Below are 41,773 nucleotides of genomic sequence, written 5' to 3'. Positions count from 1 at the left end.
GGTTGCAGGTTGCAGGTTAAAAGTTTAAAAAAAATCCCAAATCACAAGTCCCGATTTAATTTCTCCGCAATTGCATCCACACAATTAATCCCATCAATAGCTGCGGAAATGATACCGCCTGCATAACCTGCACCTTCTCCACAAGGGTATAATCCTTTTATTTCAATATGTTCTAGCGTTTCCGGATTCCGTGGAATGGAAACTGGCGAAGAAGTTCTACTTTCCGGAGCATGTAAAACGGCTTGGTTTGTATAGTATCCCTTCATTTTTTTTCCAAAAGAAACAAATGCCTTCTTCAATCTTTTTGAAATGAGCACTGGTAAAACTTCATTTAAGTCTGCAGAAACAATTCCTGGCTGATAGGAAGTTTTTGGGAAATCTTCTGAAATTTTTCCTTCCACAAAATCAATCATCCGTTGGGCGGGAACTTTTTGCGTCTTCCCTCCTGCTTCCCAACAACGTTTTTCTACTTCTTTTTGAAAATCGAGGCAAACAAAAGGGTCTCCTTCTTTATAATTCGGTAAATCTTTGGGTTCTACACTTACCACAATTCCGCTATTTGCATACGGATTATTACGTTTACTTGGGCTCCAACCATTTGTAACTACTTCCTCCTGCTCAGTTGCACAGGGCGCAATAATTCCTCCTGGACACATACAAAATGAATATACCCCCAATCCATCAACTTGCTCTACCAAAGCGTAACTCGCTGGTGGTAAATATGGTTTGTCATCCTCGCCGTGATATTGAATATAGTCAATCAATTCCTGTTGATGTTCCACCCGAACCCCAATGGCAAATGGCTTGGCTTCAATTTTTATATTTTTATCTTGAAGTAAATAAAAAATATCCCGTGCAGAATGACCAGTTGCAAGAATTATGTTTTCAAACTCAAACCATTTTTCGTTATTTATTTGAATCGCCTCAATAGTATTCTCTTTCAGCATTAAATCGGTTAGCTTCGAATTGAAATGCACTTCGCCCCCATTTTCAATAATGGCTTCCCGCATTGAAGTGATGATTTTCGGTAGTTTATTTGTTCCAATATGTGGATGCGCATCTACAAGAATATCTTCATCCGCACCAAAGTGAACAAACCATTCCAAAGCCTTCAAAACCTTTCCGCGCTTTTTGCTTCGGGTGTAAAGTTTTCCGTCAGAATAGGTTCCGGCGCCGCCTTCGCCAAAACAATAGTTACTTTCTGGATTTACAATTTGGTCTTTATTGATTACCGCCAAATCTCTTCTGCGTTCCCGAACGTCTTTTCCACGTTCAAAAACGATTGGTTTCAAACCGGCTTCAATAGCTCTTAGTGCAGCGTAAAGACCAGCCGGGCCCGCTCCAATGATTGCAATTTCTTTGGATGAAGAAACATTCTGCGGAATAAATGGCGGAATAATTTCACGTTTTTCTCCTTTCAGCCAAATTTCAATTTGCAGATTTAGTTTGATAGGTTTTCGGCGTGCATCAATGGAACGTTTTCTAATTCGCCAATCGCTTATTTGCTCCTTCCGAAGTTTTTCCTTTTCCAAAGCAAGTTCGAGGATATAATCCAAGTCTTCCTGCTGCCGTGGCAATATCGCTATTTGAACCAGTTTGCTCATAGACCGCAAATATAAATTTTTAATGGCGAAGTTTTTACAATAATCAAAGCTGAGGTATTCACTGACCACAAGTTAAAAATTGATTAAACTTTCGGTGACCTACCAGCTTTCGTTGAGTTATTGGCTATTTTTAATACAAATAATTTTATGGGAAAGAAATTTTATATAACACTGGCGGCTATTTTAATAACCGCATTTTTTAATATTGTTTCGGCACAAAATAGAGGGATTATTTTTTCTGAAAAGGGACTTCCTATTCCGAATGTTTCCGTCTTTTACAATTCTGAAAAGGTTGCTGAAACCAATAATAATGGAATATTTTTGCTGCCCACAGAGTTAACGCTACCAATAGAATTGCGCTTTGAGCACCCTAATTTTTATATTGCAACTTTTGAAATGACGGAATCTAATTTTAATTTAATCCTTTCACCTCTCTCAAATAGCGAAAACCTCGATGAAATAATTATTTCTTCAACCTATCAAAAAGAAAGCAAAGTAATTATTCCCACTGAAAAAATTTCCGCTGAAAAATTGGATGCTTACAGTCCGATAGATTTGGTCTCAGCAATAAATGAAACTCCCGGTGTTTTTATCCAAAGCGGGGCTATCAATACCAATAGAATTGTTATTCGCGGGGTTGGTTCGCGGACGCTTTATGGCACCAGCAAAATACGAGCTTATTTCAACGGAATTCCTATAACAAACGGCATTGGCGAAACAGCAATCGATGCTTTTGATCCAGAAGATCTGCAATTGCTGGAAATAGTAAAGGGCCCAAAAGCCACACAATACGGCACCAATTTGGGTGGGACTTTGCTGCTAAATTCCAAACAAGCTGCGGTTGGGGAAGCATTTGTGAAAAATAATTTAACGGTTGGCTCCTTTGGATTGATAAAAAATTCCGTTTCCACCGCAATTTCAAATGAAAGATTTTTGGTGAATTTAAACTACGATCATTTAGAAACAGATGGTTTTAGGGAAAACAGCAATTATGATAGGAAAACTTTGCTACTCACTTCCAACTATAAATTCAATCCTAAAAATGAGTTGGGGATTTTATTGAATTATGTGGATTATTTCGCGGAAATCCCCAGTTCCATAGGGAAAACTGCTTTTGAGGAAGATCCCGCACAAGCGGCTTTTACCTGGAAGGAGGCACAGGGTTTTGAAGATAACAAACAAGTTTTGGTCGGCCTCAGTTTTACGCATCGCTTTTCCGAAAATTTCAGCAATACCAGCAGTGTTTTTTATACTTATTTGGATCATTACGAACCGCGACCGTTCAATATTTTGGATGAATTCACTAATGGTTATGGAGCGCGGACGGTCTTTGCAAAAGACTTTTCATTTTTAAAAAACAAAGCCAATCTCAGTTTTGGCGGGGAATTTTACAAAGACGAATACAATTGGAAAACTATTGAAAATTTATACGAGGAGAATAATGGCAACGGAAGCTTGGAAGGCGAATTGTTGAGCGAGAATATTGAAAAGAGAGACAATTTGAACATTTTTATAACCGTAACGCTTCCTTTTACCCAAAAGCTTAAAGGTCAGTTCGGCGTCAATTTTAATCGAACCACTTATGATTTTATGGACTACTTTAATGAAGGAGAAGCAAACAAAAGTGCTGATCGAAACTTTGAACCCATTTTGGCACCGAATGTAAATTTGTTATACCAATTCACTGAAAACAGTAGCGCCTATTTCAACTTCAGTCGCGGTTTTAATTATCCTTCCATTGAGGAAACACTTACGCCGGAAGGAGTAATAAATCCGAATCTCGGACCCGAAAAAGGTTTTAATTATGAATTGGGAAGCGAGCTTTTCCTTTTTAAAAGAAAACTTCACTTTCAATTGAATGCATATCTTTTGGATATTGACAACTTGATTGTTGCGGAACGCATCGGGGACGATCAATATATTGGCAGAAATGCTGGAAAAACGGAACACAAAGGTGTTGAATTGAATATTTCCTATAACCAATCTATAGGAAGATTTTTATACATTTCCCCCTATATAAATGCCGAAATCACTGCCCATAAATTTATTGATTTTGTGGATAACGAAAATGACTTTTCGGGAAACCAACTTACGGGAGTTCCCGATAAAAAAGTAAATGGCGGAATAAACTTTGGTTTTAAAAACTTCACATTGAACACGAATTTTCTTCATATTGGGGAAATTCCCATAAATGACGCCAACGAACTTTATTCAGAAAAATATACTGTTTTTAACACAAAAGCTTCTTATAAAAAACAACTTTCAAAAACGCTTACTTTTGAAATAAATGCAGGGATAAATAATTTTACGAATGAAAAATATGCTTCATCGGTTTTAATAAATGCAACCGGGTTTGGAAATTCAGAACCTCGTTTTTATTATCCGGGAATACCTCGAAATTGGTATAGTGGTTTTAAGCTTGATTATTTATTTTAAGTTTCTAGTTAAAAGTTTCAGGTTTCAAATTCACTAATTCACACATTCACAAACTCACCTATTCACTTTTAGCTTTTAGCCCCAATAAAAACTATCTTTACGTTCCAAATAAAAAACAATGATTTTTATAGAAAACGAAGGCAACACAAACCCGCAATTGAACCTTGCCTTGGAGGAATTTGCGCTTCGAAATTTTAGTGCTGAGAACGACTATTTATTGTTCTACATAAATGAACCTTCCATCATTATTGGCCGTAACCAAAACACTTTGGAAGAAATAAACCACGAGTATGTTGAAAAAAACAACATTCACGTAGTACGAAGGGTTTCGGGCGGCGGAGCTGTGTATCATGATTTTGGAAATCTCAATTTCAGTTTTATCACCAATCACGATGTGAAAAGTTTGAACAATTTTAAAAAGTTTACTGCTCCCGTAATTAAAGTTTTAAATACTTTGGGCCTAGATGCGGAACTTAAAGGCAGAAACGATATACAGGTTGATGAAAAAAAGATTTCGGGTACAGCTCAATTTTCCACTGGAAAACGAATGGTGAGCCACGGCACGCTTCTATTTGATACAGATTTGGGTGAAGTTGTAAATGCACTAAACGTGAAAATGAGCAAGATTGAATCCAAAGGCCACAAATCTGTGCGCAGTCGGGTGGCAAATATTTCTGAATTCCTAAAAAAACCCTTAAAAATCGAAGAGTTTAGACAGTTACTTCTGGAAGGACTTTATGAGGAAAGTGAACCGTTTGAAAGCTACCATTTAACGCCCGAAGAATGGAAAGCCGTTCACCAGCTAAAGGAAGAGAAATATGACACTTGGGACTGGAATTACGGCCGTTCGCCCAAGTTCAATATACAGCGGAGCAAACGTTTTACAGTTGGCGAAATAGACCTCAGGATTTTTGTTGAAAAAGGACACATAAAAGATTTTAAAATTTATGGGGATTTCTTCGGAAAAGAACCCGTAGAAAATCTTGAAAAGCTATTGGAAGGTGCCCGTTATGAAAAAGAAGATATTTCGGAATTATTGAAGGATATTGAGATTCAGGAATATTTCGGAGACATTCCAAAAATTGATTTTATTGAATTGGTTTATGGGGCTGATGAATTCTAACAATACAATTTTACAAAATCATTAATTTTTTAAAGTGAAAAGTAATTACAAAATACTTTTAATAATTCTTGCAGCTTTGATAACCATTATTGGGTTCGTTACAGGTAAGTTTTTGTTCCTTTTTATATGGTTGCCTTTAGGATTTCTTTTTAATAAAGAGAAAAAGGAAGATTGATTTAAAATTTATAGGAATATTCAATTCCGCCTCCAATAAGAGCTTTGGCTATGTTTGAAAAATCTGCTCCAGCCATTACCGTAAAAGTTCCTAGTTTCTCATGTTTATAAGATAGCGAACCATAGTTGTACCAATAGTTCCATTCAGGAGAAAAGGGTTTTCGATAAGTTCCCAGATATTTAGTTACGGTGGTTTTCAGTTTCCATTGAAAATTGCCGAATTCTCCCATAACCCCAAAATGATGGGTTTTTGAGCGATTGCTAATAAAAGCAGTAGTAGTATCTGTAATCTCAATATTTTTATCAAATAAAATAAACGGTGCGCCAATTATATTTTCTTCATAAGTCCAACCGCTTCTGTAAATATTATTGCCGAAATAGCCGTCAAACCCGCTACCCACAGATATTCCGCTTTGATCGGATGTATCGATATATTCATAAAGAATGGAGGAAATTATTTTTTGATTTTGGGGTTTAAAATAAATGCCCCAAACACCATCGGGAAAATTTGCCAAACGTGTGCCAGAGCCATCTTCAAAAGGATGTTCGTGATAGAAAGAGAAATTTCCCCAACTGTTTTTAAATTCATAATTCAGCAAATAAGAACCCAAGTGGTTTCCTACTTTATTTATGGTTTCGTCTTCAATGCCGAGTTCCTCTGAATTATGCGCAAAAAAAACATTGATAAAATCTTTAAAACCGTCCTTTAAATCTCCATAAACAGGAGACGTTCCGCCCCATTGAGCATAATGTTGAAGCTGCGCAGTAAGTTTATGGTTTTCATTGAAATTGGTTATTAAAGCCAATCTTTTGTAATGCACATGAACAGCATCCACAAAACGGTTGTCATTTAAATCATAATGGGCGATGCCCCAATCTATTCCAAAAGTATTGGAAATTTTTATTGGGTTATTTGCTTCCAAAAGAATTCCCGGTAAAGGTCTTGCATTCCCAGACCACAAAAAGTTTTGATTGGTGGCAGAAAGTCCGTCGAGCACTTCTTTTTGTTTTTTTGCGCCCACGGTAGCAAATAGCCAAGAATTTTCAAACTGAATAAATAAGTCCCTTCGCTGAACCGCATCTTCCACACCATCCCTACCATATATTGCTGCGCCACCTTTAACCTTAAAGGAAGAAAATGTTAAACTTGCCGTCAACTCTCCAGTGGCGGAAAGATTGGTAAGCACACCAACGGCATAGTTGGTATTTGTGTGAAACCAAAAGGGATTTTCGTCCTCATTAGATAAGATTGCTTTTGCAGCTACAGTTCCTGAAATATTGAATTCCTGTGAAAAGCTTATCATAGGAAGAAGGAAAAATATAAATTTTAAAAGCTTCATAAATCTTAGTCTATTTATTCAGAAGCTTTTGTAGCAAAGAACGCTCTTCCCGAGAATATGCATAACCATATTTATTTCCATAGCCAAAATTGTTCAAATTAACATTGTTCAACACCATTGCCACATTGGACAAGCGGCCATCATTAATGGCATCTTGTGGGAAGTCAAGCAAACGTTTATCTGTATAACCAGCACGGACTACATATAATGTAATATCTGCAAGTTTGTTTATCAAAATGGTATCTGTAACCAGCATCGATGGTGCCGTATCCATTATGATAAAATCAAATTCTTTTTTAAGTTCGTCTATAAAAGTGGTTGTCCGTTTTTGCATTAATAATTCCGCGGGATTTGGAGGTATAGCTCCAGAAAGAACAATGCTTAAGTTTGAGTTGTATTCGCTTTGGGCAACAACGTCTTCCACTTGCATATCGCCATAAACAATATATTCTGTAAGACCTTTTTTAGTTTTTAAATGATCTGGCAAATAACGCTGTAATTGTGGGTTACGAATATCCGCACCCACCAAAACAACTTTTTTTCCAGTAAGGGCAAGTGTCAGCGCCAGGTTGAACGCGACGAATGTTTTTCCTTCTCCTTTTATAGTTGAGGTAACTATCAATGTTTTACCTGTATTATTTTCCTCCAATTTGTTGATGAACAAATACTGAAGATTGGTACGTAAAATTCTATATGCCTCCGCCATAATACTACGATCATTATGCTGAATCAATTCAGAATCACCGCGTTTTATTTTTGGTATTTCCCCAACAATAGGCGTTGTGGGCAAATGGCGTTCCACATCTCTTCGTGAAGTTACCTTTGTATTCAAAAGATTTACACCATAAATTCCCATGAATGGAACCAAAAGTCCCGCCATAAAAGCCCCTAAGTAAATAAGTGGGATTTGTGGTGAAACTGGAGTTTTATTGCTATAGGCATAATCAACAATTTTAGCTTTTGGTGAAGTTGCTGCTAAAGAAATGGATGCTTCTTCCCGTTGTTGCAATAGGAAAAGATAAAGTTGTTCTTTTATAGTCTGTTGGCGTTCAATTCCTCTAAAAATTTTCTCTTTTGCTGGAACTTGTGATATTTTTGAGTTCAATGTAGATTCTTGAATATTAAGATCTTTCATCGCTACTTTTAATGCATTACTTGAATTTTTTAAACTTCCAAGAATACTGGAGCGTATTTGCTCAAGTTGACTGTTTACATTCTCAACAACAGGGTTTTTACTGGTAGAGTTTTGTAACAACTTATTTCTGTATAGAATAAGTTGATTGTAATTGTTTACTGATTCGGCAACCTCTTGTGATTCAATACCAATGTTTGATGGCAACAGATCTTGTTTAGAACTATTCTCCATATAATCAATCATTGTTTTGGAAAGCTCCAGTTGAGTACCAACATCCAATTGTTTTTTATTGTACTCGCTGGCATTTTCAAGGATTATCTGGGCTTCGGCCTGAATGTCTGTAAGTCGATTACTGCTTTTAAAGATTTCCTTATTGCTTTCAACGGAATCCAATTCCTTTGTAATTATTTCAATACGTGAAGCTATAAATTGGGATGTTTTTTTGGCAATTTCATTTCGGTCTGTAATTGCATCTTCGTTGTATTGATCTATAAGTTCATTTAAAAATTCCTCTGCCTTTTCTGTCACGGCTGAAGCAATGCTTAATTCCACAACATTACTATTTTTAATTTCGTTAATCACAGAAACCTTTGCCTGATAATTAAGTGCAACGTTTTCTACGGGAAGATAAGTAACTAATACTTTTTTCTCCAAAAAGCCTTTAAATTTTTCCGGTTCATTTGTATTTGGAAGAACAGTTATTTCGCCAAAAGGAAGGGATACACTTTCACCAAATTTATAATTGCCAGAAAAGGTGTGGGCTTCGTCTTCAATTTTATATTCAGATTCGGAAATTATATCAAAATATAGCTTTGGTGCAATGTTGTTTGAACTTTCTTTTTTAAAAGATTGATATTGCACCGTAAATGGCAAATATGAATACATTTCGGTAGTTTTTATTGCACCAACTGATTCATATTTAATATTAAGCCCAAGTTCTTTAACGGTAGCTTCAATAATCCTTTTAGAATTAAAGATAGAAAGTTCGTTTTCTATTTTACTACTATTAAACCGAGAAAGGAAGTTACCAAATTGTGAAAATGCCGCCAAATCAATTGGACTATTGGAACTTTTTTCATCTTTAATGATTATAGTAGCCCTACTCTCATAAAGTTTGGGAGTATATCTTATATAGATAAATGCCACTACTAATGCTATAAAAGCGCCAAGCAAAAATAAATACCAATAACGAGTATATTGTTCAACAGCCTCTTTTATAGAAACTTCTTTGTTTTCTTTAGGAAAAATTTTTTGATCCAAATTTTAACGTGTTAAAATTATTACTGTACTAAGAACTACTGTTACAAAGGAGAGCAAAGCTGGAACATCTGGTATAAAACCAGATTTTCTGACACCTTTAAGGGAAGGTTCTACATACACAATATCATTCTGTTTTAAAAAATAATATGGAGAAGTGAAAATCTGTGAACTTGTATAATCAATTTTAGAAACTTTACGAACGCCATTCTCTTCTCTAATTACAGTAACTTCCTTTCTTTTTCCGTCTTCAGTAAAATCTCCTGCAAGAGCTATGGCTTCCGGCAAAGTAACACGCTCATCTTGGATTCTAAAAACTCCAGGAGTATTCACTTCCCCAATTACAGTTACTTTAAAATTAATAATTCGTACATCTACAACCACATCCCTTATATATTCTGAAAGTTTAGCTTTTAATTCCTTTTCAACAGTTCCGCGTGTTTTGCCCATTACAGGAAGTGTTCCTAATACCGGGAAGCGTATATCTCCTTCGGAATCTACTAGATAACCTTGCAACTGTATGTTATTTCCAGAGGTACTACCCTCAGTGGCTATATTTCGGGTAAATGGTTTTGTTACATCTGAATCTATGGAAGAAACGGTTATGTATAAAATGTCATTAGGCTCAATAATTGGCTCAAAAGATGTTTCAATTTCTTTTAAATTTAAGTTTTCCGCATCCTGAAAATAGAGAATTTGCTTTTTAGTTGCACAGGAAAAAAGAGTTATTGAAAGTAAAAGCAGTATTGCAATTTTGTTCATTACAAATTAATTTTTAAGGCACAAATATAAGTCCTTCGTAAAAAATAGTAGGTGTTTTTTATAAGTATCTCTGGAGAGAAAAAAATCTATTATTCCTGTTTTTGCACATCCAAAACCTCGTATTCTGAATTATTGCTCAAAAATTCAGGAATCAAATCTTTTAGTTTTTTAACGATTTCTTTTCGTTTTCCAAATTCTGAAAGCGAAACAATTTCTTTAATTCTTGCCGTTATCAAAGTGTATTCAACGGTTGGAACTTTTGAAACCATAATTTTTGGGTGATAGGTTGGCAACGATGTAGAAGTGTCGTTCAACAATTCTTCATATAATTTTTCACCCGGTCTGAGGCCCGTAATTTCAATGTCTATATCTTCATACGGCTTCAGTCCCGAAAGACGGATCATTCGCTCTGCCATATCCAGAATTTTTATGGGTTTTCCCATATCAAAAATAAAAATTTCACCTCCATTGCCCATAGTGCCTGCTTGCAACACAAGTTGGCAAGCTTCGCTAATGGTCATAAAATATCTTATTATTTCCTTATGAGTAACGGTAACGGGGCCACCCTCAGCAATTTGTTTTCTGAAATAAGGTATAACGGAACCATTGGAACCCAAAACATTTCCAAAACGAGTTGTTATAAAACGTGTTCTGGATGTAATATGGTTTTGAAGAGATTGAACATACATTTCAGCAGCACGTTTTGATGCCCCCATAACATTTGTTGGATTTACAGCTTTGTCTGTAGAAATCATTACAAACTTCTCAATATTGTATTTTACGGAAAGGTCTGCCAAATTAATGGTTCCCATAATATTTACATACACTGCTTCATGCGGATTTTTTTCAATCAACGGAACGTGTTTATATGCAGCGGCATGATAAACCATATCGAAACGATACTTTGCAAAAAGCATTTCAATGCGCTCTTGGTTCCGGATGTCGGCAAGTATAATCGTAAAATTAATCTCGCTGTAATTTTGCTTCATAAACAGCTCCATATCGTGCAGTGCAGATTCGGCATTATCCAAAATTACAATCTTCTTTGGACTGAAAGCTGCCAATTGTTTAACAATTTCACTACCAATAGAACCTGCTCCACCCGTCACCAATATAGTTTTGCCAAATAAATCATTTTTGATGAGCTCTACGTCCATTTCAATTGGGGTGCGCTCCAATAGATCTTCAATCTGTATCGGTTTTATCTGTGTTTGAATATCTTCCTTTCGGTTCCAATGTTCAACAAGAGGTACGTTGAAAATTTCTACTTTATTGGCCAAACAGGCTTCCACAATCTGGTTTTTTTCTTTAATGGTAAGTGATTCGCTTACAATCAAAACGCCATCAAGGTTGTATTTTGCCAATAGCTCCGTAAATTCATTCGAGCCAGTATTAATAGGCACTGAAAAAACTGGTTTGTTTAAGATTTTTAAATTCTTGTTTATTTGGCTTTCTGTTATAAAACCTACAAGTTTATAAGGAAGATTAGATTCTGTAGTAAGTGCTTTCCCTAAAGAGATGGTTTGGTCATCCATACCAAGAATAACAACTCGTTTTTTAAGTTTACCTGTAGTCACTGCCTTTAAATACTGGTATGCTTCCTTCACGGTTATTCTGAAAAAAAGCATCAAGGTAAAAGAGAAGAACATATACAGCAAAATGCCGGTGGTCAGAAATATTTTTTGTCCCGTAAAAATGAAAAAAACATAATTGAAGATTACTGCTGTAAGTGCGGTTAAAAAAGAAGAAGATGCAACCTTAAAAACATCAGTAAAAGTAGAATGGCGAACAATCCCAGCATATGTTCGAAGTACGTAAAAGAAAAACACATTTATTGAAATCAAAAACAATGCTCTGCCCGGTGTTGGCCATACTTTGTGAAACTTGAGCGGAGTTCCGTCAAGTATCAAAAACATCATCATAAATGAAAAAATACAGATAATAATATCTAGCATAAATACTGCCCAACGAGGCAAATATCGCTGATTAAGAAATGTCAATTTTTTATTACGCATTGCAAATTTTGCTAAAAAGGAATTTTCTTCAAACATTTTTCAATCGATTTGGGGCCGTAAATATACCTCAATTATCGATGAAATGTATCAAAACATCGTTAATCTTAACTTTTTCTTTACTTTTTAAATTTGAACCAGATGGCAAACACAACCCAATTTTGAAAAGATTTTCTGAAATTGTAGCTCCATAATATGGTGCATCCTTAAAAACCGGCTGTAAGTGCATTGGTTTCCACAAAGGTCTACATTCAATATTGTTTTCAGACATTTGTAAACGAATATCTTCAGAAGAAAACCCACAAATATTGGCATCCACCAAAATACAAGACAACCAGTGATTGGAAAAATAATTGGAGGTTGGCTCTGAAAATAAATTTATACCTTCTTTTCTTTTAAAAATATTTTTATAAAATTGGTTCATTTTTCTTCTTAAAGTTACGTGTTTATCAAGCACTTCCATCTGTCCGCGGCCAATTCCCGCAGAAATATTACTAAGTCTGTAATTGTAACCTATTTGTGAGTGTTGATAGTGGGGCGCATTGTCCCGGGCTTGTGTAGCAAGAAATATTGCTTTCTCTTTATGTTTTAAGTTCCGTGAAACCAAAGCTCCACCTCCAGAAGTTGTAATAATTTTGTTTCCATTGAAAGAAAGAATCGAAATATCCCCAAAAGTGCCACACTTTTTATCTTTATAACTACTGCCCAATGCCTCTGCACTATCCTCTATAACTGGAATTTCATATTTTTCTGAAATCTTCTTTATTTCTTCAACTTTATAGGGCATTCCGTAAAGATGCACGGCGATAATTGCTTTTGGTTTTTTTCCTTTAGAGATTCGATCTTTTATGGCTTCCTCCAAATGGTTTGGGCAGATGTTCCAAGTATCTAGTTCGCTATCAACAAAAATGGGAGTTGCCCCTTGATAAATAATAGGATTTGCCGAAGCGGAAAAGGTCATACTTTGGCAGATTACCTCATCTCCCTTTTCAACGCCCAATAAAATAAGTGCCAAATGTATTGCCGCAGTGCCAGAGCTAAGGGCTGCAACGTGATTGCCCTTCCCCAGATAACTTTCTAAAGATTTCTCAAAACCATCCACATTTGGACCCAATGGCGCTACCCAATTTGTATCAAACGCCTCATTGACGTAGTCTTGTTCAGTTCCGCCCATATGCGGGGAGGATAGGTATATTTTAGTATCCATTATTTTTTAACTATAATTTTGGGGATGATTTCATAAAAAACTTAGAAACAGTTTTAAAAATTATTTTTAAGTCTTCAGTGAATGATTTTTTATAATAATATTCTAAATTCATTTTTAATTTATCGGGAAAAATAACAGAGTCATTATATTCCAAAGGATTTGCTTTTGTGCTTAAAATATGTTCTTCATTAAAATATTTTAAAGAAGCCTCACTTGTCAATCCTGGTTTCAATTCTAATATTTTTCTATTATCTCCTTCTAATTTATCATAATATCCTGGAATATCAGGCCGCGGGCCCACAAAACTCATTTGCCCAAAAAATACATTCACCAATTGTGGTAGTTCGTCAATTTTCGATTTTCTTAGAAACATTCCAAATCTTGAAATATGGCCTGTTTTATCATTTATCGTTCTGATTTTAAATATATTAAATAATTTTCCGTACTGCCCTACCCTTTTTTGAACGAATAATCCAAATGATAAAGTATCCACACTTGCTAAAATGAGGCATAGCAATATGAGCCAACCCAGAAAAATCAAAAGGAATAGCGATAAAAAGGTGTCAAAAAAATATTTTATGGACAAAGTCAATTTTATTGTTTAGAAATATTTACCTGAATATAATAAGTATCACCGCCTTCAATAAAATAAGCAGCTTCTTCAATTTTATTTGTTGTTAGACCTCTCAATAAATTAACCAATTCCTTTCCGGAATAGGATTTATTCAGATTAATTTCCTGTACGTTTTTTAAATCTTTTTTCGAATGATTGGTACCTACATGCGTTTGTTGAGTAGATTTTGGGTTCAAATTTTTTAAACTTTCAAAAGCTTCACAAAAAACTTCTTCCTCTACCTTCATCACTCGCTTATATAACGTGTGTGCGGTATCTGACGGTTTAACCTCAATTTTTTTTTGATGGATAATGTTTCCCTCGTCCAGTTTTTCGGTCATAAAATGCAAGGTAGCTCCATAAGGCGTTTCGTCAATTATTGCCCAACTTGGCGTATGCCAACCCTTATTATAGGGTAAATAGGCAGGATGAAGATTTAAAAAACCTATTTTGGGCATTTTCAAAAATTCAGTTGGAATAATATACGGAAAATGAATCCCGAAAATATAATCCAAATTCAACGCTTGAATTTTTTCAAAGTTATCTTTAAAGGAGTTTCCACGGAAAATTAAATCATCCGTTAAACCAGATAATCCAATCAGCTCTTTGCAATGTGAACTTTTGGCGCTGTCTGATATAAATAAGGCCGATGGCTTATACCCCTTTGAAATAATAAATTTTAAAATGGCAACGCTTATTTTTCTATCGCCCGCAAATGCATATTTCATAGTTTTTTCAATAAAATTTTATTTACAAATGTTTTTGGGAATTCAGGCGAATTTTTCAATCGCTCAAATACGAACTCTGATTCTAGCTCTGGCCCTGTTCTTTCCAATTCCTCAAATTGATTGAACCAATCTTCCAAATGAAATATATACTGCTGAATTGCTTTTTTTTCATTCTCTTCACATTCGTATAAATACACTTCTAAAATTTCGTAAACATTCAAGTTTGCAGACTTTATGCGAAGTGCCTGAAAATATTTCTTTTCGGGGACATATAAATTATATGCAGCTTGGGAGCGTCCAATGGCTATTTGAAGTTTAGTTATTGTCGAGATCATTTCCTTTAAAATATAGTGTGGTAGCTTGGCCTTTCTGTGAGATGCCTTCTTTTACAAATACTTTTTTTATAGTCAAAAACAATATTTTGAAATCCAAAACCAGACTAATATTGTTAACATACCAAACGTCATATTCAAATTTCTGTTGCCAGCTAATTGCGTTGCGACCATTTACTTGCGCCCATCCAGTAATTCCGGGTTTCACATTGTGTCTTTGCTTTTGAAAATCATTATACAACGGCAAATATTGGGGCAATAGTGGTCTTGGACCAACAAAACTCATATCGGCTTTTAAAACATTTAGTAATTGGGGCAGTTCATCAAGAGAGGTGGAACGAACGAAACGGCCAACGGAAGTAATTCTTTCGGCATCTGGCAACAGATTTCCAAGTTTGTCCTTCTTGTCCGTCATTGTTCTGAACTTAACAATTGTAAATATTTCTCCTTTTTTGCCTGGTCTTTTCTGTAAGAAAAAGGGGGAGCCACCATTTGTTAACGTAAGCACTATCATTACCAAAATGATTATGGGACTGGCTATTAAAAGCAATACCAATGCAAAAGTGATATCAAAAAAAGGCTTTATTAAATTTACGTACATTTTTGGGGATATGCTTGAGCGTGCAAAATTAAGTAAAAGGAAAGAGATGCAATAGTTTTAAAGTGTTTGATATTCTTTCAAAAGGGCTTGCCATATTTCCAATCTGCTAAAACGCGAAACTATTTTTTGCCTCGCAACCGCTTTTAAATTCTTGTACAAATAAGTATCGGTTGAAATTAAATTCATTGCAGTTTCCAATTCTTTCACATTTTTGGGAGAAATAATCAAGCCATTAATCTCGTTTTCAATAATCTCGTTACAGCCATTAATATTGGTAACTATTGCTGGCAAACCCATTGCGCCCGCTTGCATAACTACGTTTGGAAAACCCTCGCGGTAACTAGGAAATACCAAGGCATCAGAAATAGAAAAATAGGAACGCACATCATTTTGATAACCTACGGAATAGATTCCTTGGTGATTTTCAATTTGGGAGAGGGTTTCAGGTAAAAGTGGGTCAAGATTACTCTCAAAAGGCCCTACTAATAAAAGGGAGATGTTCGGGTTGGAATTTGCAAGATTCAAAAAAGCGGCAACCAATTCATTTATCCCCTTATCTTTTACCAATCGACCCACAAATATAAATACGAATTGATTTTGAGGAATACCAAGTTTTTTTCTAAATGATGTTCTAATTTCTTCAGTGAAAAGCGAAGGATCAAAATCTGCAGTGTCAATACCGTTACTACTTCCCTGCCCTATTATAGATAACTTTTTTTGGGATGTAAATTTCTCTGAAATTATAAAATCATACAATCCTTTTGAATTTGGATAAACCTTTGTTGCAAAACGATATGTAAGCTTTTCCACAAAATTGAGAATTTTCCTTTTTAAACCTGACGCTTCCATAAGCGGAAGTCCCGCAACGGTATGCAATCTATTGGGCACATTAGCTAGCCTAGCTGCCATCATCCCAACAATCCCAGCTTTTGGTGTATGGGTATGCACAATGGAAGGCTTTTCCTTCCTAAGAAATTGGTATAATTTAAAAACGGCAGCAAAGTCTTTTAAAGGAGTGATTTTTCGGGTAAGCTCTAAATGAAAAATCCGAATACCTTCTTCTTTTCCAAACTTTTCCAACCTTTCCTTATCGGCAGAAATTGCAACAACTTCATAATTTGAAGCCATAAAGCCCAACTGTCCTTCAAGTAATTTTTCAAGGGACATCGGTACTGTAGTGATACGGATAAGTTTAGGTTTTTGCATTTTTTAGAGTATGGATTTGTATAAATCAATATGCTTATTGACCATAATTTCTATATTAAATTCTTTGGAGCGCTCTACACAAGCCTCAGAAATACTGCTATAAAGTGATGGGTTATTGAGCAATTCTAAAATCTTTTCGGCTAACATTCTTTCATTGCCTTGGGAGAAAAGAATACCCGCTCCTTTAACTACATCTGTAAGCCCGGGAACGTCTGAAGCTATAAAAGGCTTACCAGATGCCATGCCTTCAATGCTAGCTAATGATAACCCCTCGTGTTTTGAGGAAAGAACAACAACATCAGCAGTTTTTAACAAGGCAGGAACATCCATCCGAATGCCGAGGAATTTAACTCGGTTTTTTAATAATAATGAATCCACTTCTTTTTCACAATCTTTTTTTAAAGGGCCGTCACCCACTAACCATAGTTCTGTATTTTCGGGTAAATAAACTAATGAACGTATCAGGGTTTTTTGATCCTTTTGTGCCGTAAAACTTGATACTTGAAGCAATATTTTCTTGTCTTCATTTTGTTCAAATGAACTTTTGGTCAATGCTTTTGCGTTAAATATTTTCAATAGATCTACACCGTTTTTTATAAGTTTAAATGAAAAATTTTTAGTGGGTAAATAATTTTTTAGATTCGAATCTACGATTTCAGAAATTGTAATTAAAGTATCGTATTGCCGATAGACGATTTTATCGGAAAATTTTAAAAATGTATTGCTGCGCCTATTATTGGTGGTGTTATGTTCCGTAAAAACAATTTTTGTTTTCGAATTTGAAAGTAGCTTTGCAAATGCAACCCAATATAATGCTGGAAAAAGATGCACATGGACTACATCATATTTTTTTAAAAAGGGAATTATTTTAAAAATTAAAAAAGGATTGTATGGGCTACCTTCCCCCAATGAAAATATCTTACAATCGCTTTTAATTTCAAGTTCTTCGAGAAGTGGATATTTGGTTCCGTTCAAAAGTAGAAGATCCATTTCTATTCCTTTTTTTCGGTAGAGAGGTATTGTGTCGCAAAGAATTTTTTCAGCGCCTCCAGTATTCAACGAGTTTATTATTTGGAGTACTTTCATAAAATAACATTTCTCTTCTTCATTTCATTCCGAAGAATTACCCAATATCCAAATATTATCAAAGCCATTATAAAGGGCGTTTTTTGACGTAGCATAATTCCCAGGTTTCCCAATATTAATGAAAAGGCCAATGAGCCTATAAAAAAGAATATGGGCAATCCCATAAGTTGAAATCTTGAATTCCGAAAAGCGGCGAAAGGTTTACTTATTAATACTTTAAATGAAAAAAGCAATAATGCTAAATTTTCAAAGGAAGATAAAATACCCAAAATTCCCGGGGCATCAAAAAATAAGGGTCTATATAAAAATGTAAATACTTTTAATGGCAAGGGATAACTACTAACATCTATTGAAGATTCTGTTCGCGCTTTACCCAATACACTTATCTTTTTTGTGGAATAACTCTGTATGCTATCTGCATCAAAACTTTCCAATTTTAAAAACTGTAACACATAACCTACAACGGATATAAACCCAATTGAAAAAATTAAAAAGAGTATGATTTTCTGATATGATTTTATCTTACTACTAAACGTTAATGCTATTCCAAAAGAAACCAATAAAAACAAGGTGATATGTGGGCGAATTATAAGAGAAAAAACCAATGCTATTAATATCCCAAAAAATCTTTTTTTTATGTTTGAAATAGAATAGATAAACAAGGCAATACAGAAAAAGAGAATGGTGTCCTTCCCGATTCCCGAAGACCAAAAATGTAAATTGGGGAGAAATAAAAGAATTGGAAATATTGGTATTGCAAATATTTTGCATTTACGTAAATCAAGATAGGAAGGTATATTTTCTTTAATGATTAAATAAAAATAAATAAACCCAATATACCCAAGAACAGCGTATAAAAGCGTACCGGTAAAAAATGAAAGACCTAAAACTTTTGCAGGAAAATAATTTAACAACATTATAAAACCAGAAGCTTGCCGAAAGCTCATGATTTCAAGAATGTAATCCAACGTATAATTTTTGCTGTAGTTTACAAACCAAAATCCTAAAGCATCACCACCTTCTTCTGATAAATAATAGAAAAATGTAATTGTAATAACCAAATGATAAGCAAAAAGTTGATTCAGCACTTTTTTATCATATTGATTAAAGATGCCGTAAAAGTCTTTAAACTTATAGCCAACCATTAGGGCAATAACACAAAAAACAATATCCAGAATAATCATTTAATTAGATTTTTATAGTTTTTGGAATCTTCCAAAAAAATAGCTTCCAAAGATTTTTTCGTTTCTAGTTCCAAATCCATGGATTGCGATTTTTTCTTTTTAAGAATATTGAAAATTTTATGTCTCAATTTTTTAGGAACTAAATAAGAAAAATAATCCTTTACCCCAATCTGTTTAAAAACATACAAAACTTTTTGGAATCTGATATCTGATGATGGATTAGTATGTGCTCTTTCAACTTCTATTTTTCCCAATTCAAGAAATCCAAAAAGGTTTTCCAAATTATTTTCTAGATTTTCAAAATTCAAAATCAAAACATTTTTGCAAAATGCATCAACATACTCTTTAATGTCATTGGCATACAAACTCATCGCCAAATAGCTCCAATTATCTAAATTACCATTTTTATACTCATTTAAATTATTGCTAATTTCTGTTTGAAAACTTTTGGAAGTTCTCCCCAGTCCAAAATCCATTTTATAGTGTGAAAAAGCCCTTTTCAAGGGGTCTCTCAACAATATAATTATTTTGGCTTCGGGATTATAATCGAATATTTTTTTTGCAGTTCCACTGTTGTTAAGATAACCTGTGCTTGCTTCCGCTAAATATTTATGATTATCGTTCGATAAGGAAAATAACTTTTCATAGTGGGTTTCTTTTGAAACGTTAGTGATATGTAATGGTTGTGGAAAATCTTTTTCGAAATAGGCTTCCAAATCGAAAAAGCGGGATGGTTCATATATTTTTTGGGGAAGTTTTTCAACAAAATAATGTGGCTCCTTAATGGGGCTCACATAAATTTCGGGATGCTGGGCAAGCATTTCGATAAACGATGTGGTTCCAGCCTTCATAGCTCCTACAACAAAAAGATTTGCCTTTCTATTCTCCATTACTCAACTGATGGGTTTCAATTAATTCAACATACAATTCCACTGCTTTAGAAATATCAAAATGGCTAGCCCTTTCAATTCCATTTTTTGAGAATTCACTTCGTAACGCTTCGTTGGAGACTATCTCAGAAATTTCAGCTATTAATGAATTTTCAGACCATTTTTCCGGAGTTTCTATTAATGTGCCGTAAGATGTTTTAAGTGGTAAGCTTGCTTCATTCATCTTATTTTCCATTAAAATTTCCCTTGGCCCACCACAATCAGTTGCTATAACAGGAACACCCAATGCCATTGCTTCCACCAAAACTAAACTAAAGGATTCTGAGGAAGAAACAAGTAAGGATAGTAATGCCCTTTTAACAACGGGGTGCGGGTTTGTTATGTTTCCCAATAAGTGAACTTTATTCTTTAAATATAAGCTTTCTATTGTTGTTTCAATCTCGGGACGTAATTCCCCATCCCCCACTAATACTAAATGAACATCATTATTTTTAAGGTAGTTTTCCAATTGCTTTAACAGCAGCAAATGATTTTTCACTGGCCGAAAACCAGCTACGTAAACAATATATTTTTCTGGCAAATTAAATGGCGCTTTTTCCTGCGCGGCCAATTTTACAGCAGCTACGTCAATTGCGTTATGGATTACAAAATGTGGAAGATTAAATCCATATTTTTTATCAAACATTTTTTTTATGTGGTGTGATACCGAAACAATTAGATCTGCTTTTTTATAAATTTTGCCAACAAAAAAATCTAAAGTTTTATTTCCACTCGTTACACTCCATTCACCATGAAGTACGCAAATGGTATAATCATTCCCCTTGGAAAGAATATTGTGCAGGTTAGCCATGAGCATATGGCTAACACTTGCTTGTGGATTTAATTTCCTTTTAAATGAACGTATAGCTTTTTGTATTTGAAATTGCCTAATTATTTTTTTTAAAATATTTTCTGATTCGGGTGTGTATAAATGTGTTAATTGGCCCTTATAAGAGTAGTTTTCCTTTTTATTATATGTAATTAGATGATGATCAAATTTTTGGGACAGGCCATGACTTATATCTGCCGTAAATTTTTCAGCGCCACCTCCGTGAAGGCTTGGGATTATCGTTAATAGTAATTTTTTATTTTCCGTCATAATTACTTTCGCCAATTGGATAAATCTCTTTTTATTAGATTTTCCAACTTTTTTATATCATCATCAAAAAAATTAACAAGTTCGCTCCTAAACTCTGGGTTCAGTGGTTTTCTTTTAAAATCTTTAATATTAGTCTGATTTGTTTTGTTTAAAATTCCAAATCCTTTTGTTATTTTTAATTTTTGCTTCAATAAACCCAAAGCTTTCACCATAAATGCCAATGATTTTGATTTTCTGACCTTTCCAGCATTTACAGCTACAAAATTTGTTCTACCATCATATTCAACATCAAGAAAGTCAAGTGTCTCTTTATATATTTTCAGCGCATCTTCTTTTAAATCGTCCAATAATATGAATTTAATTTTTTTACTCTCAACTATATTCAAAAGTCGTTCAACTTGATTTCCCAACTTACAAGTTTCCCCATATAGTAAAAGTTTTGCATCCCGAGTTGTAGTTGCCAATTTTTTATTTCTCCTTCTCTCCTCTTGTAAATTCCAAGCTTTTTTAAAATCAGTTTCTGGCTCGTTTAAATTAAACACCTGTTGTTCATGCAGTGAATATGCCATTTGAACAGGATTACGTAGCATGACTATAAACTTTAAGTTATTGCCCAAATTTTTAATAATATTCTTAACTGCCACTTCAGAATATAAATACCAAACCGATGCTTCACCCACAATAGTTTGTATATCTGTAGCGCTATTAAAAAGAGAAAGGTAGTGGTCATAATTCACCACGGAGTTATGTTTGTGGTCTTTGTTAAAATAATGTGGCTCCTTAAGTTTTGACATAAAAACTTTGGGATGGTCTGCCAACCATTCTGCCATAGATGTAGTGCCACATTTGGGGGCTCCCAATATGAATAGATTTGGGGTTTTCATATTTTTATCTATCTAAAGATTGTTGTGTTTATTTTTAATTTATTTCTGAGATATATAAACAATGTTATGTTTTGAATAATTAATAAGATAGCTGTTATCAACGCGGCGCCAATTACATCAAAATAGATTATAAAAGGTATACTAAGAATAATGTTCGTTAATGTGATATATAAATTATTGCGTGTAAAGAATTTTTGATTTCCACTCATTGATAATACCAATCCAACAGAGCCCATAATGGAGCTAACAAGTTGCCCAACACACATTATAATTAATGGTATATATGCATCTTTAAATGAACTTCCAAACATCAAGGCAATCAATGATTTTCCGCCCAAAATAAATATTAGAGTTACGGGTATGGCACTTACAAAAATTATTCTACTAGTCTTGGTTATTATATTTTGCAGGTTTTTCAAATCCTGTTTTTCAAAAGCACTTGAAATATATGGAGCAATGGCCGTATTAATAGCCGTTAATGTGAACGAAACCAATCCTGCGCCGCGAAGAGCAATATCATATATTGCGACTCCTTCCACACTGCCAAAAATGGCCAAAACATAATTAACAGATTTTGATCTTATGACTTGTACTCCACTATTAAGTGAAAAAGGGATAGCTTCCCTAAACCATTTTTTGTTATGGTAAATAGGCTTTATGCCTTTAATTTTACCGAGTAATTTTAAATGTAGAAAATAATGCCCAATTACAAAGGAAATTCCTGCTGCAATTGCATGTATAATCATTGCTTTTGCTGGGCTTAGCTCATTATTACTTATATAATACAGAAAAACACCTAAGCATAGAAGCGTATTTTTTAAAATTGTATCTGGTATTTGTCCCAAAACAACATATTTTAAACCCGTTAGCATAGCTGCCCTGATGGCACTAAGACCCATAAAAAGTAAAAGAATAAATCCAAACCATAAAGCATTTACAAATTCAATATTATAAGATTTCCACCATACTAAATATGTTATATATCCAAGTATTAAAATTATTAAAAAAATAAAAAAAATTATTTGGTTTGCTCTTATGACCATTCCTTTCATCTCCTGTTTTTGATCATTAGAGTCATAAATAGAAAAATATCTAATTATTAAATTTGGCAACCCCATAGTTAATGGGATTGACAATAAAGTTACTGTGGTGAATGCCAAAACATAATAACCATAACCTTCAATATTCATAGCACTTGCCATAAGTATTCCCGTAAGCAGGGTAAAGAATGCGGATAGAAATTTGATCATCAAATTGCCTACAGCAGAAACTTTTATGTTTTGGCTATTTATAATATTTTTAAATCTCAATCTTATCTGTTTTAATTGCAATTATTCAAAAAAAGATCGATTTTCTTGCATTTTATCAAGTGACCAATCCCACCATTTTGATGTTTCTATCTCATCAATTTTTTCATTATCAAATCGAGTTTTTATAAATTTTGCAGGTACGCCACCAAACACTGAATATTCGGGAATATTTTTTGTGACAACAGATCCAGCGGCTATAATAGCCCCATTTCCTATACTGACTCCAGCTAGAATAATCACGTTATCTCCAATCCAAACGTTATGGCCGATAGTAACATCTCTTTTTGATGAAATCGCGGTATTTTTAAGTATTTTTTTTTGCAGAGCATATTGCAAGTTTACTACTCCAGAATCGTGATTAGATGAAATTATTTTAATACCATCGCCAATAGCACAATATTTTCCAATTTTGGTATACCCCTTTCCCTTAATAACTATTTTTCCGTTTATCCGGGTACCGTCATTGATAAAAGTATTATTTGCAATTTTTGAACCTTTGCCAATATAGATACCTGTATGGTCACTAATACTTTTAAAATTCAAAAGCATCCGCGATAATTTGTATTTTCCTTTTTCGAATAAAATCATTATTAAATAAAATTATAAATTACCTATTTGCCTTTAATCTAACCTTTAAAAAAAACATATTCAGATTTCCTTTTAGTAAGTATCTTCTTATTCTATAGATATTTAGGTTAATCATTCCCATTAAATGATTTTTTTTTGCTAAAAACATAGAAACCAATAAATTTGATTTTTTATGAAGTATAGAAGGATTTGGTATCAAAGATTTTAGCCTTGATTCAATATATATAATTTCCCATTTCTTAAGTTCCTTTTGCCAGGCATCTGTTCTTTCTATTTGGGAAGATCTATATATATTTCTATGTATTCTAAATTCCTGTTTGCGCAAATAATTATCTGTTCTAGTTTTATCTTCTGTAGAAGGCTGTAATTTTAAATATGTTATTACATTTTGAACAACTTGATTTTTGTCCTTAACCAAATCTTCATAGGCTATTGTCAAAATACTTCCGATTGACAAACTTATCCGCTCCATTTTACCCATATACTTTTGATATTGATTGACACAAAACTCAATATCATCCCATCCCATGCTGGATCTGCCTTTATAAAATGCCTTTGGTGTATGTAGTATGGAATTAATACAAGCCCTTGGATCCCTTTTTATATGAATAATTTTAAATTCTTCAAATTGCGATGCTATTTCGGGCATAAAATCCACAAGACCGCCATCTTTTATAAGTACATTATTTATATTTTCAATTTGCAATTTTTCCAAAATCATTTTTGTTACAGAAAAAATAGCCTGTTTATGATTATCACACCTTTGAAGTTGTTTCAATACTTCTGCGTATGAAAATTTAAAGGCTTTAAATTTTGGGTCTTCAAGTATGAGATTTGCCAGTTTATTAGGCTGATATTCCTTGTAAATTTTTTGATGGGCAATTAATATCCTGAAATAATTGGTTTCAGAAATAACAGCCAGATTACCACAATTTTCTGCTAATAGGCGAGATAAATAAGTGCTTCCAGATCTAGAGACATGTAATAAAAAAATAAAATTATATTTCGGTATTGACATTATTACAGTCCTTTATGAAGCACTCTAAAAGTATGGCAATTTTTTCTAAAGAAAAATGCTCAAATATTTTTATCTCAAGTAGATAGAGCTTTTAAACAATCATTCCCGCTGCAACAGTTTCATGGGTAGCATCATCTATCAATACAAAACTACCTGTAATTCTATTGTCACGATATTCATCTACCATCAACGGTCTTGTTGTACGGATGGTGATTCGAGCAATATCGTTCATTTTTAACTCTTTGTTATTTTCTTCACGAGCATAGGTATTGATGTCTATTTTATAAACCACTTCCTTAATCATTGCCTTTTGCTCATTTGATGTGTGCATAATAGTATATTTTGCACGTTCACGGGCTGGACTATTATTGAACCAACATAACATTGCATCAAACTCCTGTACAGATGTGGGCATATTGTTTTCCTTTACAATCATATCGCCGCGGCTAATGTCTATATCATCTTCTAACGTAATTGAAACAGACATTGGTGCAAAAGCTTCTTCCAAACTCCCATCCATACTGTCAATGTCTTTTATTTTTGAAGTAAAACCAGAAGGCATAACAACTACGTCATCACCAGGTCTAAAAATCCCACTAGCCACACGGCCAGCATAGCCTCTATAATCTATAAAACCTTCGCGCTGTGGGCGCAACACTGTTTGCACTGGAAAACGGGCATCTATTTTATTGATGTCGCTACTGATGTGCATCGTTTCCAAAGTGTGCAATAATGGTGCACCTTGATACCAATCCATATTCGTGGAACGGTTCACCACATTATCGCCATCCAATGCGCTTATTGGAAGAAACTGAATGTCTTTTACATATAGTTTTGAAGAAAACTCCTCAAATTGATGGATGATGTTTTCATAAATCTCTTCGGAATAATCCACCAAATCCATCTTATTGATACAAACAATAATATGCGGAATTTGCAATAATGAAGCAATAAAAGCATGCCTCTTCGTTTGTTCAATTACACCGTGACGCGCATCTATCAAAATCAAAGCTGCATTTGCAGTAGAAGCACCTGTAACCATATTTCGAGTGTACTGAATATGGCCCGGAGTATCGGCTATAATAAATTTCCGTTTTGGGGTTGTAAAATATCTATATGCAACATCGATAGTTATCCCCTGTTCTCTTTCGTCCTTCAAACCATCTGTGAAAAGTGCGAGATCCACACCTTCGTGGCCTTTCTTCTTACTTGTATTTTCTACAGCTTCAAGTTGGTCTTCAAATATTGCTTTGCTATCATACAGTAACCTTCCAATTAGTGTGCTTTTTCCATCGTCCACACTTCCTGCGGTTGTAAATCTTAATAACTGATTCTTGTCAATTTCCATAACTCTTTTCTATTAAAAATATCCTTGTCTTTTTCTATCTTCCATAGCGGTTTCACTACGCTTATCGTCGCTTCTGTTACCACGCTCCGTTTGTTTCATTGCAGCAACCTCTGCTACAATTTTTTCCAAAGTGTCCGCATCAGATTCTATTCCGCCCGTAATAGTGATATCTCCCAAAGTCCTGAAACGTATTTTCTTTGTTTGAATTTCTTCGCCTTCTTCCAATTTCAAATATTCGGAAATCGGTATCCACGAATTGCTTCGCCAAACTACTTCGCGTTGGTGTGCCAAATACAAGGAAGGAATTTTTATATCTTCTCTTTTTATATAATTCCAAACATCCATTTCGGTCCAATTACTAATTGGAAAAGCACGGAAATGCTCGCCTTCAAAATGTTTTCCGTTAAGTAAATTCCAAAGTTCAGGGCGTTGGTTCTTTGGATCCCATTGGCCAAAATCGTCACGGTGTGAAAAGAAACGTTCCTTAGCTCGTGCCTTTTCCTCGTCACGTCTTCCACCGCCAATGGCGCAGTCCACTTTATTGGTTTCTATTGCATCAAGCAAAGTTGTAATTTGAAGTGCATTTCTTGTAGCATTCTTCCCTTTTTCTTCCGCAACTCTTCCAGCATCAATAGATTCCTGTACTGAACCTACAATTAATTGGGCTCCCAATTCCTTTATTAAATCATCACGAAATTGAATGGTTTCCGGGAAATTATGCCCTGTATCCACATGCATTAGTGGAAAAGGAATTTTAGAAGGATAAAATGCTTTCTTCGCCAAATGCGTTACAAGAATTGAATCTTTTCCTCCTGAAAATAAAATCACAGGGTTTTGAAACTGCGCCCATACTTCCCGAAGGATATAGATGGCTTCGCTTTCCAATTCGTCCAAATAATTAAGATAATACTTACTCATTTCCTTTCAATTTTTTCTTTATCGTTTTTAAAATAATAGCAACTGCTGCATCCACAGAAACCATAGTGGTGTCAATTTCAATATCTGGCGCCATGGGTGCTTCGTATGGAGCATTAACACCTGTAAAATTTTTTATTTCGCCAGCTCTCGCCTTTTCATATAATCCCTTTACGTCTCTGCGCTCACACTCTTCAATGGGTGTATTCACGAAAATTTCAACAAAATTATCATATCCAACTATGCGTTTCACATTTTCGCGATCCTCTCTGTAAGGCGAAACGAACGAAGCGAGCACTACCAAGCCTGCATCCACCATTAAATTGGACACTTCAGCAATTCTTCGAATGTTTTCAGATCTATCTTCTGGTGAAAAGGACAGATTGTTGTTCAAGCCTTTCCTTACGTTGTCTCCATCCAAAAGATAGGTATGTATGTTTTGTGAGATAAGTTCCTTTTCCAACACGTTCGCAATGGTAGATTTTCCAGAGCCCGAAAGCCCCGTAAACCAAATAAGAAACGCGCCATGGTTTTTTAAAGCACTTCTCTCTGCTTGGGTGATGCTGAAATTATGTGGAACTACATTTTCTTCCATATTATTTTACTCTATTTTTTAATCCGTAATTAGTTCTGTACCAAACTCTTTCGTGAAGATAATATAAAATCATTTTCGTTAAAAGTTCTGAAAGACCAATCTTGAGTCCAGTTAATGGATTTCCGGTAACCAACCAAGAAAGCAACATGGTGTCCAACGTTCCAACCCCACGCCAGGTAAAGGTTTTGGCAATATGACGCTTTCTGCTTTCGCGAACAATTCCTTTTTTGGAAAGATTGATCTTGAACCAAACACGTTCGTGTATATAATATAAAACCATTTTGGAAACCACTTCAGCCAAACCAATCTTTAACCCTGTTAAAGGGTTGCCGGTGATAATCCACGAAAGCACAATGGTATCAATAGTACCAACGATGCGCCACGTAATGGCTTTGGCAATATGCCTTTTTCGGGATTGGTCTTGCATTAGGCTTTTACTACAAAATAGTTATTCAATAAGTTTGGCTTGTTGTATTGCATCGGTTTTCCTGTATATTGGTCAATCACATTAACACCAGCCGCTTTACAAATGGCGTGTCCAGCCGCAGTATCCCATTCCATAGTTGGGGCATAGCGTGGATATATGTGCGCCAAACCTTCGGCAACCAAACAGAATTTTAGAGAACTTCCTTTTGAAACAATTTCCACTTTATTCTCCTTTTCTATTTCAGCTATAAATTTTTCCGTATCCTCATTTAAATGGGAACGACTGCCCACAATCTTTATTGGGGGAACAACATTTGAAGGCTTAATTATTGAAGCTTTTTCTAAAATTTCCTCTATTGAAAGTGTTCCTGATGTAAGCGTGATTTTTTTAGAGGTCTTTCCGTCTTCCGAAGTAAAAAATAGTTCTTTCGAAACAGGCACGTAAATTACGCCAAGCACTGGGTTGCCATTTTCAACCAGTGCAATGTTTACGGTAAATTCACCATTTCTTTTTATGAATTCCTTAGTGCCATCCAGCGGATCTACGATCCAGCATTGGTTCCAATCCTTTCTTTCCGAAAAATCAAGTTGACGGTTTTCTTCACTAATAATGGGGATATTAGTTGGTTTTAAAAAAACGTTTATTACATCATTTGCATTTTTATCAGCTTGAGTTAAAGGAGAATCATCGCCTTTTGTCTCTACGCTGAAATCTGTATCGTAAATTTTAAGGATTTCCTTTCCTGCATCCAAAGCAGCTTGAATAGCTACAGACAAATTAGTTTTCATAAGTAGGTCTTATTTCGGGCGCGAAGGTACGACAAATAGAATAAAGGGGCGGGCAGATTTAGGGTAGTTTTATGAAAAATGTATTATTTCCACAAGTTAAAAAAAGGCTAAACCCCTTATAAAAATTGATTGCCCCACGGGGGTTGATTATCTTTGAGGAAACTCTTAAAAACAAAAAATATGGGCTATTTAAACCTTGATAAAAAGAAAACAACTACCACAGCAAAAGAATTGAATGTATTGTTGGCAGATTATCATTTGTATTACCAAAAACTTCGAAATTTCCACTGGAACGTTGTAGGCCATAACTTTTTTGATCTTCATATAAAATTTGAGGAAATGTATGAAGACGCAAAATTGAAAGTTGACGAAATTGCCGAACGTATTTTAACCCTCCGCTTTCAGCCAACCAGTAATTTTACAGATTATTTAAAGATGAGCAATATCAAAGAATCTTCTGAAGATACTAAAGACATTGAAATGGTAAAAATACTCCTTGACGACCACGGAAAGCTTTTGAAACAAATGCGCAATGTTGTTGAAAAAGCTGATGCTGCAGGCGATGAAGGAACCATTGATATGATTGGCGGTTTCATTGGGCATATCGAAAAAATAAGCTGGATGTTGGATGCTTGGATGATGAAGGCTGGAGATAACCATCCGGAAGCTTAATTTTCATTATTAGAATTTATAAAAAACGGGAAGGAATTTAGAATTTCTTCCCGTTTTTTAGCCTTGTATTTTGGCTCTTAATTCTTTTATTAAAAATCAAATCCCAGTCCAAAAGTAAGCCTTGTTCCTTCAATAGAATTAAAGAGGCTTAAGTTAGCATTTAATCCTCCTGAGCCCGTAATCCAAAATCCACCGCCATAGGAATTATGCCATTTTTTGGAATCTTCCTCAGGTAACCAAACCCTTCCCAAATCTGTTCCTGCAAAAATTCCGGTTTGCAACGGAATCAAACCAATCTTAAATTTTGGAAGGCTGTACCGTACATCTGCGCTGCCCACCAAAAATGACTTTCCGGTAAAGCGTTGTTCCCTATACCCTCTCAAGCCATTATCCCCACCCAAATTAGCAGCTTGGTAAAACTGGTATCTGTCCCCAATATTAAGTTGGTAATTCACGGTTGTCTTCAACACCAAAGTTCTATTTTTCACCAAGGTATTGTAAAACCCAATTCGCGATTTTATAAACCCAAAAATATCATCAGTATCTTTCAGGTTATCTGTTATTCCCACGTTCAAATCAAAGAGCATCCCTAATGTTGGATTTAAAATATCGTCATAGCTCCTATAGTTATAAATTCCTTCCAAAGTCCCAAAAAAATTGGTTTCCCCTTTGTTCTCCAAATTTATATTCGAAATAAAATTTGTTGGCGAATTGTTCACTTCATACCCATCAAAAGTGGTTTGCAGTTTGAAGAAACTACCAAAGTTACTATTGCGAAGCAGTCCAATATTTGCAGAAATATGCTGCACTTCAACCCTATTATATTCAAAACCTTCGCTGTCTTGAAAGTTCTGTGTCTCGTTTCCGAAGCCAAAAAAGTTCATTTTAAAATTTGGACTCGTAAGTCTGGCGCCAAAGCTGAGGTTCAGGTCGTCTTGGATATTTGCAAATTCCCCGGAATAGGAAAGTTCAAAACTGTTGATGTCAGTGAAATAAGCCGCATTCACCACATGTTTCTGTGAAAAGGGATTTCGCTGAAAATTATCTACCCGATATACGTATTGCAGCGCGGCCCTAAACCCATCATCGGGATTGTAACCAATTGCGGAAACCAAGCCCTGCGAACGGTCAATCTGTTTCCGATAGTCATACGTGTTCAAATTATACACATCCGTAAAACGAAGGGTTCCGCCCTCCTTTTCTTCTACAATACTTGGTTTGCTTTCATAATCATACACCTTTACCCTTCGTCCCTCTTTCAAGCTATAAATATCTTCATCCTGCCCTCCAATAATACGGATGTAAATCAAGTTGTTCTCTTTTCCAGTTACGGTAAATTTATCTTTTCCGCCAAGACCGTATATCCAGATTTCTTTGGTGTCTTTATTTGAATAGGTCCGGTCCGTTAAAGTGTCAGATTTAACACCGTTTATGGTAGTAAAACTTCTAATATTCGTTTTTCCGTCCGGCATACGGGTAATTTCAAAAAGATCGTCATAATCTGTTCCAATAATGGTCTGCAACGTGGAAAGGTAGGTGTAATAACTATCCGCAATTTCAACCAGATTTTTTTTGCGGGCTTTCAGTTTCTGCTTAATTTCTTCCAAAGATTCATCCTGTACTTCCTGAGGAATTTTGCCAAAAGCCTTTTCAATTACAGAGTCCGTAATACTATCCTGTAACACTTTGGCGAGATATTTCCACTGGCCCCGACCTGAATTTTCAAGCAATGCCCTGTCCAGAATTACACCTTCTTTATTAAACCATCTTAGATCTGTCAGATTCTTTCCATAAACGTGTGTTTGCTTAGACCCATTAAATAACGAACGCGTAAAGTCGAAAATATTTCCATCAAAGCTTGAAAAAGCATTATCCCGGTTTTTGGGGATGGGCACATATACATTTTTTTTGTAGCTGTTGTAATATTCTGCCCATTGCCAATGGTCAGGCTCACGGTCCCAATCGCCAATTAACATATCAAAAAGTCTGGACTTTATATAGTTTTCCTCGTCCACGAAAACATTTCCTGTTTTGCGTAGTTTTATCAAAATATCATCCGTGGTTTCCACATCGTCGGGATATTTAAAAAGTCCTTCCCCTTCACTCCTTTCGGAAGGTTCTATGGATATAAGGTACAGATCGTCCCCAAAATTTTCATTGTAATTACCCAAACGTTTCTGCTTCGGCACATAAAATAATTGAGGGGTTGTATAAAAAACATTTATTGCCTGAGCCATATCTGGTATTGCCATTACCGCATACGGATGCGAAGCGGTATAAAAACTAGCATTCTGTCCTTTTAGAGAAGGCACGTCAGGTTTTTCCACTTCGGAAGGTTTGGTGTTGTTATCTTCAAAAACCAGTTTTTTTGAAATCTGTAAAGCGTTCTTTTGCATGGCCCGCATCCTATACTGATTGCCATTTTTATCAGCCAGCAATAATGAATTATAATCTCCTTCATTTCCTTCCTGCACAACTCGCAATCCTCCAAAAAGGGTGTCCAAAGAAGCTACTTTAGCATTTACCGGTTGGGAATAGGCCTGCTTGTATTTGGCGCCCCAAACAGTTTTGAAAAATAAGGGTTCGCTGATGCTGTCCTGTTTATAAATAGGCACTGTATATTCCTGAGGAAATATTTCAGGATATTTTGATACATCAAAATTTTTAGAAGCGGGGATAACTTCCTTCTGAAAAAGAAGTTCTGGCTTATAATTTTCCCCTTTCACATAATAGCGCACCCAGGATGAGCCATCATCAAAAACATCCAAAACAGCAAATCCTTGTTTTCCTGTACTAAAAAAACCGTCTTCACCAGTAGCTGCATAAGATTCTTTAGACCCAGCACCCGAAACAATCTGATGAAAACCCTCTTTTTCAATATACTGTAGATTGTGGTCATGCCCTGAAACAAAAACAAGACGTTTGTTGTTTTTTACAAGTTGCTGTAAACGGGTCATTAAATTATTATAAAGCTCATTGTATCTATCCTGAACAGAAACGCCACCTTGGGAACGAACCTGAACAATCAGTGAAGACAAAATAGGCAAGGGAATTTTTTTCTGGGTTGGATATAGGTGTTTTTCCAAAGCAAAGTAGCCCCCATGGTTTCCATTCGTAAACATGGGGTGGTGCATGGCAAAAACTACGGTCTTGTTTTGGTTTTTTTCAAGTTCCAGTTGAAGTTCAATAAAAAACTTTTCACGGGTTTTTATATCGCACATTTCATTGATGGTTGGGTTTTTGTCCCAGTCTTCCAAAAACCATTGCGTGTCGATGATAATCAATTGAATATTATCGGAAACCTCAATACTTTCCAAAGGGCAACCATTGCTTGGTCTAAAAGCATCCTGTTCGGGAAATTTGGATTCCACATAATTCTCTTCACGGGCAACGCCCAAAACGCCACCATTGTACCATTCATGGTTTCCGGGAATGAAGATAGTCTGCCCATTATAATTGACCACAGCTTTGTGTTGGGCATCTATCATATTTTCAGATTCCTTTCGGCGCGGATGGCCTTCGGGATCCATTCCTGCAGGATAAATATTATCTCCTAAGAAAATTGTATAGTTTCCGGACGTTTTTTCGTTTTTGAGATAGTTCTGAAATGTAATAAGCGCATCGCTCATCCCGCCCATAGGGGAAAGCCCGGCATCACCTACCAAATAAAAGGTTTTTTCTATTTTTTTTTCCGAAGGATATACTGGATTTGCTTCTTTATCCTTAAACTGCGGCGCATAAGTAGCACAGGAAGAAATAAAAACAATAAAAAATAGAAAGTAAACCTTTTTAAAAATCATACATCATTTACATTGAAAACGCCAAGCCGAAAGTGAAACGCAATCCTTCTTCCCCACTAAATAAATTGAAGGTTCCACTCAACAAATCTGCTGTGTTTACCCAAAGTCCTCCTCCATAAGAGCTGTGAAAAACATCTGAAGTATCATTCGGAACCCAAACCCTTCCTACATCATACCCACCAAAAATACCTATTTGCACAGGGGTCAAAGCGGTACGGAATTTATTGAAGCTATAACGAAGGTCAGCGCCGGCAACAGCTGCACTTCTACCGGTAAAACGCTCATTTCTGTAAGCTCTTAATCCTGTATCGCTACCTAACTGTGCGCCCTGATAAAACTCGTAATTGTTTCCAATATTAAACTGTCCGCGTACGTCTGTTTTCAAAACCAATTTTCTATCCCTTGTAATAGCGTTATAGAATATAATTGAAGGTTTCACATAACCGAAAATCCGTTCACTATCTTCTATATTTTGCGTTCCCCCGGCAACCAATGAAAAGTCCATTCCTCGGGTTGGGTTTATTTTATTATCATAACTTTCGTACTGATAAATTCCTTCAGCGGTTACAAAATTTTTGGTCTCGTCCAATTCCGTCGGGGCAGGAATTACTTCTGATATAAATCTATCATCCGTTCCCTCTACTTCAATTGCATCAAAAATTGCCTTGAATTGAAATTTGCTTCCATAAGGTGTATCTTTTTTAAATCCAAAGGAAGCACCATAACCACCTATTCTTACACGATTATAATCCAGTCCAATATCAAATTCATAATCTGGGTTTATGGTTTCATTTCCAGTACCAAAATAATTCTCTGAAAAATTCGCATTTTGGAAATAGCCGCCAATCAAGAAATTCCAATTTCCGAAAATATTGGCAAACTCTCCTTCGTAATTCACATCAAATCCTTGCGTAGCAAAATAATACCCAAAGGCAACACGATGCTGTTGTGAAAACGGATTTCGTTGAAAACCATTTACAGTGAAAAGATCCGAAAAGCCTAATTTAAGACCATCATCTGGATTAAAAGCTATGACCGGCAGAAATAAATTTACAGACTGAATTTGTTTTTTGTAATCAAAAGTATTGTAGTCATAGTTGTCAGTAAATCGGAAAGTAGCCCCACCTTTTTCCTCCACGGTATTTTTTTTACTTTTTTGATCGTAAACCTTCACTTTTCTGCCGTTGGTAATTTTATAGGTATCGTTGTTTTGACCTCCAATAATTCTTAAGAAAATTGGATTGTTTCCGTCTCCCTTCACTTCAAACACATCGTCGTCGTCCAAACCATACACCCAAATTTCCTTGGTTTCCTTCGCATCAAAAGTTCTGTCGACCATTAAATCTCCCTTTTCGCCATTTTTTATTCTGTAAGTTTTTATACTTGTTTTTCCTTCCGGCAGGCGTGTAATTTCAATATAATCATCCTTATCGGTTCCTGTGATTACTTGCAGTTTGGCGAGATAATCATAATATTCTCCCGCAATTTTCACTATATTATCGCGTCTTCCTTTTAGTTTTTGCTTTATTTCTGCTGCGGTTTCATCCTGGGCTTCTTTCGGAAGGTCCTTAAAAGCACTTTCAATTACTTGATCGGTAACGTTATTTTGGATGATTGCGGCCTGTTCCAGCCAAGCTTCCTTTCCAAAGTTTTGGATCAAAGCGTGATCCAGTTTTATACCAGCCGCATTGAACCATTTAGTGTGCTTAAGCTCTTCGCCATAAACCTGAAATTGTCGCGATGTGTTGAACAAGGTTCTAACCACGTCTAGCAAACCGCCATCAAAATTTGAATAAACTTGGTCCCGATCTCTCGGAATGGGCACAAACAAAGAATTTCCATCGTCATCTTTGTGTTGGGCAAAACGCCATTGGTCATTGTGACGGTCCCAATCGCCAATCAACATATCGAAAACCCTGGCACGGATATAGGCTTTTTCATCCAGTTTGTATTTTTCATCCTCGCGAAGTTTTGCAAGCAAATCGTCCGTGCTTTCCACATCATCGGGATAACCGAAAATTTTGCCGTCAAATTCCTTGTCGGGCCTTTCCACAATCATATAAAGTTCATTGCCATATTCCTCATTATATTTTCCGAGGGCTTTTTGCTTTGGCACATAATACAGTTTTGGGTTTGTGTGAAGAATTCCAGCAGCGTCCGATAACTGGGGAATTGTAAAAGCACCATAGGGATGTGCGGCGGTATAAAAATCAAGGATTAAATCTTCCGGAATTGTATTTCGAAAATCATCTTCTACCATTTTGTCCTTAATTATAACAGTCTGTAGAAATTGCACAGCGCTTTTTTTAAGAGCGCGCATATTGTAAGTTTTTCCTTCTTTATCCTCCAACCTGAGTGAGCGGGTTTGGTGGCCGCCTCCGGCCCTTACTACTTTTAGTCCGCCATAAAGCGTATCCAAAAGTACATTCTTAGCGGTTACATCTGTGCCATAAATATTACGGTAATGTTTTCCCCAAACGGTTTTGTAGAAGCCCGTTTTTTCAACCATTTCATCTGTGTAAATCTTTGCTTTTGTAGTTGGCGGAAAATTTTCGTGAAGTGTGGAAAAATCATATTGCTTTTCAGCATCAAATATTTTCTTTTGAAAAACTAAAGCTGAAGTTCCATCGTCATTCGCTTTAAAAAAGCGCACTTCCGATGCGCCGTTTTTTTCAACATCAAGTCTTGCAAAACCTTGTCCTCCATAAGAAAATTCCCCAAACTGTCCCAAAGCAGCCGCAGTTGCGCCAGAACCGGCACCGGAAACAATTTGTTTTACCGAACCGTTCTCAATATATTGTAGCGACTCATCCGATCCAGAAACAAACACAAGACGGTCAACATCCTTAGTAAGTACTTTTAACCTATCGGCCAATTCATTATAGCGTTCATTATAACGATCCTGTTTGGAAATCGCGCCTTGAATTTTAACTTGTTTGATAAATGTGCTGAAAAAGTCTTTGTGTATCAGCGGGTATTTTCCGCCGTGCTCTCCGTAGGTAATAAGCGGATGGTACAGTGCGACAATAATGGTTTTATTGGCATTTTTCTTTAGTTCGCCCTCAATTTCTATAAAAAATTTATCGCGGGTTTTTATGTCGCACTTATCGTTCATTTTTGGATAATCGTCCCAATCTTCCAAAAACCACTGGGTATCCAGCGCGAGCAAATGCACATTGTCATTTATATCTATACTTTCCAAACCACAGCCATTGTTTGGTTGTAGCACATCGGCATCGTCAAATTTCGCTTTAAGGAAATCTTCTTCCAATTCCAGTCCGTCCACCCCACTTTTCCAATCGCGGTTGCCGGGAAGTACCACTATTTTTCCTTTAAATCCCTTTAAAGCTTCAAGTTGCTGGTCCATAGATTTTTCAGCTTCATTTTTCAAAGCATCGTCCTTTGGCTGCATTCCCGAGGGATAAAAACTATTTCCCAAGAACAGAACATAACTATCTTCGGTATTGTTTTCAGCTAAATATTTTTTGAGGGATTGGATGGATTTTGAAGCTTCATTCCCAGAATTTCCGGCATTTCCTATTAAATAGAACGTTTTGTCTATTTCCTTTTCGGAAGTTTCACTGGGGAGGCTATTTTCACCTGTTTTGTACTGCGGGCCGTAAGTTGCACAGCCAGAAAAAATTGCCGCAACGGCAAAAGTTATAAAGATGTTAATTTTATTCATGTATCTGTTTCGGTGTTGATTTTTTAGTACTTTGGATAACTAAATTTTTTACATGGACACTACTGTTGAAGCTACTGATAAATTTATATTCCAACTATTTAAAAATAAGCTTCCAAACACGTTTATATATCATAATTATACTCATACAAAACGTGTTTATAAAAGTATAAACGAAATTATTGAAAACTCCCAAATTGATGTTAAAGATGCTAAAACACTACGTTTTGCGGCTTTGCTACACGATTCTGGCTATACCGTTTCCCGTGAAAACCACGAAGAGGAAAGTGTAAAAATTGCGGTTGATTTTTTGAAAAAACAAGGCGTTGAGGAAGATATAATTGAAGGTGTGAAAAATTGCATTTTAGCTACAAAATTCAAAAATACAACTCCACAAAACGAACTTGAAAAAATTATTCGGGATGCGGATTCCTCGCACTTTGGGAAAGATTATTTTGAAGAAGCCAGCGAGTTTTTAAGGCAGGAATATATATCACAAAATATTCATAACTATACTGCAGAGGAATGGCTTGAAGAAAACATAAAAGTTCTAGTGGAGAATCATCAGTTTTATACGGATTATGCCCTGAAAAACTGGCAACCCACTAAGGAAGAAAACCTTTCAAAGCTCCTTAATAAGCGAAAAAAGAACAAAGAGAAATTTCAGAAAGAAAAAACGAAGGCCAAGTTAAAGGCTAAATATAAAAACGACAGCCCGGAACGCGGAATCCAAACTTTTTACCGCACTGCTTTAAGAAATCATATGAAATTGAGTGACATTGCAGATACAAAGGCAAACATTATGCTTTCCGTAAATGCCATTATCATTTCGTTAGTGCTTTCAAACCTTATTTCAAAATTGGACAATAATAATTATTTAATTATACCCACTGCCCTATTCGTTCTTTTTAGCGCCATCACAATGGTTTTGGCAGTAATAGCCACGAGGCCAAATGTTACCCGCGGAGAGTTTACCAAGGAAGATGTGGAAAAGCAAAACGTAAACCTTACTTTTTTTGGGAATTTCCACAAAATGGAACTCGACCAATTTGAATGGGCCATTGATGAATTGTTGAAAGATAGAAACTACGTTTACAAATCGCTTACAAAGGATTTATACTTTTTGGGAAAAGTATTGGACAGAAAATACCGGATTTTAAGACTTACCTACACTATTTTCGTGGCGGGAACTATTATTTCCTTGATTGCCTTTGCCCTATTTTTCTATCTGGAACAATAAAATTTATTCCTCGATTTGTGAGATTAAATCCTCGTAGGTATAATATTCTTTCACTTTATCACTGTTTTTGGAATAAAGGACCGTTACACGCAGCGCTTTTAAACCTGTAACACCCTGCAAATCTTCAAGCTCCAAAATTTCGATTTCTTCCCCAAGCAATTTTTGATGCTGAAGAAAATGGATATACTTTAAATATTCCTCTTCATCTTCTTTTTGGGAATATATAATTGCTATTTTTCCTGGTTGAGTTATGCGCTCTTCGGTGTTTTTTATATTTGCTTTGTCCACACGTTTTTTTACAACTTCGTAACGTGCATTATAGGTGCCATCAACATCAAAACGCTTTTCATCCATTCTAAATCTCAGCGAGAGCGAGCCGTTGAATGCCAAAATCATAGAGGCAACATCCAGCTCTACGGGCAGTTTATCCTTCAAACGGTAATAATTGTTTTCCATTTCGCAAATAATCTGCAACTGCCAAAGCTTAAGATTTTTCAGAAATATTTTATTGAAAGATTTTTCCTTAGTAATAGCTTCTCCAATATAGAGGTTGTGCTCTACGCCATCTGTTTTGAATCGCTCAAAATAATGAGGGTACATTTTTTGGGCTTCCTGCTGTTTTTTGTCCAATACCGAAGCGAGCCTCTTGTTTATAAGCATAACCGATTCATCATAATCTTTCCTGTTTTTATAGACGAGCCCTGTGTCTGAATCTATAAGTTCATAATATTCATCAACCAACTGTTTAAACGTTTCATTTCTCTCCCTTATATATTTAAAAAACGGTACAATTTCGGAAATCAGAAAATTCATGATATTCCTTTCGGTATCTACCTGTAGATTCTCATCTATTTCTTTCAAATAGCCAGTGATGGTAAAATTCATTTGCTCAAGAATGGGCAAGAAAGTATGATTGGATAATTTTTTCAATACAGTTTCTATATAGGTCAACTGTAACTTTAAATCTTGCTTTGTAGCTAAATTTCGAGCTTCCGATGAACCTTTTATATCGGTTTGTCCGTAAAGTGGGTGTACATCCTCAAAAACTATTTCGCGGAAAAACGTCGGGTTTCCCTCTGTTAAGGACGTTAAATAGCGTTTTGCCTCCTTGCGGAATTTCCATTGCACACTGCTGTGAATGGCCGTACATTCTTCTTGGATTATCAGTTCCAGTTCGTTTTCAAAATTTTCCTTTGATCGCACTACCGAATCAATAAGAAAAGGCATAATATCCCGAAGTTTATTGGCGTTTATGGTGTTAAGCGCATTGGCGTTTGGAGAAACGAGTTCCAACACCCCAAGAATTTTTTCATCTGAAACGATAGCGGCAAAAATGGCGCTTTTCATTCCCTGATCCAGCATTTTTTTATACAGCAGATTTTCGGGATACATTTTATGATACCTCTCGGCATCCGTTACGCAATAAAATTCCTTTTGCTTGAAGAGTGTATAATAGGAAGCACTGCAAAGCGCATCTTTGCTGACCTGTGATTTTTTCCCTTGAAGAATAAAACTTGGAATCTCCTTGAAAAGCGTACGCTCAAAAGATTCATTTTCTTCGTTATAATCCGTAAAACCAATCATGAGCTCCTTCAGATTGAAAATGGCCCGAAAAATACGGCTGAACTCGGTATTGTGAAATCCGCCATTTTTTTCCAAACGGAGCAAATTGGTTTTGAATTCGGAAATGGACACATCCGTTGTAACGTCTGTTAATGTCGCAATTACAAAACCATTAAAAATCCAGCTTCCGGGAGGAAATTTTTCTTTCCAAACTGAAACGTCCTCAAAGCTTTCCAGCAATTCATTTATATCGTCCTGTGAAATTTCTTTTGCCTTTGCTGTTTTTTGGATTTCAACAAAATCGGCATTATAAAACAATCTATAGTTTTTAACCATTCCATTTCCATCTGGAATATTGTAATAAAAGGAACGCTTAAAATCTACCTTTTCGCCGTAATGATGACTCAAAATTAGGCTACAGCCCATAATATAAAATTGATCCTCATCAAAATTTATGATGTCCATGGAAAAATCTTTCCCGGCATTTTTCAGAATATCCTTGTATCGTTGTGTGCTTTTAAAAGCTACTTCTTGAAAGGGAATTGTAGCAAATTTAATTTCATTGTTTTCCAATACTGAAGGAAATAACGGATTTAGAATTATATCGATCTGCTCTTTATATTTTGAAATTTTTTCAAAATCAGAAATTCCAGAAGTCAAAGCTGGGTAATCTTTTTCCAGAGAAAGTATTTCTGAAACCTGCTTTTTTAATAAATCACTTTCTCCCGCTTTTTCCCTATAGGCATCAAACACTTTTTTGAAGCCTATTTTTATTTTTAATGGAAATTCCTTTTTTTCTTTAGTCATCTTTTTGTTGAATGGTTGTATTCATAGCTATTAACCAATAAAAGTAAGGTTTAAAAAGCTTGAATTGTGTTAATAAAAAATAAAATCAACAACAATTATTCCAATGAAACAATAAACCGTTATTTTTGTCGAAATTCTAAAAACCCTATTATGAGACTGTTTTTTGCATCACTCCTTACAATTTTACTAATTTCCTGTAACAAAGATACTAACACTTATAAACTGGAAGGCGATGCCGTAGGTTTTGCAGATGGCACCGAAATATTTGTTTATACCTTGGAAAACAAACAACCAAAGGTAATTGACACTTTGAAAGTTACCCAAGGAAAATTTTCTGCAACCTATCCAAAAAGCGAAGATTTAAATTTGAATTTTTTAAGAATCAATGAAGTAAATGGTTCTGTTTTATATTTTCCAGAAAATGAGGATATGACCGCAACAATCTATAAAGACAGTATTCAAGCATCACGAATAGTTGGCGGAAAACAAAATGAAGCTTATAGCAACTTTGTTTCAAAAATGACTTCTTTCAACAAAAAGAAACAAGAAAGCATGGAGCGTTTCCGCGAAGCAAGACAGGCGAACGACACTATGGCTATAGCCAGAATTCAAAGTGAAAATTTAAATTTGGTGAGCGAGGAAACGGATTATAAAAAACAATACTTAAAAGACAACAACAATTCCCTTTTCGCGGTAATGCTTATTTCTGAAATGGTTAGCAGAAAAGAAATTACACCTGCAGAAGCTTCTGCCTATTTAGAAAATCTGGATCCAAAACTTGCAGCATCAGAAATAGTAAAGGATTTGAAAACAAATCTTGAAACTATGAAAAAAGCCGAGGTAGGAAGTGCCGCTCCAAATTTTAGCGCCCCAACTCCAACCGGTGAAACAATGTCATTAAAGGATTCGATGGGGAAATACACCATTATAGATTTTTGGGCATCTTGGTGCAAACCTTGCAGAATGGAAAACCCTAATGTGGTAAATGTTTACAACAAATATCACGACAAAGGTTTAAATATAATCAGTGTTTCCTTAGATAAAGCCGACGCAAAAGATAAATGGATACAGGCCATAAAAGATGATAAAATGGACTGGTATCACGTTTCAAACCTTCAATGGTGGCAAGATCCAATTGCTCAACAATACAATGTGCGTTCAATTCCTGCGACTTTTTTAGTAGATGAAAATGGAATGATCATCGATAAAGACTTGCGCGGAGCAGCTTTGGAAGCAAAAATCGCTACACTTTTAGGCGGGGAATAATTTTCAGTTATAAGTTATAAGCAAAACTAAAAAACCTCGGTT

Annotated in this window: 32 protein-coding genes; 5 read left to right on the top strand and 27 right to left on the bottom strand. The window is 35.5% G+C overall.

Annotated features, from left to right (window positions below; genetic code table 11):
- Positions 1-41: 41 nt before the first annotated feature.
- Complete coding sequence (locus A7A78_RS14815; protein WP_068763255.1) at positions 42-1,604, bottom strand: NAD(P)/FAD-dependent oxidoreductase; 1,563 nt, start codon at positions 1,602-1,604, stop codon at positions 42-44.
- A gap of 147 nt (positions 1,605-1,751) precedes the next feature.
- On the opposite strand from A7A78_RS14815, the gene A7A78_RS14810 reads away from it, so the two are divergent.
- Together A7A78_RS14810 and lplA are read left to right on the top strand one after the other, a co-directional pair.
- Positions 1,752-4,040, top strand: coding sequence for a TonB-dependent receptor family protein (locus tag A7A78_RS14810; RefSeq protein WP_068763254.1), 2,289 nt, complete (start codon positions 1,752-1,754; stop codon positions 4,038-4,040).
- 118 nt (positions 4,041-4,158) lie between these two features.
- A complete protein-coding gene (gene lplA, locus A7A78_RS14805; protein ID WP_068763253.1) occupies positions 4,159-5,163 on the top strand; it encodes a lipoate--protein ligase in 1,005 nt (334 codons plus the stop codon).
- 176 nt (positions 5,164-5,339) lie between these two features.
- Here lplA and A7A78_RS14800 read toward each other — a convergent pair whose 3' ends face one another.
- The 23 genes from A7A78_RS14800 to cysQ form a co-directional block, all read right to left on the bottom strand.
- The gene (locus tag A7A78_RS14800) at positions 5,340-6,677 is read right to left on the bottom strand and encodes a capsule assembly Wzi family protein (protein ID WP_068763252.1); all 1,338 of its coding nucleotides are present in this window, start codon (positions 6,675-6,677) and stop codon (positions 5,340-5,342) included.
- 10 nt (positions 6,678-6,687) lie between these two features.
- Complete coding sequence (locus A7A78_RS14795; protein ID WP_068763251.1) at positions 6,688-9,072, bottom strand: GumC family protein; 2,385 nt, start codon at positions 9,070-9,072, stop codon at positions 6,688-6,690.
- A 3-nt stretch (positions 9,073-9,075) separates the two neighbouring features.
- Positions 9,076-9,831, bottom strand: coding sequence for a polysaccharide biosynthesis/export family protein (locus A7A78_RS14790; protein WP_068763250.1), 756 nt, complete (start codon positions 9,829-9,831; stop codon positions 9,076-9,078).
- A gap of 89 nt (positions 9,832-9,920) precedes the next feature.
- Positions 9,921-11,882: a nucleoside-diphosphate sugar epimerase/dehydratase gene (locus tag A7A78_RS14785; protein WP_068763249.1), complete on the bottom strand. Its 1,962-nt coding sequence runs from the start codon at positions 11,880-11,882 to the stop codon at positions 9,921-9,923.
- A 31-nt stretch (positions 11,883-11,913) separates the two neighbouring features.
- The gene (locus A7A78_RS14780; RefSeq protein WP_068763248.1) at positions 11,914-13,050 is read right to left on the bottom strand and encodes an aminotransferase class I/II-fold pyridoxal phosphate-dependent enzyme; all 1,137 of its coding nucleotides are present in this window, start codon (positions 13,048-13,050) and stop codon (positions 11,914-11,916) included.
- A gap of 10 nt (positions 13,051-13,060) precedes the next feature.
- A complete protein-coding gene (locus tag A7A78_RS14775) occupies positions 13,061-13,636 on the bottom strand; it encodes a sugar transferase (protein WP_207489384.1) in 576 nt (191 codons plus the stop codon).
- An 8-nt stretch (positions 13,637-13,644) separates the two neighbouring features.
- Entirely contained in the window at positions 13,645-14,391 is a 747-nt protein-coding gene (locus tag A7A78_RS14770) for a formyltransferase family protein (protein ID WP_068763246.1), read from the bottom strand.
- Positions 14,388-14,726, bottom strand: a complete 339-nt coding sequence (locus A7A78_RS14765) for a hypothetical protein (RefSeq protein WP_068763245.1) — start codon at positions 14,724-14,726, stop codon at positions 14,388-14,390. The genes A7A78_RS14770 and A7A78_RS14765 overlap by 4 nt, the downstream gene beginning before the upstream one ends.
- Positions 14,707-15,324: a sugar transferase gene (locus A7A78_RS14760; RefSeq protein ID WP_068763244.1), complete on the bottom strand. Its 618-nt coding sequence runs from the start codon at positions 15,322-15,324 to the stop codon at positions 14,707-14,709. The genes A7A78_RS14765 and A7A78_RS14760 overlap by 20 nt, the downstream gene beginning before the upstream one ends.
- A 57-nt stretch (positions 15,325-15,381) precedes the next feature.
- On the bottom strand, positions 15,382-16,530 hold the full coding sequence (locus A7A78_RS14755) for a glycosyltransferase family 4 protein (RefSeq protein ID WP_068763243.1): 1,149 nt from the start codon (positions 16,528-16,530) through the stop codon (positions 15,382-15,384).
- A gap of 3 nt (positions 16,531-16,533) precedes the next feature.
- Positions 16,534-17,616 carry a glycosyltransferase gene (locus A7A78_RS14750; RefSeq protein ID WP_068763242.1) on the bottom strand — a complete coding sequence of 361 codons (1,083 nt, stop codon included), beginning with the start codon at positions 17,614-17,616 and terminating at the stop codon, positions 16,534-16,536.
- Complete coding sequence (locus tag A7A78_RS14745) at positions 17,613-18,800, bottom strand: hypothetical protein (protein WP_068763241.1); 1,188 nt, start codon at positions 18,798-18,800, stop codon at positions 17,613-17,615. The genes A7A78_RS14750 and A7A78_RS14745 overlap by 4 nt, the downstream gene beginning before the upstream one ends.
- A complete protein-coding gene (locus A7A78_RS14740) occupies positions 18,797-19,690 on the bottom strand; it encodes a sulfotransferase family protein (RefSeq protein ID WP_068763240.1) in 894 nt (297 codons plus the stop codon). The genes A7A78_RS14745 and A7A78_RS14740 overlap by 4 nt, the downstream gene beginning before the upstream one ends.
- Positions 19,680-20,843, bottom strand: coding sequence for a glycosyltransferase (locus tag A7A78_RS14735; protein WP_131811161.1), 1,164 nt, complete (start codon positions 20,841-20,843; stop codon positions 19,680-19,682). The genes A7A78_RS14740 and A7A78_RS14735 overlap by 11 nt, the downstream gene beginning before the upstream one ends.
- On the bottom strand, positions 20,831-21,712 hold the full coding sequence (locus A7A78_RS14730; RefSeq protein WP_068763238.1) for a sulfotransferase domain-containing protein: 882 nt from the start codon (positions 21,710-21,712) through the stop codon (positions 20,831-20,833). Before A7A78_RS14730 ends, A7A78_RS14735 begins: the two co-directional genes overlap by 13 nt.
- Positions 21,713-21,720: 8 nt before the next feature.
- The gene (locus A7A78_RS14725; RefSeq protein WP_131811160.1) at positions 21,721-23,022 is read right to left on the bottom strand and encodes an oligosaccharide flippase family protein; all 1,302 of its coding nucleotides are present in this window, start codon (positions 23,020-23,022) and stop codon (positions 21,721-21,723) included.
- A gap of 21 nt (positions 23,023-23,043) precedes the next feature.
- The gene (locus A7A78_RS14720; protein ID WP_068763236.1) at positions 23,044-23,610 is read right to left on the bottom strand and encodes a CatB-related O-acetyltransferase; all 567 of its coding nucleotides are present in this window, start codon (positions 23,608-23,610) and stop codon (positions 23,044-23,046) included.
- A gap of 19 nt (positions 23,611-23,629) precedes the next feature.
- Positions 23,630-24,628, bottom strand: coding sequence for a sulfotransferase (locus A7A78_RS14715; RefSeq protein WP_068763235.1), 999 nt, complete (start codon positions 24,626-24,628; stop codon positions 23,630-23,632).
- A gap of 91 nt (positions 24,629-24,719) precedes the next feature.
- On the bottom strand, positions 24,720-25,976 hold the full coding sequence (locus A7A78_RS14710) for a sulfate adenylyltransferase subunit 1 (protein ID WP_068763234.1): 1,257 nt from the start codon (positions 25,974-25,976) through the stop codon (positions 24,720-24,722).
- 12 nt (positions 25,977-25,988) lie between these two features.
- Positions 25,989-26,894: a sulfate adenylyltransferase subunit CysD gene (cysD, locus tag A7A78_RS14705; RefSeq protein WP_068763233.1), complete on the bottom strand. Its 906-nt coding sequence runs from the start codon at positions 26,892-26,894 to the stop codon at positions 25,989-25,991.
- Positions 26,887-27,486, bottom strand: a complete 600-nt coding sequence (gene cysC, locus A7A78_RS14700; protein ID WP_068763232.1) for an adenylyl-sulfate kinase — start codon at positions 27,484-27,486, stop codon at positions 26,887-26,889. The genes cysD and cysC overlap by 8 nt, the downstream gene beginning before the upstream one ends.
- Position 27,487: 1 nt before the next feature.
- Positions 27,488-27,913, bottom strand: coding sequence for a DUF2061 domain-containing protein (locus tag A7A78_RS14695; RefSeq protein WP_068763231.1), 426 nt, complete (start codon positions 27,911-27,913; stop codon positions 27,488-27,490).
- A complete protein-coding gene (cysQ, locus tag A7A78_RS14690) occupies positions 27,913-28,701 on the bottom strand; it encodes a 3'(2'),5'-bisphosphate nucleotidase CysQ (RefSeq protein ID WP_068763230.1) in 789 nt (262 codons plus the stop codon). Before cysQ ends, A7A78_RS14695 begins: the two co-directional genes overlap by 1 nt.
- A gap of 180 nt (positions 28,702-28,881) precedes the next feature.
- On the opposite strand from cysQ, the gene A7A78_RS14685 reads away from it, so the two are divergent.
- Positions 28,882-29,373 carry a Dps family protein gene (locus A7A78_RS14685; RefSeq protein WP_068763229.1) on the top strand — a complete coding sequence of 164 codons (492 nt, stop codon included), beginning with the start codon at positions 28,882-28,884 and terminating at the stop codon, positions 29,371-29,373.
- Between the two features lie 89 nt (positions 29,374-29,462).
- On the opposite strand, the gene A7A78_RS14680 is transcribed toward A7A78_RS14685, so the two are convergent.
- Together A7A78_RS14680 and A7A78_RS14675 are read right to left on the bottom strand one after the other, a co-directional pair.
- Positions 29,463-33,173: a metallophosphoesterase gene (locus tag A7A78_RS14680; RefSeq protein ID WP_068763228.1), complete on the bottom strand. Its 3,711-nt coding sequence runs from the start codon at positions 33,171-33,173 to the stop codon at positions 29,463-29,465.
- A gap of 7 nt (positions 33,174-33,180) precedes the next feature.
- On the bottom strand, positions 33,181-36,858 hold the full coding sequence (locus A7A78_RS14675) for a phosphoesterase (protein WP_068763227.1): 3,678 nt from the start codon (positions 36,856-36,858) through the stop codon (positions 33,181-33,183).
- Between the two features lie 52 nt (positions 36,859-36,910).
- Between A7A78_RS14675 and A7A78_RS14670 the strand changes: the two genes are divergently transcribed.
- Positions 36,911-38,095 carry a Pycsar system effector family protein gene (locus A7A78_RS14670; protein WP_068763226.1) on the top strand — a complete coding sequence of 395 codons (1,185 nt, stop codon included), beginning with the start codon at positions 36,911-36,913 and terminating at the stop codon, positions 38,093-38,095.
- 3 nt (positions 38,096-38,098) lie between these two features.
- On the opposite strand, the gene A7A78_RS14665 is transcribed toward A7A78_RS14670, so the two are convergent.
- Positions 38,099-40,465 carry a cell surface protein gene (locus A7A78_RS14665; RefSeq protein WP_068763225.1) on the bottom strand — a complete coding sequence of 789 codons (2,367 nt, stop codon included), beginning with the start codon at positions 40,463-40,465 and terminating at the stop codon, positions 38,099-38,101.
- Positions 40,466-40,615: 150 nt separating this feature from the next.
- On the opposite strand from A7A78_RS14665, the gene A7A78_RS14660 reads away from it, so the two are divergent.
- Positions 40,616-41,731, top strand: a complete 1,116-nt coding sequence (locus tag A7A78_RS14660; protein WP_068763224.1) for a TlpA disulfide reductase family protein — start codon at positions 40,616-40,618, stop codon at positions 41,729-41,731.
- Positions 41,732-41,773 lie beyond the last annotated feature (42 nt).

This window comes from Aequorivita soesokkakensis (assembly GCF_001641085.1).
Classification (GTDB): domain Bacteria; phylum Bacteroidota; class Bacteroidia; order Flavobacteriales; family Flavobacteriaceae; genus Aequorivita; species Aequorivita soesokkakensis.
The sequence above is the reverse complement of the archived record's forward strand: the minus strand, read 5'-3'. Positions and strand labels throughout refer to the sequence as shown.

Coding starts and splice junctions, on each gene's coding strand:
- A7A78_RS14815 (WP_068763255.1), bottom strand. CDS start 1,604: ATGAGCAAACTGGTTCAAATAGCGATATTGCCACGGCAGCAGGAAGAC.
- A7A78_RS14810 (WP_068763254.1), top strand. CDS start 1,752: ATGGGAAAGAAATTTTATATAACACTGGCGGCTATTTTAATAACCGCA.
- lplA (WP_068763253.1), top strand. CDS start 4,159: ATGATTTTTATAGAAAACGAAGGCAACACAAACCCGCAATTGAACCTT.
- A7A78_RS14800 (WP_068763252.1), bottom strand. CDS start 6,677: ATGAAGCTTTTAAAATTTATATTTTTCCTTCTTCCTATGATAAGCTTT.
- A7A78_RS14790 (WP_068763250.1), bottom strand. CDS start 9,831: ATGAACAAAATTGCAATACTGCTTTTACTTTCAATAACTCTTTTTTCC.
- A7A78_RS14785 (WP_068763249.1), bottom strand. CDS start 11,882: ATGTTTGAAGAAAATTCCTTTTTAGCAAAATTTGCAATGCGTAATAAA.
- A7A78_RS14780 (WP_068763248.1), bottom strand. CDS start 13,050: ATGGATACTAAAATATACCTATCCTCCCCGCATATGGGCGGAACTGAA.
- A7A78_RS14770 (WP_068763246.1), bottom strand. CDS start 14,391: ATGAAATATGCATTTGCGGGCGATAGAAAAATAAGCGTTGCCATTTTA.
- A7A78_RS14765 (WP_068763245.1), bottom strand. CDS start 14,726: ATGATCTCGACAATAACTAAACTTCAAATAGCCATTGGACGCTCCCAA.
- A7A78_RS14760 (WP_068763244.1), bottom strand. CDS start 15,324: ATGTACGTAAATTTAATAAAGCCTTTTTTTGATATCACTTTTGCATTG.
- A7A78_RS14755 (WP_068763243.1), bottom strand. CDS start 16,530: ATGCAAAAACCTAAACTTATCCGTATCACTACAGTACCGATGTCCCTT.
- A7A78_RS14750 (WP_068763242.1), bottom strand. CDS start 17,616: ATGAAAGTACTCCAAATAATAAACTCGTTGAATACTGGAGGCGCTGAA.
- A7A78_RS14745 (WP_068763241.1), bottom strand. CDS start 18,800: ATGATTATTCTGGATATTGTTTTTTGTGTTATTGCCCTAATGGTTGGC.
- A7A78_RS14740 (WP_068763240.1), bottom strand. CDS start 19,690: ATGGAGAATAGAAAGGCAAATCTTTTTGTTGTAGGAGCTATGAAGGCT.
- A7A78_RS14730 (WP_068763238.1), bottom strand. CDS start 21,712: ATGAAAACCCCAAATCTATTCATATTGGGAGCCCCCAAATGTGGCACT.
- A7A78_RS14720 (WP_068763236.1), bottom strand. CDS start 23,610: ATGATTTTATTCGAAAAAGGAAAATACAAATTATCGCGGATGCTTTTG.
- A7A78_RS14715 (WP_068763235.1), bottom strand. CDS start 24,628: ATGTCAATACCGAAATATAATTTTATTTTTTTATTACATGTCTCTAGA.
- A7A78_RS14710 (WP_068763234.1), bottom strand. CDS start 25,976: ATGGAAATTGACAAGAATCAGTTATTAAGATTTACAACCGCAGGAAGT.
- cysD (WP_068763233.1), bottom strand. CDS start 26,894: ATGAGTAAGTATTATCTTAATTATTTGGACGAATTGGAAAGCGAAGCC.
- cysC (WP_068763232.1), bottom strand. CDS start 27,486: ATGGAAGAAAATGTAGTTCCACATAATTTCAGCATCACCCAAGCAGAG.
- A7A78_RS14695 (WP_068763231.1), bottom strand. CDS start 27,913: ATGCAAGACCAATCCCGAAAAAGGCATATTGCCAAAGCCATTACGTGG.
- cysQ (WP_068763230.1), bottom strand. CDS start 28,701: ATGAAAACTAATTTGTCTGTAGCTATTCAAGCTGCTTTGGATGCAGGA.
- A7A78_RS14685 (WP_068763229.1), top strand. CDS start 28,882: ATGGGCTATTTAAACCTTGATAAAAAGAAAACAACTACCACAGCAAAA.
- A7A78_RS14680 (WP_068763228.1), bottom strand. CDS start 33,173: ATGATTTTTAAAAAGGTTTACTTTCTATTTTTTATTGTTTTTATTTCT.
- A7A78_RS14675 (WP_068763227.1), bottom strand. CDS start 36,858: ATGAATAAAATTAACATCTTTATAACTTTTGCCGTTGCGGCAATTTTT.
- A7A78_RS14670 (WP_068763226.1), top strand. CDS start 36,911: ATGGACACTACTGTTGAAGCTACTGATAAATTTATATTCCAACTATTT.
- A7A78_RS14665 (WP_068763225.1), bottom strand. CDS start 40,465: ATGACTAAAGAAAAAAAGGAATTTCCATTAAAAATAAAAATAGGCTTC.
- A7A78_RS14660 (WP_068763224.1), top strand. CDS start 40,616: ATGAGACTGTTTTTTGCATCACTCCTTACAATTTTACTAATTTCCTGT.